Source organism: Streptomyces sp. NPDC005962, assembly GCF_040629205.1.
In the GTDB taxonomy this organism is placed as follows: Bacteria; Actinomycetota; Actinomycetes; order Streptomycetales; family Streptomycetaceae; genus Streptomyces.
The window spans coordinates 1-56,189 of the sequence record NZ_JBEXVE010000033.1 but is presented as its reverse complement, the minus strand read 5'-3'; the positions used below and the strand labels follow the sequence as shown (position 1 = coordinate 56,189).

Below are 56,189 nucleotides of genomic sequence, written 5' to 3'. Positions count from 1 at the left end.
CCAGAGCCCGCATGACGAGATAGAGCACGGCGCCGGCCGCCGCGTACCAGATGATCAGACTGGGCCCGGCCTGGGAGATCGCGGTACCGGCCCCGAGGAAGAGGCCCGTGCCGATCGTGCCCCCGATGGCCATCATCTGCAGCTGCCGCGAGCCCAGAGCCCGTCTGTACTCGGTGGGTTCGGCGGACGTCCCGTCGTCCGCACCCGGCTGGCCTGTCCCGCCGCGCCCGTCCTCGGTGGGATCTGCTGTGGACTTGCTCAACTTCACGTGCCCTTCACTGGTGGTGGCGGCCTACCGCTCCGGTTACCGCTCCGGTGTCCGTTCCGGCGTCGGCGGGCGGCTTTCGCGGCACACCTCGACGACATGCCTTCGCACTCGCCAACGCTGAAACAGATCGTCAGCATGCAGGGCGACACGTGACCATGTCATCACTGACATCCCGCCACGCCTGTCACCCGCGAAACGAGCGCGAGGCGCCCGCTCCCCGAACGTCTCACCTGCGTCACGGAGTCGGGGCGGGAGGCATACGCCCGTCCCGGTTCGGCGATCATGCACAGGTGGAGATCGCCGAACTCGTCCTGAAGTACATAGAAGCGCTGGTCTGGCCCGCCGTCACCGTGGGCCTGGTCTGGGGCTTGCGCAGCCAGATCCGCGACGCGTTCACGCGGATGACCCGCCTGGAGACTCCGGCGGGCGCGATCGAGTTCGAGACGCAGGCACGGGACGTACTGAACCAGGCCGCAGCGGCGACCATCGCCACCCCACCGGCCCCCTTCCCCCCGACGGCCCCCGTCCCGCCCCCACGCCCCTGGTCGCCGTTCCCCGCTCCGGCCGGGGAGCCGGTGCCCGACTCGCCCGCCCCGGCGGGGGAGCCAGTGCCCGACTACGAACCGGCGGAGGAGGGACTCGGCCCGTCCCCCCGCGGAACGCCCACACCCCCCACCCACCAGGGCCCACCCTCACAGGGCCCGCCGCCCTCGTGGTCCCCGGCCGGAAGCCCATGGCCCCCTCCCCCGTCTCCTCCGTACGGGCAGACGGCGACAGCCGGGGAACCGTACTGGCGTGAACAGCTCGGTGAAGCCCGGACCATGGTCGACGCGTCACCCATCGGAGCCGTCGTGACGGCGTGGAACGCGTTGCTCAGCGCGCTGAGAGACGTACTGGAACTCCCGGAGCATCTCACCGGACACCAGATCTCACGGGCCATGACGAGCGCCGAACTACCGCCCGACACGGTCGAGGTCTTCAACCGCCTGCGCACCCTCCGCAACCGCGCCGTCCACGGAGCCGACACCGTCACCCCCGCCGCCGCCCGCGACTACATCGAAAGCTGCCTGCACGTCGCCCGGCTGGTCAGAAATACAAGGCGCCCATAGTTTCCGCGTCCCGAAGCGGATACTCTGAGTGACGACCACGCCTGTGGCCACGTCCAACGGAGGTAGACATGGCTCGTGCCTGGGAAGCCGACCCGTCCGCGTTATTCGAGCGACGGCTCGGAGAGTCTGCCGAGGAGCTGGGCAATTCCGACGGCCGTGACGACTGCCCGGACATCTGGCAGCTCGACAACGGCGACATCGCGGTGATCGGACGGGACCTGACGGCCGCCTACGGTCCTCGTCTGCCGGACGGCGTGGGAATCGGCCCCGACGAGCGGCTGGTCGTCATCCCGGGGAACATGCTCCGCGCGGCGAAGGCGGACATCCCCGATGCTTGATCTCCAGCCGCCCGCTCTCCCGCCCAGGCAGGGCGAACGGCTCGACCGAGACACCTACAAGGGCGGCTTCCGGGAACTCGAAGCCACGCTCCGTAACGCCGCTTCCTGGAAGCTGGAGCGCCGCCAGCACTTCGAGGAACAGGGCAGCCCCAGCCGGGACGCACTGCGCCGAGGGCACTGGGAAGAGGCACTGAGGCTCCTCGAAGTCCGGCGTGACGGCCTGCGCGCCGCCGCCAAAGAGGACTCAGCGCACGGGCACACCTTTCATCGTGTGCGGATGGCCGAAACACCGCTGACCCCGTACATGCAGTGGGAGCTCCACTCCCACCGGCAGCGCGCCGAGTACGGAGAGCGCATCCGGGTCCTGGACGCCGCGCAGGCGGCCTCCGCCGAAACCGGGGGTCCGCTGCCGGAAATCGTGGTGCTCGGCGGCAGCGTCCTGTTCCAGGTCCTCTACGACGAGACCGGGTTCTGCATCGGCGCGATGCGCCACACCGACCACGGCATCGTCAGTAACTGGGCGAGCTACCTGGAGAAGCTCTACGCGGCAAGCGAGGACGTCACGGCGTACTTCGCCCGCGAAGTGGCGCCTCTCCCTCCGCCCCGATTGAGGAAGGACCAGACGCATCAGCGAGTCCAGCGCGGATGACGAGCGCGCCGACAACAACACGCGCTCCGAGCTCTCAGGGTCCGCCCACGATGTCGTACAGGCCAGGAACATCAGCGGGGGCATCCACTTCCACGGGCAGCCGGGCCAGGGCAAGCATGAGGGAGCCAACGCAGGGAGCCCCACCCCACGGCAGTTACCGGCCGACGTGTCCGGATTCGTCAACCGCACCGGCGAACTCGACCAGCTGAACGCGGTCCTGGTCGGCGAGGGCGGCGATCCGCTGGTCTTCTCGGTGTACGTGATAGCCGGTACCGCCGGTGCGGGAAAGACGTCGCTCGCGCTGCGCTGGGCACACCAGGTGCGGGACCGCTTTCCGGACGGGCAGCTCTACGTCAATCTGCGCGGTTACGACCCCGGGGAGCCGGTGACCGCGCAGACCGCCCTGCACAGCTTCCTCACCAGCCTCGGCGTGCACGCCTCTTCCGTACCGAGGGACCCCGACGCCGCCGCCGCGCTGTACCGCTCGCTGCTGTCCGACCGCCGCGTCCTGATCGTCCTGGACAACGCGGCCACGGTGGGCCAGGTGCGTCCGTTACTGCCCGGTAGCGCCGGAAGTCTGGTGGTCGTCACGAGCCGCAGCCGCCTGGCCGGGCTGGCCGTCCGTGACGGGGCGCGTCGGCTGACGCTGGGCGTACTGCCCGAGCCGGAGGCGGTCGCCCTGCTCCGCGCGGTCACCACCGGATACCGGCCGGACGACGACACGGACAAGCTCAGCGAACTGGCCCGGTTGTGCGCCCGGCTGCCACTGGCCCTCCGCATCGCCGCCGAACGCGCCGCCGGGCACCCGCATATGCGGCTGGACGACCTGATCGCCGACCTGCGGGACGAAAGCGCCCTCTGGGACGCCCTCAGTACAGGTGACGACGAGGAAGCCGAAGCCGTGCGCACCGTATTCGCGTGGTCCTATCGGGCACTGCCCGACCAGGCCGCCCGGCTGTTCCGGCTGCTGGGCCTGCACCCCGGCCCCGAGTTCAGCCTGCACGCGGCCGCCGCGCTCGCCCGCCTGACCACCAGCCGGGCCCGTCAGCTGCTGGACTCGCTGATCAGCGCCCATCTGCTGGAGCAGACCGGCCCGGACCGCTACCAGTTCCACGATCTGCTGCGCGCCTACGCCATCGACCAGGCCCAGCACGAGGAACCGCCGCCGGAGCGGGACGCCGCTCTGCGCCGCGTGCTGGAGTGGTATCTGCACACCGCGGACGCCGCTCAGAGCTGGCTCCAGCCCGCCGAGGACCACCTGCGCCTGGCGCCGCCGCCGGACGGTGTGCGGCCCCTGGCGTTCGCCGACTATGACGCCGCCGTGGACTAGTCCGAGCGCGAGCACACCAACCTCCTCCAGACGGTCCGGACCGCGGTCACCGCTGGACATGACCAGTTCGCCTGGCAGTTGTGCGCCGTACTGTGGTGGGCGAAGTTCCCCTCCGCCCCCGGGGCCGACTGGCCGAGCGTGGCGCATCTCGGCCTGGAGGCGGCGTCCCGAAGCGGCGACCGCGTCGCGGAAGCCCTGCTGTCCACCGACCTCGGCATGGCATACACCCAGCTCAACCGCCCCGCGGAAAGCCTCGAACGCCACCGCGCGGCGCTGGCGATCTGGCGCGAGGTCGACGACCGCGTCAACGAGGCGCATTCGCTCAATCTGATCGGCCTGAACCACACCCGCCACCGGCAATTCGAGGCCGCCGCCCACCACTTCGAGCAGGCCATCGCCACCTTCCAGGAGCAGGGCGCCTCGCACTGGGCCGCCACCTCGCTGTCCAACCTCGCCACGGCCCATCACCGCGCCGGACGTCTGCGCGAGGCCGCGTCCGCCGGGGAGCAGGCCCTGACCGCACACCGCGCGCTGGACAGCCGCCGCGGCGAGGGCAACATCCTGCGCCTTGTGAGCGATCTCCGGCGTGAACAGGGTGACGTCGAGGAGGCGTTGGCCCTGGCTCAAGCAGCCGTCGACATCGCCGTCGACCTCCGCAACCTCCGTCTGGAGGGCTACTGGCTGCTCGCCCTGGGCGACGCGCAGCAGGCCCACGGCCAGTCCGCCGAAGCCCTCACCGCCTACCACCGCTCCGCCACGCTCCACCAGCGCCTAGGCGACCCCAGCAGGCAGGCGATGGCCTGGCACGGCGCGGGCGAGGCGTACCGGCGGTTGGGCCGTCACGCCGAGGCGGCGGACTTCCACCGTCAGGCGACGGTCACCCACCGCGCCCTGGGAGACCCCTGGCACGAGGCGGTCGCCCTCGACGGACTGGCCATGGCCGTGCTCGGCGACGACCCGGAGGCGGCGCGTCGGCACTGGTCCGAGGCGTTGAGGCTCCTCGCCGACTACGACGACCCACGGGCGGTGGCGGTGCGGGGCGACATCGAACGCCGGTTGGAGGAAGCGAACCGGGCGGGCTGATCGCATCGGCTCTACCATGGGGCGTCAAGCAGGAGTTGGGGCAGGCAAGGGGGAGCCATGCCGGTGAAGATCCATCTGACCTGTGACGACGGGGTGCGGGTCGGCGGGGCGACGGAGATCGTCGCCCGTCGCGAGGGGGCGGAGTAACCAGTGGCCACACTTCCTGACCCGACCCGTTCGGAAGCGGTGCTGGTGGGCGCGTACGCCTACGGCACGCTGCCCGGCCTGCCCGCCGTCGCGCGCAATCTGGAGGGCCTGCGCGGGGTGTTGACCGATCCGGCGGTGTGGGGGCTGCCCAGCGATCGGTGCACCGTGCTCGGCCAGCCGGGCAGCGCCCAGCAGGTGCTGGACGCCGTGAAGGAGGCCGCGGCGCGGGCCACGGACACGCTGTTCATCTACTACGGCGGGCACGGTCTGATCGACCCGCACACCGACGAGCTGTATCTCGCGCTGCCCGATTCGGTCCACGACCGCGGGGACACCGCGCTGCGCTACGAGTCTCTGCGCCGCGTGCTGCTCGATCCGGCGGTCGGCGCACGACGCACCGTGGTGGTCCTGGACTGCTGCTACAGCGGGCGGGCACCGATCGGGCTGAGGAGCGCGAGCGAGGAGATCGCGGACCGGGCCGCGGTGGAGGGGGCCTGCCTGCTCACTGCCTCCACCGAGACCGGTGCGGCGTTCTCCCCGCCAGGGGAGCCGTATACCGCGTTCACGGGCGCGTTGATCAGCGCGCTGGGCGAGGGCATTCCGGGGGCGCCCGACCTGATCGACACGGACGCCCTCCACCGGCATCTGCACCTCACCCTGGCGGCCACGTCGCGGCCCCTGCCGCAGCAGCGCAACCGCGACACGGGAGGACTGATCGCCCTCGCCCGCAACCGTGCCGCCACGGCACCGACGCCGCCGCCTGCGCCGTCACCCCCACCACTTCCCACCCACCGGCCGGAGATCACGTCGCCGCCCCACCGTGACCGCAAGCCGTCTCGCGGGCAGATGATCGGTGCCGCGGTGGCCGCGCTGGTGGTCATCGGCGGGACGTTGCTCGCCGTCACCCAGTTCGGAGGCGACGGCGACAAGGACGGCACCGACGCCAGAGGCGGCGCCACCGCCGGTCCCGGCGACGCGCCCGGCGACAGATCCCTGGGCGACATCTTCGTCGCCGGGAAACCCATCACCGGCTCGACGAAGACGCGGCGCACCTACACCGACGGCAAGCTCTACGCCCCCGTCACCGGGTACAGGTCCCTGGCCTTCGGCGCTTCCGGCCTTGAATCGCTCCAGCGCACGACCCTGGACAGCGCAGGGAGCAAGGTCATCACCACGATCGACCCGGCGATACAGAAGGACGCGTACACAGCCCTGGGGGACGCCAAGGGCGCGGCCGTGGCGATCGACCCGTCGAACGGCGACATCCTGGCGATGGTCAGCACCCCCTCGTACGACCCCTCCACCTTCAGCGGAAGCTCTACGGACGACCAGAAGGCGTGGCTGGCGCTGAACCAGGACCGGAAGAACGCTCCCCTGCTCAACCGCGCGACCCGGCAGGCCTATCCCCCGGGGTCGACGTTCGGGCTGGTGGTGGCAGCGGCGGCGCTCGAAGAGGGGTTGTACGCGTCGATCGACGAGGCGACCGTCAGCCCTGACCCTTACACTCTCCCCGGCACCACCACCTCGGTGACCAACAGGAGCGCCGTGGACTCCTGCGAGAACGTCAGCCTGCGCGTCGCCTTCCGCTTCTCCTGCGACAACGTCTTCGCGAAGGCGGCCGTTGACCTCGGCTGGGCGAAGGTGAAGAAGATGGCGGACAGGTTCGGCTTCAACGACGACAAGCGGGAGATGCCCGTCCGCGTCGGCACTAGCGTCTTCCCGAGCGAACCCACCAAGGCGGAGACCGCGCTGTCCGGCGTCGGGGGCTTCGAGGTGACGGCGACCCCGTTTCAGATGGCGATGGTGTCCGCCGTGCTGGCGAACGACGGAAAGCTCGTCGCGCCGCACCTGGTGTCCAAGGTGACCGACGCCGACGGCACGGTACGCAGCCACGACGAGCCCGGCACGACGCAGGTCGTCAGCCCGCGCACGGCGGCCGAGCTGCGCACGGCGATGACCACCGCGGTCACGAACGGCACGAGCGCGGGCGCCCGCGTCGACGGCGTGGACGTCGGTGGTACGACCGCCATCGCGGAGAGCGGCGGCGACCGGAGCGACTGGTGCACGGCCTACGCACAACCCGGCTCGGGCGGTCGGCAGATAGCCATCGCCGTGGTCGTGGAAGGAGAGGCGGGTTCCGGCGGGAGCGACGGCCGGAACGACGGCGGGCGCGACGACGGGGCGGCGACGCCGGTCGTCAAGTGGGTGCTGGAGGCCGCGGCCGCCGCCCGGTGATCAGCCCTCGGGGATCTGCTGGAGCTTGGCCAGGGTCAGCACGTCGCCGCCGAAGCCCCAACCGCCGTCGGCGACCTCCTCGACCAGGACCAGGGTGTTGGCACGGGCCCGTTCGCCGTAGATCTCGGCGTACAGCTCGGTCGTGCGGGTGATGATCTTCTCCTTCTGCTGCTCGTCGAGGGTTCCGGCGGGGACCTTGAAGTTCGCGAAAGGCATGGTGTTTCTCTTTCTGTACGCGGTGAGCGCCCGGCTTATGTGACCACCCTGACCCGCTGCCCCCGCGCCAACCAGGGCTGTCCCCACCCAGGGGTTGCCGTCCCCTGGATCGGCGCACCGTTGCGCGCGACGATGGGCGGCGTGAACCACGCGCAGCTCGCCGCATTCCTGAAGTCCCGGCGCGACCGGATTCGCCCGGCCGACGTCGGGCTGATCGCCGGTCCGCGGCGCCGGGTGCCCGGTCTGCGGCGCGAGGAGGTCGCCCAGCTGGCCGGGCTCTCCGCGGACTACTACACGGAGCTGGAACGCGGCCGCGGTGCCCAGCCCTCGACCCAGGTGCTGGCCGCCCTCGCCCGGGCGCTGCGGTTGAACGGGGACGAGCGCGACCACCTGTTCCACCTCGCCGACCGCCGCGTTCCCCCCGCGGCCCACGGCCCGACCGCCCACGTGCAGCCCGCGCTGCTCGGCCTGCTGGACCGGCTCACCACCACCCCCGCGCGGGTCATCACCGACCTGCACGAAACCCTCGTCCAGAACCCCCTGGCCGCCGCGCTCCTCGGCCCACCCCCGGCCGTACGCGGCCCCGCGGCGAGCTTCGTCCACCGCTGGTTCACCGACCCCGCCGCCCGCGCCATCTACCCGGCCGAGGACCACCCCCACCACTCCGGGGCCTTCGTCGCCGACCTCCAGGCCGTCGCCGCCCGGCGCGGCGGTGACACCACGGTGGAGCGACTGGTGACGGAACTACGGCGCCGCAGCGAGGAGTTCGCCACCCTCTGGGCCACCCACGACGTCGCCCTCCGCCGGACCGACCACAAACGCATCGTCCACCCCGCCCTGGGGATCATCGAGCTGGACTGCCACACCCTGTTCAGCGAGGACGGCTGCCAACGCCTGCTCTGGTTCACCGCCCCACCCGGCACCGAAGGCGCCTCCCAACTGGAACTCCTCTCCGTCATCGGCACCCAGGGCCTGACCCGCGAGCGAGCGCACTGAATCGGAACACCGGGGCGAGCTTCCCCCTCCCCACACTGAGGCGGCTACACTGAGTGACGACGACCGCACCCTGTGGCCACGTCCAGCGGAGGCAGTGATGAACCGTGTCTGGGAAGCCGACCCGTCCGCGTTATTCGCTCGGCGGCTGGGCAAGACCGCGCAGGAGCTGAACACGTCGGAGGAAGAAGACGACTGCCCTGACGTCTGACAGCTGGACAACGGCGACATCGCCGTGATCGGACGGGACCTGACGACCGCCTACGTCGATCGGCTGCCCTCCGGTGTCCGCATCGGTCACGACGAGCGCCTCGTGGTGATCCCCGGCGTCATGCTGTCCGCCGCGAAGCAGGACATCCCGGATGCCTAGCCCCGCGCCGTCGCTCGACCGCACGCTGGGCCTTCGGCTCGATCTGGATGCGTACCACCGCGATTTCGCGGAGGTCAGGGCCCGCTCGCTCGGCCAGGACTCATGGAAGCTTGAGCGTCGGCAGCACTTCGAGGAGCAGAACAACCCCGGGCGGGAAGCCCTGCGCCGTGGGGACTGGGACGAGGTGATGCGTCAGTTCGAGAAGAAGCGCCCCCGATTCCTGGAGACCGTTCAGAAAGATCGCGAACGCGGTAGCGCCTTCCACCGGGTCCGGGTCGTGGAGCAGCCCTTCACTCCGTACGTGCGCTGGGAGCTGCTCTCCCTACGCGTCCAGGCCGAGTGCGGCAAGCCGGTCCGGGTCGTTCAGGCGGACCGCGTGCGGGAGTTCGAGCAGCGGGCGATCCTGCCGGAGGTCGTCGTGCTGGGGGCGCAAGTGCTGTACGAGGTGGTCTACACCGACGAGGGCGTGCCGGACGGAGCCGTGCGGCACGGCGATCCGGAACTCGCCGACCATTGGGCGTCGTTCATCTCCGGCCTGTACGCCGGGGGCGAGGACATCGGCGCGTATGTCGAGCGCCACGCGGACAGCTTCCCTTCACCAGGACCGAGCCGGGGGTAGGCCATCGACGGCGGAGCTGACCGGGAGGAGAATCCCGGCACGCACTCGGAACTGTCCGGCACGGCACACGACGTCGTACAGGCACGCGATGTCAGCGGCGTGGTCCGAGGCGCTGAGGCTCCTCGCCGACGTCGACTACGACGACCCGCGGGCGGCAGCGGTGCGCGGCGACGTCGAACGCCGGTTGGCGGAACGGGGCGAGACGAACTAGCTCCCGAGTCGTTGGTCACAGGCGACGCGCCGTGAGTGGTACAGCCGTCCCAGCCCCAAGTCCGCCGCGCAGCCCTATTGTTGGCGGATGCGCGCACACCGTGTTGACCGTCCCGCCGATCTCGACGTGGTCCGTGAGTCCTACGACCGAGTGGCCGACAACTACACCCACATGGTGGCGACGACGGGAATGGGCGACATCCGTCGCCATCCATGGCTCAAGGCATCGATCGACGCCTTCGCCGACACCGTGGGCGGGCTCGGGCCGGTCCTCGACGTCGGCTGCGGGCCCGGGACGGTGACCGCCTACCTGGCCGAGCGCGGGCTCGACGTGTCCGGGGTGGACCTCTCCCCCAGCATGATCGAGAACGCGCGCCGCCTGCATCCGCAGTGCCGCTTCAGCGTCGCCTCCGCCACCGAGCTCGACCTCGGTGAAGCGTCCCTCGGCGGGGTGCTCGGGTGGTGGTCGCTGTTCAACCTCCCCCGCGACGTCCTTCCCCAGGTCCTCGATCAGTTCGCGCGCGCCCTCAAACCCGGCGGACACTTCATCACCGCGACACACGTCGGCGACGAGGACGCGCTGCGCACCGAGGCCTACGGCGGAGTGCCCGTTCGCTGGACGACGCACAAATGGCGACCGGAACCGCTCATCGCCCTCATCGAACAGGCCGGACTCCGCCCGGTCGCCGAACTCCGGCTCCCCGCGGACGAGCAGACAGGCCCGGGCCTGGTCGTCATGGCCAAGCGCCCCGACTGAGGACCAGGCACCGGCCCCTTTGGGGATTACCTGGACACGCAGACGGTGTCCCGCTGCGGGCGCTCGCCCGTCGCGAGGAAGTGGGAGACCGTCCGGTCGCCGCAGGCGTTTCCGTTGGCGAGATAGGCGCCGTGGCCGGTGGAGTTCACGGTCACCATGACGGCGCGGCCCCCGAGGGCTGCGCGGAGTTCGCGGGCGCCGCTGAGGGGGGTGGCCACGTCACGCCGGTTCTGGACCATGAGGACGGTGGAGGGGCCACGGTCGGTGATCCGTACCGCGGGCTCCTGCGGCGCGTACGGCCAGGCGGCGCACACCGTCGCGCCCCTCGGCATCCCCGCGGTCAGCGGGTACGTGGCGCGGCTCTCGGCCACCCCCTTCTCGTACGCGGCCGCGGACCTGGGCCAGGCGACGTCGTTGCAGAGGGTGGCAACACTGCCCGCGATGGCGTTCTGTAGGACCGCGGCGGGCGGCGCCTGGGGCGCGGGCGGCACGGTGCCCTTCCGGGCGGCCAGCATCAGCCTGGCCAGGGCGGGATAGTCGTCGGGGTCGTAGAGGCTGTCCAGCATCATCTGGCGGAACACGTTGCCGTTGAGCTGTTCCGGGTTGGCGCCGGGCCACGGAAGCGGCTCACGGTCGAGGCGCCCGGCGAGACGAATGAAGAGGCGGCGCACCTCGGCCGCGGTCCCGGCCACCCGGTCGGGGTTGCCCGGCCGGGACGCCCACCTGGCGAACTCGGGGAAGTTGTCCTCGGCACCCACCTCGAACGCGGCGAACCAGGCCCGGTGTACCCGTACGTGGTCGGGGGTGCCGTTGCTGTCCAGCACGAAGCGATCGGTGCGGTGCGGGAACAGCTCGTTGTAGACGGCGCCGACGTACGTCCCGTACGAGACGCCCCAGGCGGAGATCTTCCGCTCGCCGAGCGCAGCCCGGATGCGGTCAAGGTCGCGGGCCTCGTTGGCGGTGCTGATGTGCCGCATCAACGGGCCGCCGTTGCGTGCGCAGGCTTCCGACATCCGCCGCGCGGTGGCCATGCTCTCCGTGACGGAGCCGTCGGGGGCGGGCCAGGGAAGGAGCTTCGTCCGAGCGAGGTCACCTGGTTCCACGTCGCAGCTGACCGGAGTGGAGCGGCCGTACCCCCGAGGATCGAACCCGATCAGGTCGTACCTGTCCCGTACTTCCTGCGGCAGCTTCTGCCCCTCCTCCGAAGGCTGGTCGAGGCTGCCGCCGCCGGGTCCGCCGGGGATCATGAACAGGGCGCCGCGGCGTGTCTTCGGGTTCTCGGCGGGGATACGGGAGAACGCGATGGTGATCTTCTTGCCGTGCGGGTCGGCGTAGTCCATCGGCACCTCGATGGTCGCGCACCGCTGCCGCGGATCGAAGCCTGTTCCCTCGCACGTCGTCCAGTCGACGTGCGGTGTTCTGGGCGCGGCGGACGCCGTGGCGGCGGGGACGGCGAGGCTCAGGACGGCGGCGGAAGCGGCGAACAGGGCTGCGTTTCGCTTGATGCTCGTCATACGGATGAGCTTCGCCCGCCCCGTCCATCACCGACATCGTGCCAACGGGCCTGTGTGCGCGGGGGTTTACCCCACAGGGTTCCCTAGGGTGACGTGCGCCCAGACGGTTTTGCCGGGGCCCCGGCGTTCCTTGACGCCCCAGCGGTCGGCCAGGGCCTCGACCAGAAGCAGGCCACGGCCCTGTTCGTCGACGGAGGTCGGGGTCTTCGGGGTGGGCCGACGGTCGTGGGTGTCCGACACCTCGATCTCCAGACGGCCGGTCTCGTGGTCGTACCGCAGCAGGAGGGCGAAGTCCCGGCCGGGGACGCGGCCGTGAAGGACGGCGTTGGCGGCCAGTTCGGCGACGACGAGGACGGCGGCGTCGCTGGGGGCGAGGCCCCAGGAGGTGAACTGGTTCGCGGCCAGCAGGCGGGCGAGCCGGGCCCCGCGCCGGGTGGCGGAGAATCGCTGTGCGAACGTACGTACGGTGACGGGGACTTGGCCCTGTGGTGCGGTCATGGGCGGAAGCGTTGCGGTGTGGCGGGGGCTCCGGCCAGGTATGACACCCACCCAGTTTCGTCTGTACCAGTTGACTCGCTGGACTGGGGCGGTCACCGGGCGTGACCATGTACGTATGGGAGCAGACAACAGCGAACCCGAAGTGTCGGACAGCCTCAAGACGTTTGGCGCCGTTTTGAAGGCGCTGCGGGATGAAGGGGGCCTGACGCAGGAGCAGTTCGCGCCGCGCGTGCGGTACTCGGTGACGTACGTCGCCAAGATCGAGCAGGGCCGCCGCTTCCCGCCCAAGGAACTCGTCCCGCGAACGGAGGAGGTCTTGGGCCCCTTGGCCGCGCGGGTTCTGGGCGCGGCGTACCGCACTCTGATGCGGAAGGCGGGCCTCGCGTCGTGGTTCAGCCCGTGGGCGGACATCGAGGAAGAGGCCGTGTCGCTGTACACGTATGAGTGTCGGGCGATTCCTGGGCTGCTCCAGCCCGAGCCGTACATCAGGACTGCCTTCGAGCAGAGGCTGCCGCCGCTCTCGGAGAAGCAGATCGAAACACAGGTGACAGCCCGCCTGGAACGGCAGCGCCTTCTGACCGAGCGGCCGAATACGGCGTTCAGCTTCGTGATCGAACAGGCGCTGCTGGACAGGGGCTTCGGGGGCGTCGAAGTCACCAAGGCCCTTCTGGACCATCTGCTGGAGCAGATGAACCGCCGGAACGTGGAGATCCAGGTGATGCCGCTCCGTCGGGAGACCCACGCGGGTATCGACGGGCTCATGTATCTCGCGGAGACTCCTCAACATGAGTGGTTGGGATATTCCGAGGGCCAGCAGTCCAGCGTCCTCATCACCAACCCGAAGGACGTGAGCGCGATGCTCCAACGCTATGGCAAGCTGCGTTCGCAGGCACTCGGCCATGAGGCCACGATGAACCTGCTTGAGCAGATGCGAGGAGTGGAATGACGACCCCTGAACTCGAATGGTTCAAGAGCAGCTACAGCGGGAGCTCCGGCGACAACTGCGTCGAGGTCGCCATACGCCCCGACACCGTCCACATCCGCGACTCCAAGGACACCCAGCTCGACCAGCTCATCGTCCCCCGCGAGGTCTGGGCCGCCTTCACCGCCCAGCTCTGAGGGAACACTCCGCGCCGCTGCCGCTAAGCTGACCGAATCGGAGGTGGCGGTGGCGGCGCAGGCGCGTGGTGGGATGGCTGGCGACATCCAGGAGCGCATCAAACGGCTCATCATCGACCAGCGACTCCCCTCCGGGGCCCCGTTGCCCACCGAGACGGAGCTGATGGAGCTGCTCGGCGTCAGCCGCAACTCCGTGCGCGAGGCGCTGAAGGCACTCCAGGCCATGGGGATCGTCGAGATCCGGCACGGCTTCGGGACATACGTGGGGCCCATGTCGATGGCGCCCATGATCGAGGGGCTGATCTTCCGGACCGTCGCCGGTCACTACCGGGGCGAGGACAGCCTGCTCCAGCTGCTGGAGCTGCGCGAGGCCGTCGAGACGGGGCTGATCGCGCGGCTCGCGGGGCGGATACCCGAGGCGGATCTCAAGGCGCTGGACGCGATCGTGCGGCGGATGGAGAGCGAGGCGGCCGAGGGGGCCGTGCGCAGCGAGACGGATCGCGCGTTTCACGCCGCGTTGTACGGGAGCCTGGACAATACGCTGCTCAGCGAGGTGCTGGAGGCGTTCTGGGACGCGTTTCACCGGGTGCGTACGGACCTGGTCGACGTACCGACCGACCCCCACGTCACCCTCACCCAGCACCGCCACATCCTCGAAGCGGTACGGTCCGGGGACGCCCTACGCGCCGAAGAGGCGATTCGCGACCACTTCTGCAACATTCGCAACAGACTGCGTTCCCCGCATCACGAATAAGCCGTTTTCGCGACCGCCCGCCACGCCCCCTCATTGCGCACCTTTGTCCGAATAAGGGCGCGTTTCGGATTGCGATCATGCGGGCGCCTTCGAGACCCTGATCTGGGTGCATCGCACACCAACACAGCCTGTGACACGGGGTGTTGGGGTGGACCGGGGGGAAACCGGACGGGAGGGGTCCGGCACACTTCGCGCACAAGCAGAAGGCGGCCATTCCATATTCGATTCCATTCGACGGGTCCGGTCGCTCCACTATCGTGCCCGTACGGCCGTGGGGGGTCGTGCCGGCCAGGAGAACGTGACGACACGCAGCCAGCCCGCGTGCGGGGGGAATGACTCATGACGTCGACGCCGACAGGCGCCCGGCAGCATTCGCATGACCAGGATTCGCGTAAGCAGGGTTCGTACGACTCGTCCGCCACGACGCGCTTACGCATCCCGCGTCAGCAGCGGAACCACCGGCGGCGGCCGCTGCCGAAGTACGACTACGAGCACTACAGCAGACTCGCGGGGCCGCTGACCCGGCCCGACCCGTCCCAGCCGTACCGCGTGCGCTACCGCAGCCTGCTGGCGGACGAGCCGCACCGCATCCGCGCGGCGCTGCTGCTGGGGGCGGCGCCGCTGGTGTCGCTGGGGCTGCTGGTGTGGCTGATCCAGCCCGCGCACTGGACCGACCGCACCGGCACCAGCCCGACCATGGCGGTGCTGGACACGGTGATGCTGGTGTCGATCGGGCTGATCGAGTTATTCCGCACGATGAACGTCACGTCCAACGCGCACGCGACGCTCGTGGCCCGCGATCCGGTCCCGGTCGTGCCCGAGAGCGGTACGAAGGTCGCCTTCATCACCACGTTCGTGCCCGGCAAGGAGCCGATCGAGATGGTGACGAAGACGCTCCAGGCGGCGGTCAGAGTACGCCACCGGGGGGAGCTGGATGTCTGGCTGCTGGACGAGGGCGACGACCTTGAGGTGAAGGAGGTGTGCGCGCGCCTGGGCGTGCACCACTTCTCCCGCAAGGGCGTCGAGAAGTGGAACCAGGCCAAGGGCCCGTACCGGGCGAAGACCAAGCACGGCAACTACAACGCCTGGCTCGACGCCCACGGCGACGCCTATGACTTCTTCGCCTCGGTCGACACCGATCACGTCCCGCTGCCGAACTACCTGGAGCGGATGCTCGGTTACTTCCGCGACCCGGACATCGCGTTCGTCGTCGGCCCGCAGGTGTACGGGAACTACGACGCGGCGGTGACGAAGGCCGCCGAGAGCCAGCAGTTCCTGTTCCACGCGCTGATCCAGCGCGCCGGGAACGCGTACCGCGCGCCGATGTTCGTCGGCACCAACAACGCGGTGCGGATCAGCGCCATCAAGAGCATCGGCGGGCTGTACGACTCGATCACCGAGGACATGGCCACCGGCTTCGAGCTGCACCGCCACCGCAACTCCGCCACCGGGCGGAAGTGGGGCTCGGTCTATACGCCGGACGTGCTCGCCGTGGGCGAGGGGCCGAACGCCTGGACGGACTTCTTCACCCAGCAGCTGCGCTGGTCGCGCGGCACGTACGAGACGATCATCGGGCAGTTCTGGAAGGCGCCCTTCTCACTCCCGGCGGGCAAGCTCTTCAACTACACCCTGATGGTGATCTTCTATCCGATGTCGGCGCTGAACTGGATTCTCGCCGGGCTCAGCTGCGCGCTGTTCCTCGGGTTCGGGGCGTCCGGCATCCAGATCGATCCCGCCATCTGGATGATGCTCTACGGCAATGCCTCCGCGCTCCAGATCGGCCTGTACATCTGGAACCGGCGGCACAACGTCTCCCCCCATGAGCCGGAAGGGTCGGGGGGCGTGGCCGGGATGGTGATGTCCGCGATGTCCGCGCCGATTTACGCACGCTCCCTGATGGATGCCGTACTGCGCCGCAAGAGCCGCTTCGTCGTCACCCCCAAGGGCGACTCGTCGAGCCCCGACACCCTCTTCGGGACATTCCGAATCCACCTTTTCTTCCTGGTGGTCTTCGGCGGGTCGCTCGCCTCTTCCTTCTACTTCGGCCACAGTCATCCAGCGATGACCGTTTGGGCATCACTCGCCCTGGCTATCACAGCCGCTCCGATCATCGCCTGGCGGTGGACCGTCCGCCAGGAGAAACGGACAACGCAGCCCGCTCTTGGGGGACGATAAGACGTGAAGTACCGACCGAGTCGCCGCACCCGCCGCTTCGGAATCGGTGCGGCGGCCGTGACCGTGCTGGCCGGGATGAATGGCCCGGCGCTCTACCGATTCAGCTCCGTGCAATATCACGACTACAAGATCAACCAACCGGAGTACAAGGCCGAGAACGGCCATTGGGACGTGATGAACGTCCCGAAGGAATATCGGATCAATACGATCCACGCCGCCCTGCTGCACACCGGAAAGGTGCTGCTGGTCGCCGGTTCCGGGAACAACGCGAAGAACTTCGACGCCAAGTCGTTCCGCACCGTCCTATGGGACCCAGACAAGAACACCTACCGGAACATCCCCACGCCCAAGGACCTCTTCTGCTCCGGGCACACCCAGCTCCCGGACGGAAAGCTGCTGGTGGCGGGCGGTACACAGCGGTACGAGAAGCTCAAGGGCGACGTCGAGAAGGCGGGCGGGCTGATGTTCGTCCACAACGAGGACCCGGACAAGCCGAAGACCTTCCCGTCCGGCACGCGCTTCACGGGCAAGGAGAGCGGCAAGCTCTTCGAGTCCAAGGACCCGGTCCTGGTCCCGCGCGCGAAGAAGAAGACGAACGCCAAGACCGGGAAGGTCACCGTCACCGCCAGCACGGCGCGGGTCTATGTCGAGGCGCGCCGGAAGGGCAAGAAGTACCAGACCGGGACCGAGGACAATTATCGGATCGCCGGTCTGAAGGGCAAGGACAAGCAGAACTTCTACGGCATCGCGCAGAAGCTGTCGTTCGACAAGAAGGACTTCCAGGGAATCAAGCAGGCGTACGAATTCGACCCGGAGTCGGAGCGCTACATCCCGGTGGACCCCATGAACGAGGCCCGCTGGTATCCGACCCTGACGACCCTCCAGGACGGCAGGGCGCTGGCCGTGTCCGGGCTCGATGAAATCGGCCAGGTGGTGCCGGGCAAGAACGAGATCTACAACCCGAAGACGAACAAGTGGAAGTATCTGCCGAAGCGGCGCTTCTTCCCCACCTACCCCTCGCTCTTCCTCACCGAAAAGGGCCGCGTCTTCTACACCGGGTCGAACGCCGGATACGGACCGGACGACAAGGGCCGCACCCCGGGGATCTGGGATCTGAAGAGCAACAAATTCCAGGTGGTGCCGGGCATCAGCGACCCGAAGGTGCTGGAGACGTCGATGTCGGTCATGCTGCCGCCCGCGCAGGACCAGCGGTTCATGGTGCTCGGCGGCGGCGGCGTCGGCGAGTCCACCGCGGCCACCGCCAAGACCCGGATCGTCGACCTCAAGGACGATCAGCCACGGTTCAAGAACGGTCCGGACATGTACGAGAAGGCGCGCTACCCGAGCAGCGTCATCCTTCCCGACGACACGATCCTGACCACCAACGGCTCCGGCGACTACCGCGGCCGCGGCGACACCAACGTGCTGAAGGCCGAGCTGTACAACCCCAAGACCAACCGCACCCGCGGCGTCGCCGACCCGCTGGTCGGGCGCAACTACCACTCGGGCGCGCTGCTCCTGCCCGACGGACGCGTCATGACCTTCGGCTCCGACTCGCTGTTCAGCGACAAGGCGAACACCAAGCCGGGCGAGTTCCAGCAGCAGATCGACCTCTACACCCCGCCGTACCTGTACCGGGACTCCCGCCCGAAGCTCACCACCGACGGCAAGCCGAGGACGGTCAAGCTCGGCGCGAGCACCACGTACAAGACCGCACACGCCTCGGCGGTCAAGAAAATGCGCCTGCTCCGCCCCAGCTCCTTCACCCACGTGACCAACGTCGAACAGCGCTCGATCGCACTCGACTTCAAGCGGACGAAGGACGGCATCACGGTCACCCTGCCGAAGGACCCGTCCCTGGTGCCACCGGGCTACTACATGCTGAACGCGATCGACGAGGAGGGGACGCCGTCGAAGGCGGTATGGGTGAAGGTGCCGAAACGTTAGTCTCGCCGCATGACCAAGGACGGCATAGCCCTGCCCCGGCGGGTCGTTTCCCGCCACCCCTTTCCGACGGGGAACGCGGCGGCGGGCCTCGCCGTGCTCCAAGAGGACTCCTCAGAGCTGATCGAAGGACTTGAGGCCGACTCCAGCGACCTGGGTGAAGCCCTGCGCACCGCGCTCGTCCTGGCGAAGTCTCACTGCCTGCTGGACACCACGGGGCAGAAGCTCCCCTCGTGGGAGTCATGGGTCAGTGCGATGCAGCTCGGGTCCGCCGTGTTCGCCGCCGCGACCACCACCGAGCCGACCGTGACCTGCCGTATCGCGGACAAGGACCGTACGCTCCAGGCCACGGGAGTGCAGCCGTACACGAACGCGGGCACCTGGCTCACCGCCTTCTACCTGGCCGTGGTGTGCCGGGAGAGGGACCGGATCACGGCCCTGTGCCGGGTGCCGATCTCCCTGCTGCGGGAATCCGGGGCGCAGTTCGATGAGTTCCAGTACCAGTGGATCGAGACGCTCCAGGAGTACTGGGTCGGCACCGGCGATATCGTCCCGACGCTGACCGCCGCTGTCCACGGGACGGACCCGGAGGCGTCCACCCTCGCGGACTCGGAGACGGTGGCGAAGCTGCTGTATCCGCCGATGGAGCTGTTCCACCGGTTCATCACGCGGAACAACGAGGAATTCAACCGGTCACTCGACTACGCCCTGCAATGGCACAAGGACTACTGGAGCGAGGAGAGCCGGGCTATTCAGAGCTCGGGACTCGTCGCCCTGGCCCCGCTCGCGATGGTCTGCTTCGCCCGCGATGCGGGCATGCCCATCGAGGTCGAGTCCGAGTACCTGCCCAGCGCGCTCTTGGACCGCTCTTGGATCGGCGAGTTCCCGACCTGAGGCTGAGCGCGGCCCGCACCGCTCGCGGTGCGGGCCCTCGTGCCGGCTCTACTCGGCGTTCCGCGCCAGGTCGAGTGCGTAGCGGGGCCACCACTGGCCCGCCTTGGGGCCGCCCTTGCAGGGGCCGTCGGACTCGCCCGGGCGTTTGATCCAGAGGTAGGCGTCGACCTTCGGGTCGCCGGTCGCGGTGGTCGGCGGGTCGCCCAGGGCTCGGCCCTTCGGGTTGCACCAGGCTTCCGGGTCGTCCTTGCCGGGGGCCGGGCCGTTGCCGTTGCGGCTGGTGTCGATCACGAAGGGCTTGCCGCCGACCATCGCGGACAGCTTCTTGCCGTAGGCCTTGTTCTCCGCGGTGGTCTGGTAGTTGGAGATGTTGAGCGCGAAGCCGTCCGCCTTGGCGATCCCGGCGCGCTTGAGCGGCCCGGCCATCGCCCGCGGGTCCTTGATCCAGTGCGGGTTTCCGGCGTCCAGGTAGACCTTGGTGCGGGGCAGGCCCTTGAGCTTGTCGACGGCGCCGGTGAGCAGGTCGTAGCGCTCCTCGTGGAACTTCTTCGGCGTGCAGCCGTCCGCCACGTGGGGCAGCGCGTCGGGCTCCAGTATCACCGTGGCCGGGCGGTCGCCGATGCCCCGGACGGCCTTGTCGAGCCACGCCCGGTAGGCGGCGCCGTCCGCCGCACCGCCCTTGGAGTACTGACCGCAGTCGCGGTGCGGGATGTTGTAGAAGACCATCAACGCGTCGCGGTCGGCGTGCGCTGCGGCCTCGGTGAAGCCGCGCGCCTGGCCCTCCGGGTTGTCCACCCCGAGCCACTCCGCGACCGGCTGTCCGGCGATCTTCTGTATCAGCTGGGCGTCGTCGGCCTTCTTCGCCTTGCGGTACGCGGCGACCTGCTTGGCGGCGCTGCCATCGGGGTTGACCCAGTAGGGCACGGTGGCCTTGGGGCGCTGCTTCTGACGGGCCGGTGGGGCGGCGCGATCGGTTCCGCTGGAGCCCTCGGAGGCGCCGAAGCAGCCGGTGAGCGTCGCGAGCGACAGCAGCGCTCCGGCGGCCGCCACGCCGTTGCGCCTGAGATTCCGCTTACGGTCGTGGTGACGGGCAACCGTGTGCCGACGGCCGGTGCAACTGCCGTACATCCACTCCCCCTTGGGTGCACGCTCCGGGGGCGGACAGTGGGCCCCCGGGTGGGACAAGCCGGTCGAATCCATCCTTGCACAGGGCCCTGGCCGCCCGGGCCCGCATCCTCAACCGGAGGCGGGTTTTCGCCCGTCCGGCGCGATTCGCACGGCGTTCTACCGACGGAAGCGGCGGCGCAGGCTCCGGCGGAGGCGGCCCCGGCGGGGAGCGCGGGCCGCCGGGTGTCGCGCGCCGAGGTCATGGCTGACCGGGCGCCATGGGTGGTCGGGGGACTCGATCGGTGCTTTGCGTTCCGCTTGCGCCCTGACCTCCAGGTGGGACTGATAGCCCGACACCTGCCACGCCTGGTCATGCGCCGCCACGGCCGCGCGGATCGCCGACCCCGCGACGCCCCGACGGCGGGCCAGGACGGCCAGCCAGGCGAAGAAGCCCATGATGGCCACCAGTGCGCCTACGAAGATCAGATACGGCAACCACCCACCCATGACCGGAGAACGGGCGGGCGTCAGCCCGCGTTCCCGGGGGTGGTTCGGGGGGTGGGGGGGTTGCGCTGGGGCTGATGCTCGTACTTGTGCTGGGGCTCGTGCTCTTGCTCTTGCTCGTGCTCGTGCTCGTGCTCGTCAGGTACGCGGACACCACAACGTTCGCCGAGTACGTCCGGGTCTTCCGGTCGAACCGTCCGCCGCAGGTGATCAGCCGCAGCTCCGCCCGGCCCCCGGTTCGCGCCCCGTACACCCGGCGCGCGTCGAAGTGCTTGGCGGTCACCATCGCCACGTCCTCGACCGTGAACTCCGCCGTCGAACCGTCCGACCGCGCGACCCGGAGCGTCTCGCCGCGCCGGAGGTCGCTCAGCCGGTAGAAGACCGCGGGCTTGGAGCGGGTGTCGACGTGGCCGACCAGCAGCGCCGCCCCCGCCGTGCCCGGCTCGGGGCCGCCCCGGTACCAGGCGACGGAGTCCGCGCGGCTGAAGGGCGGCGGCTTCACGGCCCCCTTGCGGTCCAGGCCCGCGCCGATGACCGGGGCGTGGACCCCGGCCGCCGCGATGTCGACCCGTTCGGGGCGGGCGGCCGGGAGTGGGGTGTGCGCCGCGGGCAGCGGGTGGGCCGGGGGGCGGCCGACCGCGGCCGCGTCCCCCGTCATCGGCGCCGGGGCGCCCGTACCGTCGGTGATGTCCCGGCCCCACATCCACAGCCCGAGCAGCAGCGCCACCCAGGCCAGGCCCATGGCCAGCCGTCCGGCTCCGGCGAAGCGCGAGTCAGACATCGCCACCCACCCGCTGCCGACGCCGTCGTACCGCGAGCCCGGCGACGGCCACCGCCGTACCGCCGGACAGCACCAGGCCGTACGCCTCCGCGCCGCCCATGCCGTCCCGTGGCCACCGGTCCTCGGCCCCGGCGGGCCGTGGGGCACCGCCGCCGCCCGCGCGGACGGGTGCGACGGGCGAGGGTGGGCGCTCCACGGCGACGGAGACCTTCCCGGTACCGATGCCGGGGCCAGGGCCGGGGCCGAGGCCCGGGGCCGCGTCGCCGCAGTCGACGGCGACCCGGTGTGCGCCTTTGGTCGCCGTCGAACGGATCGTCGCCTCGCTGAACAGCCCGTCGCCGTCGGGGGTCAGCTCCGCGTCGTCGACGAACACCGGCGAGGTGGCCGTCGCCGCCGTGCCCTGGCAGCCGAAGGCCCGCACCTCCACCTCGGTGCCGGGCGGGATGGCGAGCGGACTGACCCGGATCGTGGCGGTGCCGTCGTGGCGCTGATCGGCGAGTGCGGGGCCCGAGGCGATGAGGCAGAGAGTTGCCGTGAGCGTTGCCGTACAGAGTGTGAGGGCGGCGATGCGCATCGTGAACCTCCCACCACGAGGCTCACGCGCCCGGCCGGGCCCCGCATCCGCTGCGGACCCGGTCCTGCTCCATCTGGGTGCGTCGGCGACTGCTCGGACGACTGCTCAGACGACGCGGTCCACGAGGTCCGCGATCGAGTCGACGACGGTGGACGGCCGGTACGGGAAGCGGTCGACCTGCTCGGACTGCGTCACCCCGGTGAGCACGAGGAACGTCTCCATGCCCGCCTCCAGACCGGCCCGCACGTCCGTGTCCATCCGGTCGCCGATCATCGCGCTGGTCTCGGAGTGCGCCCCGATCGCGTTCAGCCCGGCCCGCATCATCAGCGGATTCGGCTTGCCGACGAAGTACGGCTCCTGGCCCGTCGCCTTGGTGATCAGCGCCGCGACCGAGCCCGTGGCGGGCAGCGCGCCCTCGGCCGAGGGGCCGGTCTCGTCCGGGTTGGTCGCGATGAACCGGGCTCCGTCGTTGATCAGGCGGATGGCCTTGGTCAGCGCCTCGAAGCTGTACGTACGCGTCTCGCCGAGGACGACGTAGTCCGGCTCGACATCGGTCAGTACGTAGCCGATGTCGTGCAGGGCGGTCGTCAGCCCCGCCTCCCCGATGACGTACGCGGTCCCGCCGGGGCGCTGCTCGTCCAGGAACTGGCCGGTGGCCAGCGCCGACGTCCAGATGTTCTCGACCGGTACGTCGAGGCCGATGCGGGAGAGCCGGGCGTGCAGATCGCGCGGGGTGTAGATGGAATTGTTCGTGAGCACGAGGAACGGCCTGCCGGACTCGCGCAGCCGCTTGATGAAGGCGTCGGCCCCGGGCACCGGTATGCCCTCGTGCATCAGCACCCCGTCCATGTCGGTGAGCCATGACTCGATCGGCTTACGCTCTGCCACTGGTTGCTCTCCGCTCGGCTTGACCGTTTGTCCCTTTGTCCGTTCGACCGTCTGGGCGACGTCCACAGCCTAACCGGGGGCCGCTGAGCCTCAGCGCGACAGACCCGCACAGGTGTCCGATCCTGAGGGGAGGGGGAACGCGAGCCGACGGTAATCCGACGGTAAGGAGACCGCCATGGGCATCATGGACAAGCTGAAGGACGCGATCGCCAAGAACCCGGACAAGAGCCGACAGGCCGCACGCAAGGGGGCGGACACCGCCGACAAGAAGACCGGCGGCAAGCACTCGGATCAGGTCCAGCGCGGCGCGGACAAGGTCGACGACGAGCTCCGCCGCCGGGGCGAGGGGCCCCGGGGCGGATAGCGGCAGCGTCCCTCAGCGCCTTGCGCGCCGGGACTTCACGACGAGGGCGGCGCCCCCGGCCACGAGTCCGATACTGACGACGCCGAGCCCGGCGAGTCGGACGTCACGGCCCGTCGCGGCCAGCTCGGGCTTCCGGTGCTCGGGGTGGTGGGCGCCGTCCTCGTTGTCGCGCCGATCGGTGTCGGTGTCGCCCTTGTCGGGGTCGGTCTTCTCGGAGCCCGGGTCGTCGCCCGTTTCGTATCCGGGGTCGTCGGATGCGGGCGGGGTTTCTTCGGTGCCGGGGTCGGTGCCGGTTTCGTAGCCGGGGTCGGTGCCGGTTCCGGTTTCCGGGTCGGTGCCGGGGTCGGTTCCGGTCTCGGTTCCCGGGTCGGTGCCGGTCTCAGTTCCCGGGTCGGTGCCGGTCTCAGTTCCCGGGTCGGTGCCGGTCTCAGTTCCCGGGTCGGTGCCGGTCTCGGTGTCTGCTCCGGTGTCGGAGGTGTCCGTGTCGGTGCCGGGGTCCGCCTCCGTGTCCGCCTCGTCCGTGTCCGCCTCATCCGTGCCGGTGCCCAGATCCACGTCCGCGTCCACGTCCTCGTCGGTGCCGGAATCCGCCGGGTCCTCGGTGCCGGTGCCCTGGTCCGTCTCGCTGTCGGGGCTCGGCGGCACCGCGACGGGGCTCCGGTCCAGGCGGCGGGCCGGGCTCGGCACGGCACTCGGCTCAGCGGCCGGGTCGGTGCTCAGCTCGGTCTCGGGCAAGGCCTCGGGCTCGGTCTCGGGGTCGGCCTTGGGATCAGCCTTGGGCTCGGTCTGGGGGTCGGTCTTGGGCTCGGCGCTCGGTTCGGGGTCCAGCTCGGCGCTCGGCTCCCGCTCCGGCTCGGCGCTCGGCTCAGCCTGCGGTGGGGCGCTCGGCTTCGTGTCCGGTACGGGCGCGTCCGCCCCCGACGTACCGTCCGCGCCGGGGACCGCCCCCGCGTCGATCCGGAACGCGTAGTCGTTCGACTGGCCGACCCAGCTCCCGTCGTCCGCGCGCCGCTGTACGGCGATGGCGTTGGCCGTGACCGGGCCCAGAGGGGCGTCGGAGGTGAAGCGGGAACGTATGCGTACGTCGACCGTCTTGCCCGCCGCCACCGTGAACCCCTTGAAGTCCTTCTCGAACACCCCGACGTTCTCGTCCTCGTCGGTCGTCTCGAAGGAGACGTCCCGCCAGGTGCCGCCGTCCGCGTACGGGTCCAGGAACTCCAGCTGGATCTGGCGGGGCCGCAGCGCATGGCCCTGGTCGGTGAGGACCGCGACGGGGTGGATCGCCCGGCATCCGGTGTCCGTGGTGTTGCGCAGTTCCAGATGCCACTGCTGCCACCCGGCGCCCCGCGCGTAGTGGTCGGGCCCGCCGCGCAGCCGGGTCTCTATCGGGAAGTCGGAGGTGGTCTCGTCCCCGCAGGCCGGGGCGGGTTCAGGGGCGGCGGCGTACGCGTGCGCCCCGACCCCGTACAGGGCCGGGGCGAGCGCGAGCGCGGCCGCGGGCAGGGCGGTACGGACGGACCGGGCGGTACGGAGAAACCGGGCAGTACGGAGGGAGCGGGCGGCACGGAGGGACAGGGCGGTGGGCAGGCGCATGGGTGACCTCTGCTGGCAGCGGCGTATCCCCGAGCACTCCGCCACATTCCGCGTGGGCACGCCGACACACCGCCGGGGCCGCCGATTGACCCCGACTGGCCGTCAACAACCCCTCGATCAGCCCAGTGCGAAGAGCGGGGCGAGCACGAGCTGTGCCGCGCCCTCGACCACCGCCCGCGCCCCGCCGCGTACGACGTCGACCGGGACCGTGGGGCGGTTGGTGCGGGCGGCGTCCTCGGCGAGCACGGCGGCCACGCCGCGTGCGTACGGGGCGGGGTCGGCCAGCACGATCCGGCCGCCGAGCAGCACCCGGTCGATGTCGAGGAGCCGTACGAGGTTGGCCGCGCCGACGCCGAGCAGCCGGGCAGCGTGCGCCTGTTCGCCACGGGCCACGGCGGCCAGGCACAGGGCTTCGAGGCAGCCGTGGTTGCCGCAGCCGCAGCGCTCCCCGTCGAGCTGGACCACCTGGTGGCCGAACTCCCCCGCGTCCGTCCGCGCGCCCCGGTACACGCCCCCGTCGAGGACGAGCCCGGCGCCGAGGCCGGTGCCCAAATGCAGATACGCGAACGAATCGACGGCCGGGGCCGCGAGGCCGAGGGCGGCGGCGTTGGTGTCCTTGTCGAGGACGACGGGCAGACCGAGCCGTCCGGCGAGCGCGTCGCGCAGCGGGAACCCGTCCCAGTGGGGGAAGCCGGTGACCCGGTGCAGTACGCCGGAGCCGTGGTCGAGCGGGCCGGGCGCGGCGATCCCCACCCCGAGCAGCCCCTCCCCGTCGGTGTCGCCGATCAGCTCCTCGACCTCCGACGCCGCCTCCGTCAGCGCCCGTTCCGCCTCGGCGCCGAAGTCGAATCGTGCGGTACGGAGGGCCACCGGCGTGCCCGCGAGGTCGACCAGGACGGCCGTCAGCTCGTCCCGGTCCAGGTGCAGGCCGATCGCGTGGCGGGCGTCCGGGACCAGGCGGAGCACGGTGCGCGGCTTGCCGCCGGTCGAGGCACGGCGGCCCGCCTCGGCCGCCAGGCCCTCGGCCCGCAGCCGGGCGGTGATCTTGCTGACGGCCTGCGGGGTGAGGCCGGTGCGGTCGGCCAGCTCCAGCCTGCTGACCCCGTCCTCGCCCGCGTCGCGCAGCAGGCGCAGGACGAGGGCGGCGTTGTGGCTGCGCAGGGCGGACAGATTGGCTCCGGGCCCGGCCGCCCCCGACATCGTGCTGTTCACTCCCCCATTGTGGCCATCGCTTGCGCTTTCGCAACACTGTTGTCAAAGTGGCGGCATGGATGCCAACAGCAGGGATGCCAACAGCAGGGACAGCGCGCTCCGGGCGGGACTGATCGGTTACGGCCTCGCGGGCTCCGTCTTCCACGCCCCCCTGATCGCCGCCGCCGAAGGCCTCGTGCTCGACACCGTTGTCACCGCCAGCCCCGAGCGGCAGCGGCAGGCCCGCGACGAGCATCCCGGCGTGCGGATCGCCGCGTCCGCCGACGAGCTGTGGGCCCGCGCCGGTGAGCTGGACCTGATCGTCATCGCCTCCCCCAACCGCACCCATGTCCCGCTCGCGCGCGCCGCGCTCGAAGCCGGGCTGCCGGTCGTCGTGGACAAGCCGCTGGCCGCGACCGCCGCCGAGGCCGAGGAGCTGGCCGCGCTCGCCGAGGCCCGTGGGCTGCTGCTGAGCGTCTTCCAGAACCGCCGCTGGGACAACGACTTCCTCACCCTGCGCTCGCTGCTCGCCGACGGCGCGCTCGGCGAGGTGCTGCGCTTCGAGTCGCGCTTCGAACGGTGGCGGCCGCAGCCGAAGGGCGGCTGGCGCGAGTCCGGCGACCCGGCCGAGATCGGCGGGCTGCTGTACGACCTGGGCAGCCATCTGGTCGACCAGGCGCTCACCCTCTTCGGCCCGGCCGTCTCCGTCTACGCCGAGGTCGACGTGCGCCGCGCCGGGGCGCAGGCCGATGACGACACCTTCATCGCCGTCCACCACGCGAACGGCGTCCGCTCGCAGCTGTGGATGAGCGCGATCACCGCCCAGCTCGGCCCGCGTTTCCGGGTGCTGGGCAGCGAGGCGGGCTACGTGAAGTACGGTCTCGACCCGCAGGAGGCGGCTCTCCGCGAAGGCCTGCGCCCGGCGGAATCCGGGGCGTGGGGCGCCGAGCCCGAGTCCGCGTGGGGTCGGCTGGGCGCGGGCGAGTCGCCGCTGACCGGCGGCGGACGGCCCGTCCCCACCGTTCCCGGCGACTACCCCGCGTACTACGCCGCCATCGCCACCGCCCTCCGCGACGGCACCCCGCCCCCGGTCACCGCGGCCGAGGCGGCGGCGGCGCTGCGGGTGCTGGAGGCGGCCCGGGTGTCGGCGGCGGAAGGCCGTACGGTCCACATCGGGGGCGCCGCGTGAGCACCCAGGACATCGCGGACCTCATCGCCCGCCTGGAGGAGCACGAGCGCCGACTGCGCTTCTCGTCCTTCTCCAACGACGACGCCTGGCGCCTCGGCTGCCTGATCGCCGAGCTGGCCGAGGAGCGCGACGCGGCCATCACCATCGGCGTACGACGCCATGGCCAGCGCCTCTTTCACCGCGCCCTGCCCGGCACCTCGGCCGACAACGACGCCTGGCTGGAGCGCAAGTGCCGGGTCGTCGACCGCTATGCCGCCTCCTCCTATCTCGTCGGCACCCGGTTCCGGGCGAAGGGCACGACCTTCGAGGAGTCCTCCCGCCTCGACCCCGACCGCTACGCCGCGCACGGCGGCGCCTTCCCGCTCCATGTGACGGGTACGGGCGTCATCGGCACCGTCGCCGTCTCGGGCCTGCCACAGGCGGAGGACCACGCGCTGGTGGTGGCGGCGCTGGAGCGGTTCCTCTCCGTCTGAGGCGGCGGCATCGCTTCGCCGGGCGCCGAAGCGTTCCGCGCCTACGGTGAGGACATGGCGACGGAAACCGGCACCCCGGACATATCGACCCCGCGTACATCGGCGCGCATCCTGTCGTTCGCGCTGGTCGCGGTGTGTACGGGCTACTTCATGGTCATCCTGGACAGCACGATCGTGAACGTCGCCCTGCCCGCCCTGCGGACCGATCTGCGGGCGGGCGTGAACGGCCTCCAGTGGGTGGTCGACGGCTATCTGCTGGTGCTGGCGGCCGGGCTGCTGTCCGGCGGGGCGCTCGCGGACCGCTTCGGCGCCCGGCGGGTGTTCCAGGCCGGGCTCGGGGTGTTCGTGGCGGCGTCGCTCGGCTGCGGGCTGGCCCCCGGCATATCGCTGCTGGTGCTCGCGCGAGTGGCGCAGGGCGCCGGGGCGGCGCTCTCGGTCCCGGCCTCGCTGGCGCTGCTGCGGGCCGCGTACGCCGACCGGACGACGCGCGCCCGCGCGGTCGGGGTGTGGGGCGGCATCGCCGGGGTGGCCGCGGCGGGCGGTCCGCTCCTCGGCGGCGTCCTGGTCGCCGAGGTCGGCTGGCGGTGGGTGTTCTTCGTGAACGTGCCCATCGGGCTGGCCGCGATGGCGCTGACCCAGCGGTACGTTCCGGCGCCGCGCGCGCAGACCGGCAGGGGGCTGGACCCGGCCGGGCAGATCGTCGGCGTCACGGCGCTGACCGCGCTGGCCCTCACCATGATCGAGGGCGGCCGCTCCGGGGTGGACGCGCTGGTGGCGGCCGGTGCGCTGGTGTTCGTCCTGGCGGCTGCCGGGTTCGTCGCCGTCGAACGGAGGGTGCGCGCGCCGATGCTGCCCCTCGGGCTGTTCCACGCGCCCACCTTCGCCGGGGGCACGGCGGTCGGGCTGCTGATCAACCTCGGCTTCTACGGCGAACTGTTCGTCGTCAACCTCTACTTCCAGCAGACCCTGCACTACTCCGCGCTGCGCGCCGGGCTCGCGCTGCTGCCGCAGATGGGCGTGGTGGCAGCCGGTTCGTGGCTGTCCGGGCGCTTCACCGCCCGGGTCGGCAGCCCACGGCCCACGATGCTCATCGGCCTGGTCACGGGCGGGGCGGGGCTGCTCGGGCTCGCCGCCGCGGTGGGGCACGTTCCGTATCCACTGCTGGTGCTGCCGCTGATGGCCACCGGCTTCGGGATGGCGTTCACCATGCCCGCCGCGACGACGGCCGTCACCGACGGCGTGCCCGGGGAGCGGGCCGGGCTCGCCTCCGGCGTGATCAACGCGTCCCGGCAGACCGGCGGCGTCATCGGCGTCGCCCTGCTCGGCGCCCTGGCCGGTGGGGGCGCCCTGGCCGGGGCGGGGGCCCTGGCCGGGTTGTATACGGCACTGGCCATCGCGGGGCTGGCCTTCCTCGCGGGGGCCCTGATCACCCTGCGCACCGTCGACCGCGCCATGCCATGATCCTGCGGTGCCCTCGCAGATACGTCCCCGCACCGGCCAGGACCTGGCGGCCTGTGCCACCGCGCTCGCGACCGTCCAGCGGGCCGACCGCTACCCGGTGCACTGGCCCGACGACCCGGAGGGCTGGCTGACACCGGACGGGATGCTCGGCGCCTGGGTCGCGGCCGAAGGCCCCGCCGTACTCGGCCATGTGACGCTCACCCGGACCGATCCCGCCCTCGCGGACGCCATCGGCGCACCGGCCGAGGGGCTCGCCGCCATCGCCAGACTCTTCGTCACCACCGCCGCACGCCGCCGCGGCCTGGCCGCCGAACTGCTCGGCCACGCGGCCCGGACGGCGGTGGCGGACGGGCTGCGGCCCGTACTGGAGGTCGACTCGGGCGCCACCGCGGCCATCGGGCTGTACGAGCGCACCGGGTGGCGCTTCGTCAGGGCCATGACCTCCGACTGGCACACCGCGGACGGACGACTCGCCGTGGTCCACGCGTACAGCGGGCCGGACGGACCTGCTGGTCATTGAACACTTCCGGCCCCCGGGCCGTACGGGTAACGGCGGCCCATGACCCCCGAGCCTGGTCCGCCGTGTCACCACCGGGCCCCGCACGGAAGGACCTTCGGGATGCGTCAGCTGCCGGACAAGGACAACGCCGACAAGGCTGCCCCGGAGGAGGGTGAAACCCCGGAAGGCCGCCCGCCGGGGCGGGAGCCGGACGCCGCCGCCGAGGGCCGGGACAGAGACCCCGAGGGCGATACGCCCAAGGAGGGTGGCCCCAAGGGCGGTGACCCCGCAGGCGGTGACTCCAAGAGCGAGGACAAGGCCGAGGACAAGGCCGCCGAGGGCGACAAGGCCGACGAAGCCGAAGCCAAGGCCACCGGAGACAAAGCCACCGGAGAAAAGGCCGCCGACAACAAAGCAGCCGCGGACGACGACGGCCCACCCGCCGAGCTGCTCGGTGCTGCCACCGCCGGTGACGGCACCGACGACGACGGCCCGGACCCGGCCTCCACCGGGGGCCGCGGCGGCTGGCGGGACCGGTATCCCGTCGCGGCGCGCGCCCTGTCGTGGACGGCCACCGGCCTGTCCCTCGCGCTGGTCTTCGTCGCCCTGCTGCTGCCGGCGAAGCTCGAACTCCTCACCACCGAGCACTTCGCCCGCATCCCGGTGGAACTGATCTTCGGGGCCGGTCTGCTGCTGCTCCTGCCGACCGTCGCCCGGCGCGTGGTGGCGGTGCTGGCGGGGCTGTTCCTGGCCGCGCTGGCCATCCTGAACATGCTCGACATGGGCTTCAACGAGTTCCTGGGCCGCGGCTTCAACGTGGTGCTCGACTGGATTCTGTTCGACGACGCCCAGTCGTACCTGGAGGACTCGGTCGGCCAGACGGCCGCGGCAGCCGCCGTGGTCGGGGTCGCGGTGCTCGTCCTCGCCATGTTCGCCCTCATGGCGCTGGCGGTCCTCCGGATCGGCAACGTCATGGCCCGCAACAGCGTCGTGGCGACCCGTACCACCCTGGCGGCCGGGACCGTCTGGGTCGTGTGCGCGTCGGTCGGAGCGCAGGTCGCGGGGGTGCCGGTGGCGTCCCGGAGCACGTCCGCGGCGGTCCAGGACCGGGCGGAGCGGGTGGAGAAGACCATCAAGGACGAGCGCGAGTTCAAGAAGATCGCCGCGTACGACACCTACGGGGACACCCCGGGCGATCAGCTGCTGACCGGGCTGCGCGGCAAGGACATGATCTTCACCTTCATCGAGAGCTACGGCCGCAGCGCGATCGAGGACCCGGCGATCGCGCCCGGTGTCGACGCGGCGCTGAAGAAGGCGACCGGGCGGCTGGACAAGGCCGGATACGCCGCCAAGAGCGGCTGGCTCACCTCGGCGACATACGGCGGCAACAGCTGGCTGGGCCACTCCACCTTCCTGACCGGGCTGTGGATCGACAACCAGAACCGCTACCGCACCGTCACCGCGGGTGACCACCTGTCCATCACCCGCGCCTTCAAGCGCACCGGTGCCTGGCGGACGGTCGGCATCATGCCGGGCGTCCAGAAGAGCTGGCCGGAGGGCACGTTCTACGGCCTCGACCACGTCTACGACTCGCGCGAGCTGGGCTACAAGGGGCCCAAGTTCAGCTGGTCGACCATGCCCGACCAGTACGCGCTGAAGGCGTTCGAGCAGCTGGAGCACGGCAAGAAGCACGACAAGCCGCTGATGTCACTGAACATCCTGACCTCCAGCCACCAGCCCTGGGCGCCCATCCCGAAGACCATCCCGTGGAGCAAGGTCGGGAACGGGTCGGTCTACAAGGACATCGAGAAGGCGGGCAAGCGGCCCGGGGACGTGTTCACCGACTCCACCAAGGTGAAGCAGGAGTATGGCAAGTCCGTCCAGTACTCGGTGAACACCCTCATCGACTACATGATCAAGTACGGGAACAAGAACACCGTGCTCGTCTTCCTCGGCGACCACCAGCCGCTGGCCCGGGTCAGCGGCAACCACACGAGCCGGGACGTGCCGGTCTCCATCGTCGCCCGTGACCCGAAGGTGCTGAAGCGGATCACCGACTGGCACTGGGCGGACGGCCTGATGCCCCGCGCGGACACCCCGGTGTGGAAGATGAACAGCTTCCGCGACCGCTTCCTGAAGGCGTACGGCTCGACGCCGAGCGCCGGCCCCCAGAAGGCGAAGGGGAAGGCGGCCCAGACGGCCGAATGACCTCCGGGCCCGCGACAAGGCCCCGGTGCCCGAGACGGGCGCCGGGGCCTTGTCGCGTGTCGCGTGACGCGGGCTACGCGTCCTTGAACTCCTGGCGCTGGCGGCCCAGCCCGTCGACCTCCAGCTCCACCACGTCCCCGGACCGCAGATACGGCTTGGGCTCGGGGGCGCCCATGGCGACGCCCGCCGGGGTGCCGGTGTTGATGACGTCGCCCGGGTAGAGGGTCATGAACTGGCTGAGGTAGCGGACCACATGGGCGACGCCGAAGATCTGCTCGGCCGTCGTGCCGTTCTGCTTGATCTCACCGTTGACCCACAGCCGCAGGCCGAGCGCCTGCGGGTCCGGGACCTCGTCGGCGGTGACCAGCCAGGGGCCCAGCGGGTTGAACGTCTCGCAGTTCTTGCCCTTGTCCCACTGGCCGCCGCGCTCGATCTGGAACTCCCGCTCGGAGACGTCGTGCGCGATCGCGTACCCCGCGACGGCGTCGAGGGCGGCCTCGTCGGAGTCGAGGTAGCGGACGGTGCGGCCGATGACGACGGCCAGCTCGACCTCCCAGTCGGTCTTGAGGCTGCCGCGCGGGACCAGCACGGTGTCATCGGGGCCGATGACCGTGTCGGGGGCCTTCATGAAGAGGATCGGCTCCGCCGGGAGGGCGGCGCCGGTCTCGGTCGCGTGATCGTGGTAGTTCAGCCCGATACACACGATCTTGCCGATACGGCCCAGCGGCGGGCCGACCCGTACGCCACCGTCCTGGATCACCGGCAGCGCGTCGGCGCCCTCGGCCGCGGCCGCCGCCCGGATGCGGCCGAGCGCCGCCTCGTCGGCGAGCAGGGCCCCGTCGATGTCCGGGACCAGGCCGGACAGGTCGCGGAGGGTGCCGTTCTGGTCGAGGAGGGCCGGGCGTTCCGCCCCAGCCGGTCCGACGCGCAGCAGCTTCATCCTCACAACTCCCTGGTCTCAGGACGGTGGCCAGGGGCGACACCATGGCCTCTGGCCGCTTGATCCTGCATGAGCCTCTTCCACCCCGCAAGACCCCGTTCACGGAGTGGACCCGCCCCTCGCTCACCGGCCGCGCAGCAGCAACGCGGCCGCGACCGCGACGGCGGCGGCGAGTCGCACATCAGTTCAGGAGGAACCACCGACATCGCGTGGTCCGGCCGCTGTCAGCTTGGCCCAGACCACCAGCCGGTAGCGGGAGGTGTACTCAGGGGTGCAGGTGGTCAGTGTGAGGTAGGAGCCGGGCTCGGTGTAGCGGTAGCGCGGATGGGCCGAGCTGTACGGCACCTTGGCGATCACCGTGCCGTCGGACGGCGAGGTGCGCGGCAGGACGCGCTCGACGACGTACGTGTAGCGGGCGGCGGCGGTCTCGATGCCCACCGTGTCCCCGGGGCGCATCTCGTCGAGGTGGCGGAACGGTTCGCCGTGGGTGTTGCGGTGGCCCGCGAGCCCGACGTTGCCCAGCTGCCCCGGCTGGGCCGTTCCCGGGTAGTGGCCCACGTATCCCCGGTTGAGCACCTTGGTCTTGCTGATGCCCTCGGCGACGGGGGCCGTCAGCCCGATGCGCGGGATGCGGAGCACGGCGTAGGCCTGGTCGCGGCGCGGGGTCCCGTCGTGCACGGTCACGGTCGCCTCGCCGTCGTCCCTGCGGTGCGTACCGCCCGCGCCACCGGACTCCGTACCGCTGCCGGATTCCGTACCGTCCCCGCCGGTACCGTCCCCGCCGGTACCGGACGAGGGCACCGTGGGATCGTCGGCGCCCCACCGCCGCTCCAGCTCCGTCACTTGGCGGTGCGCGCCCTGCCGCGCCTCCCGGTTGGTCCACCACAGCTGGTGGACGACCAGCAGGAGAACGACGAGCCCGATCGTGACGGCGACCTCGCCGCCGGTCCACAGCACCCGGGCCAGTAACAACCGCCGCCGTCGCACACCGACCTCCCCACCCAGGCCACCGGGAGGGGCACGATAAGCCCTGCGGCGCGCACCTGCCAGAGACGCGCCCCCGGCAAACGCGGCGCTACCCGCCGCCCAGCGCCCGCGAGACGGTGTAGATGACCAGCCCCGCCAGGGCGCCCACCACCGTGCCGTTGATCCGGATGAACTGCAGATCGCGGCCGATATGGGCCTCGATCTTCCGGGAGGTGTGCTCCGCGTCCCAGCCCGCGACCGTCTCGCTGATCAGCGAGGTGATCTCGTTGCGATAGGTCGTCACCACATAGACGGCCGCGTCCTCCAGCCAGCCGTCGATCTTGCCCCGCATCCGAGTGTCCGTCACCATCCGCGTGCCCAGGGACAGGATCGCCGCCCGGGCCCGCAGCCGCAGCTCGCTGCGCTCGTCCTCGGCCGCCGCGACGATCATCGACCGCACCGAGGACCAGGTCGAGGCGATCAGGTCCTGCACCTCACCGCGGCCCAGCACCTCGCCCTTGAGCCGCTCGACCCGGCTGCGGGTGTCGGTGTCCGACTGGAGGTCCCCGGCGAAGTCGGACAGGAAGCGGTCCACGGCGCCGCGCGCCGGATGGTCCGGCATGTCGCGCATCTCCCGGACGAACCGCAGCAGTTCCCGGTAGACCCGCTCGCCGACCCTGCGGTCCACGAACCGCGGCGTCCAGCCGGGCGCGCCGCCGGTCACCGCGTCCATCACCGACTCGTTGTGCTCGACCAGCCAGTCGTGGGCGCGTACGCACACCAGGTCCACGGCCCGGCGGTGGCCGCCGTCCGTGACGATCCGCTCCAGCAGCTTGCCGAGCCCCGGCGCGATCTCCTGGGCGTCCGCGCGCCGCGTGATCGCCTCACCGACCACCGCCTGCACATCGGAGTCGCGCAGCACGGTGAGCGCGCCGCGCAGCGCGGTCGCCAACTCGGCCGTCACCCGGTCGGCGTGCGCCGGTTCGGCCAGCCAGGTGCCGAGGCGGCTGCCGATGCCGACGGCGCGCAGCCGCAGCCGTACGACATCGCCGGACAGGAAGTTCTCGCCGACGAAGTCGCCCAGGGTCGACCCGAGCTGGTCCTTCTTCGTCGGGATGATCGCGGTGTGCGGGATGGGCAGCCCCATCGGCCGCCGGAACAGGGCGGTGACCGCGAACCAGTCGGCCAGCGCGCCGACCATGCCCGCCTCGGCGGCCGCGGCCACATACCCGGCCCAGCCCCCGGCGCCGGAGCTCTGCGCCCCCTTGGCGGCCGCGTACACCAGCGCGACGGCGAGCAGCATGCCCGTGGCGATGGCCTTCATCCGCCGCACGCCGCGCCGCCGCTCCTCGTCGAGGGGGGTGTCCGCGAACGCGACGATGCCACCGGCCGCCGCCCTCGCGCCGGGCGCCGTCGGCCCCTTTTCGTCCGTCTTTTGATCCGCCGTTGTCCGGTTCATACGCTCCACCCGGTCGAGCCTCCCCTCCGCATTGTCTCGTTCCTGTCTCACTCGTTCCCTGAGTGGAACGAACGGCGAGTTCCCGTCGTCTGTCCGGGGGAGCGACCCCGTCCAACCGGGGGCAGGCCGACAGGCGGACCTCCGTCCGGACATGGGATCATGGAGGACCGACCGGACCGCATCGGCGAAGCAGCGTCGCTCGCCGTTCCCGTTCACTTTCGGAGCCTGAAGGCTCCGGCTGCCCGAGGAGACCTCCGCCCATGAGTGTGCCCCCTATGCCCAGACGCACGGCCTATGCCGTGTTCGCTGCGCTGGCGGCTGTGGTGGTCCTCGTCTCGACCGCGATATTCGTCGGGGTCGGCGGCCGGGACCGGAATGTGAACGAGGCCGCGCAGGGTACCCGCAACTCCGCGGCCCCGGCCTCGTCGGGGTCCTGGGTGGGCTCCTGGTCGGCGTCCGCCGCCGCGGCCGAGCCGAACACGCTCCGCGGCCTCTCCGGCATGTCCCTGCGGAACGTCGTCCACACCAGCATCGGCGGCACCGGCGCGCGCATCCAGCTCTCCAACCTGTACAGCGCCCACCCGCTGACGATCACGCATGCCTCGCTGGCGCTGGCGGCCGCCCCCAGCAACCCGACGGCGGCGGCGGGCACCATGCGGCGGCTCACGTTCGACAACCGCTCCTGGGTGACCATTCCGCCCGGCCAGGCCGCCAGCAGCGACCCGGTGCGCATGAACATCCCGGCCGCCGCCGACCTGCTGATCACCACCTACGCCCCGCAGGCGTCGGGCTCGGTGACGTACCATCCGCACGCCCGCCAGACCTCGTACCTGGCGCGCGGCGACCGCACCGAGGACACGGCGGGCGCCGCGTACACCGAACAGAGCCCGTTCTGGCGCTACCTGAGCTCGGTGGACGTGTGGTCCAAGGAGGCCCAGGGCTCGGTCGCGGTGCTCGGCGACTCGATCACCGACGGCATCACCTCCACCGCCGGGGCCAACCGCCGGTGGACCGACTTCCTCTCCGAGCGGCTCCGCACCGAGCCGGGAGCGCCCCGCCTCGGCGTGCTCAACCAGGGCATCAGCGGCAACCGGGTGCTGAGCGACGGCACCCAGTTCCCGCCGAACAACCCCAGCGGGCTGTCCCGCTTCGGACGTGACGTGCTCGACCGTACGAACGTCAAGGCCGTGATCGTCGAACTGGGTGTCAACGACATCCTGCGCATCCCCCACCAGACCGACCCGAACAAGATCGTGGACGGGCTGCGGCGGCTGACCGAGCAGGCGCACGCCCGGGGGCTGCGGGTCATAGGGGCCACCCTGTCGCCGTTCTACGGCCACCGCGGCTACACCCCGCTGCTGGACTCCGTGCGCGAGCGGGTCAACGCCGAGATCCGGGCCGGGAAGGTCTTCGACGAGGTCGTCGACTTCGACAAGGCGCTGCGCGACCCGGCCAGCCCGCTGCGGCTGCGTCCGTCGTACGACTCGGGCGACCACCTGCACCCGAGCGACGAGGGCTACCGGGCGATGGCGCACGCGCTCCCCCTCGACTACCTCCGGGGGAGCGCGGCCGCCGCGCTGTGACGGTCCAGGGGCCAGGACGGCCCGCGGTCAGCGGTCAGCGGTCAGCGGCATACCCATGCCGACGATCAGATGATCTGAACAAAACCGCCTAGCCGATGACGGGGGCGAGATAGCCCCGCAGGGCCTTCTTCAGTTCCCCCGTCATCGCCTGGCGCTCGTCGCCCTCGGCGGCGACCACCAGCACCACCATGGCCTGGAAGATCTGCACGCTGACCCGGGCCGCACGCTGCCGTTCGCCCTCCGGCAGTCCGGGGGCGCGGGCGCCGATCATCGTCTCGATCCGGCCGAGCAGGGCCTCCTGGATGGGGCGGGCGGCGTCGCTGAGACCGTCGGGCATATCGGGGCGGGCGAAGAGCGCTTTGAAGCCCGGGTTGGCGATGTTGAAGCCGACGATGGGATCGACGATCCGGTCCAGCACGTCGTCAAGGGTGAGGGCGGCGAAGTCGACCGCCTCGAACGCCTCCCGGTGCGCGTCCCCCATCTGTGCGACGAAGCGGTCGGCCAGCGCCTGCGCCACGGCGTGCTTGTTCGGGAAGAACTGGTAGAGCGAACCGGGAGAGATGCCCGCCTCCGCGGCGATCGCGATGGTGGTGGCCTTCTCGTAGCCGACCCTCGCGAAGACCGCCGCCGAGGCGTCGAGGATCTGTGCCATCCGTCGCTCGCCCCGTGCCTGCCGCCGTCGCGGCCGTACCTCGTCGGCCATGTTTTCCGCTCCCTCCCTGCGCGGCCGCACTCCGGCGTGCCGACGCGTCTTGAAAATGCGAATCATCATTCGTATTGTGGCCCTCACCGAAACACGAATAACTATTCGTGAATACTACTGCCGGGGGGCTTCGTGCTGGGCACGGTCATCGCACAACGCGCACGCTGGATCGTGGTGATCGGCGTGGGCATCACCCTGATCGCCGCTCTCGTGGGGGCGGGCACCCTGAACGCCCTGTCCCTGAACCGCTTCGAGGCGCCCGGATCGGAGTCGATGCGGGTACGCGACGCCCTCGCCGAGGAGTACGGCACCGGCAGCCCCAACATCGCTCTGCTGGTCACCGCGCGGGACGGCACCGTCGACGGCGCCAAGACGGCGGCAGCCGGCGCGCGCCTCACCCGTGAGCTGGCCGATCACCCCGGAGTGGGGGACGCCTGGTCCTACTGGACCCGTGGCGCCCCCGCCACCCTGCGCGGCGCCGACGGCCGCCAGGCCCTGGTCCTGGCCCACGCGCCGGGCGACGCCAACCAGGTACGCCGTGAGCTGCTGCCCGACCTGGTAACGGAGTTCACCCGCACCGGTGAGGCGGTCCGCGTCGAGGTCGGCGGCGGCGACGAGGTCTTCCGGCAGACCATGGAACGGGCCAGGAAGGACTTCCTCCGGGCCGAGCTGGTGATCCTTCCGCTGGTGCTCCTGCTGCTGTGGTGGGTCTACCGGCGGCTGTCCGCCGCGCTGGTCACCGTCGGCATCGGGCTCTTCGCCGTGTTCGGCTCGCTGGCGCTGCTGCGCGGCGTCGTGGCGTTCACCGACATCTCCACCTTCGCCTCGAACATCGCGCTGGTCATGGGCATCGGACTCGGCGTCGACTACGGGCTCTTCGTCATCTTCCGGTTCCGTGAGGAGCTGCGGCGGGGCGCCGAAGTACCCGAGGCCGTCGCCCGGACCGTACGGAGCGCGGGCCGCACCGTGGTCTTCAGCGGCGTCACCGTCGCGGCCTCGCTGTCCGTCCTGCTCGCCTTCCCCTTCCCGTTCCTCAGCTCGTTCGCGTACGCGGGCGTCGCCGTCGTCCTGGCGGCCGTATCCGGCGCGACCGTGGTCCTGCCCGCCGCGCTCGCGCTGCTGGGCCGCCGGGTCGAGCGGCGCGGGCCCGTCAGGCCCGAGACGGCGGGCTTCTGGTTCACCACCGCCACCCGCGTGATGCGCCGTCCGCTACTGCTCGGCGGAGCCGCGCTCGCCGTGCTGCTGCTGCTCGGCTCACCGTTCCTCGGGGTGCGCTTCGGGCTGCCCGACGACCGGGTGCTGCCCGCCTCGGCACCGGCCCGCCAGATGTACGACCAGATCCGCGACGGGTTCACGGTCGAGGAGTCCGACGCCGTCCAGGTCGTGGCCCCGGCGGGGGACGGTGGCCCGGTGGGCGCCTACGCCGCCGAGCTCTCCGGAATCGAGGGGGTCGTACGCGTCGACTCGGCCGCCGGGTCGTACGCCGGCGGACACCGCGTCACCTCGCCCTCCGGGGTCTCCTACGACGCCAGGGACGGTACCGGCACCCGGCTGGCGGTCATGCCCTCCGCCACCCGGCTGGAGGCCGACGCCACCGGCCTGGTCCGTGACGTACGGGCGGTGTCCGCGCCCTTCGCGGTGGAGGTCGGCGGCTATCCGGCGGAACTCACGGACTACCGCGACGGGGTGACGGACCGGCTCCCGCTCGTCGCCGGTCTGATCATCGTGGTGACCTTCGTCGTGCTGTTCCTGATGACCGGCAGCGTCGTGGCCCCGCTCAAGGCGTCCGTGCTCAACGTCCTCAGCCTGTCCGTGATGTTCGGCGCGCTCGTCTTCGTCTTCCAGGACGGCCATCTGTCCGGTCTCCTCGGCTTCACCCCCACCGGCGTGATCGAACCGAGCATCCCGATCCTGATGTTCTGTATCGCCTACGGGCTGTCCATGGACTACGAGGTCTTCCTGCTCTCCCGGATCAAGGAGGAGTACGACCGCACCGGCGACCCCATCGGCTCCGTCCCGCTCGGCATCGCGCGCAGCGCGCCCCTGGTCACGGCCGCCGCCGCCATCCTGGCCGTGTCCTTCGCCGGGTACGCCACGGGAGATGTCGTCTTCCTCAAACAACTGGGGGTCGGCATGGCCCTCGCGGTGATCGTGGACGCCACCCTGATCCGCGGCGTGCTGATGCCCGCCTTCATGCGACTGGCCGGGCGGGGCAACTGGTGGGCTCCCGAACCGCTGCGCCGCCTGCACCACCGCATCGGCCGGACCAGCTCCGACCACGTCACGGGCACTGCGCGGCAGGCCACACACACCCAGACCAACGATCAGATGATCTGAACGCAACAGGCCCTAGTGGCCGAGGTCGTGCCCGCGGGCGCGGCGCTCGGCCCGTCGGCCCTCCAGCTCCGCACGGCGCTCACGGCGCTCCGCGCGCAGTTCGTCCCTGCGCGCCTGCTTCTCGCGGCGGCGCTCCGTCTTGAGCCGCTTCTGGTCCTCCTTGCGGAACTTGCGCTGGACGTTGACCCCGCCGAAGATCGCCAGGCCCGTGATGGTCACCCGCGGGCCGGTGGGGTCGCCGTCGGCCGACCCCCGGTGGTCGAAGCCGCCCATGATGCCGATGCCGCTGACGTGTGTCTCCAGGTCCGGCGGGACGATGACCTCGATCCCGCCCATGAACGCGAAGCAGCGGATCACGATCTCGCGGCCCTCGAAGCGGGCCTCCCGCAGATCGATCTCGCCGCCGCCCATGAGGGCGAAGGCGGTGAAGGCACGGGGCGCCGTCCAGGTGCCCTTGCGGCCGAAGCCGCCCATGACCGCGACGGCCCACTTCGACGTCGGGGTGCCGCCGATCCGCTCGGCCCAGCCGTCGCGCGCGGCGAGGCCCGTGGCGTCCGCCGGCAGCGGGGCGGGGGCAACCACCGCACCGGGCGCCGCCGCACCAGGCACCGCACCGGGCGCCGGGAGGTCCCGGATCAGCGGCTCCAACTGGGCGTGGGTGCGCGCCTTGTAGGCCGCGTCCAGCCGCTCCTCGAACTCCTCCATGTCCAGACGGCCTTCGGCGACGGCGTCCCTCAGCACCTCGGCGATGCGCTCGCGCTCGGCGTCGGAGGCACGCATCTGGGACCCGCCCGGAAGGTCGGGGGCCGCTCCCTGGGGAGATCCCTCAATCGTCATACGGCCAGACTAATGCGGACCGACCGACCTGACCGCCCCCCGCGCGGCCTCCCCTTCCGCCTCGCCGTCGGGACCGCCGGAGCCCATGCCGGGGAACAGCATGCGGGCGATGACGTCCTCGATCTCCGGTTCCCGCACCGACAGGTCCACCAGCGGATACCCGTCGGCCACCGCCGCGACCAGAGGTGCCGCACTGGCGGCGGCCGGGAACGCCAGCCACTGCCGCGGCCCCTCGACCCGCACGGTCCGCGCCCCGGGGACGTCGATCGGCGGCAGCTCCCGCTCCAGGTCCACGACCAGGGTGCGTTCGCTCCCGCCCACCGCGTGCAGCCCGTCCAGCCCGCCGTCGTACACCAGACGGCCATGGTCGATGACCATCACCCGCCTGCACAACTGTTCGATATCGGTCAGATCGTGGGTGGTCAGCAGCACGGTGGTCCCCTGCTCCGCGTTCACCTCGCGCAGGAAGCCCCGTACCTTCGCCTTGCTGACCACGTCCAGCCCGATCGTCGGCTCGTCCAGGTACAGCACCTCGGGGTCGTGCAGCAGGGCGGCCGCGATGTCGCCGCGCATCCGCTGGCCGAGCGAGAGCTGACGGACCGGCACGTCCAGCAGGTCGCCGAGGTCGAGCAGTTCGACACAGCGGTCCAGGTTCTTCCGGTAGCGGTCGTCCGGAATCCGGTACATCCGCCGCACCAGCGCGTACGAGTCGCGCAGCGGCAGGTCCCACCACAGGGTGGTGCGCTGCCCGAAGACCACCCCGATACGGCGCGCGAGCCGCGTCCGCTCCCGCGACGGATCGATCCCGGCGACCCGCAGCCGACCGCCGCTGGGCACCAGGATGCCGGTCAGCATCTTGATCGTGGTGGACTTCCCGGCGCCGTTCGGACCGATGTAGCCGACCATCTCGCCGCGCCGCACCCGGAAGCTGATGCCGTCCACCGCGCGCACCTCGCGCCGCTCCCGGCGCAGCAGCCCGGCCCGGCGCCGCACTTCGAACACTTTTTCCAGACCGTCGAGTTCGATGAAGCCATCCGTATTGAAGCCGTCTTCGCCGAAGCCGTCCGCGCCGAAGTCGCCGTCGCCGGAACCGTCCGTTCCCCTCATGCCGCTCCCCTCTCAGCTCTCAGCTTCCCGTGCTCTGATACGCCCGCAGCCCCGTCCGCCAGGCCAGCCCCGCGAGCGCCGCGAAGCCGCACGCCACCAGCGGCGCCGCGAAGCCGATCCAGCCCGGCAGCCCCAGCGGGTTCGGGCGGCCCAGGACGTACAGCGCGGGCAGCCAGTTCACGAAGGCCAGCGGGATCAGATACGTGACGCCCCGCAGCAGCTCCTCGGCGAAGATCGTCGGCGGGTACTGGAGCAGCGTCGTCCCGCCGTACGTGAACGAGTTCTGCACCTCGGAGGCGTCCTTGGCCCAGAACTGGAAGGCCGCGCCGAACACAAACAGCGCCCCGAAGATCACCGCCCCGCTCAGCAGCATCAGCGGCACCAGCAGCACCCGGCCGACCGTCCAGTCGATGTCCAGCCGGGTCAGCGACCAGCCGAGCAGCAGCGCCCCCTGGAGGATGCGGCCCACCCGGCGCAGCGCGAAGCGGTCGGCGGCGACCTGGGCGAGGATCGGCACCGGCCGCACCAGCAGGGTGTCCAGCGTGCCGTCCCGGACCCGCTGCCCCAGCCGCTCCATGCTGCCGAGCGTCAGATCGGCCAGCCCGAAGGCGGCGCCGGAGCTGCCGTACAGGAAGGCGATCTCGGCGAGGGTGAAGCCGCCGAGCGTGTCGATGTGCGAGAACATCAGCGCGATCGCGACGAAGTCCAGCGCGTTCACGGCGAAGTTCCCGAACGCCACAATCAGGAACGAGGTGCGGTACTGCATCGTGGAGCGCACCCACATGCCGACGATCAGCGCATAGGCGCGCAGCCCGTCGTACGCCCGGGAGCGGGCCAGGAGCTCAGCCACCCTGGACCACCACCTTCCGGGTCGCGACCGACTGCAGCGCCCGCCCGGCCGCGAACAGCACCACCGCCCACCCCGCCTGGAAGGCCAGCGCCCCCAGCACCCCGGCCCCCCGGTGGCGCCCCAGGAAGACATCCGCGGGCACCTGGAGCATCGCCGCCCAGGGCAGCACCCGGGCGATCTCGCCGAGCTGCCCGGGGAACACGTTCAGCGGCAGCACCATCCCGGAGAAGAACGTGCACAGCAGCCCACTGATCAGGCTCAGCCCCGACCCGTCCAGCAGCCAGAAGGCGGCGAGCGCGACCAGATAGCGCACCGCGAACCCCACACACACCGCGAGCAGCACCGACAGCAGGAACCACAGCCAGGTCAACGGGGAGCCGGGCAGGGTGAGTTCGAAGACCAGCGCACCGCACACCAGGGGCGCGATACCGCGGCCGAGCAGCTGGAAGGCGGCCCGGCCGAGATCCGAGGCCAGCCACCACAGCTGGAGGTCGGCCGGACGGTAGAGATCGACGGCGATGTCACCCGACCGGATTCGCTCCTGCAGCTCGTCCTGGAAGCCTCCGCCAAACAGCGCAACGGTCGCCAGCAGCGCCTGGCAGAGCCAGACGAATGTGAGGGCCTGGGGGAGGTCGTACCCGCCGAGATGCGGCCGTTCGTCCCACAGCGCGGTGTACGTGTACGCGACGATGAAGCCGAAAACCGTATTGGTGAACACCCCGGCCACGGTGGCCACTCGGTACGTCGCGTAGCGTTTGAAGGCACTCACCGCGACGGCCGCGTAGAGCCGCATCAGCCTGTTTCCCCCTCCCCCGTCCGTACGGCACCAAAGCTTGGAAGCCTAGTCCGCGGGCAGGTGATACAGCCAGGCATTTTTCACTGGATGGTGTGAGGGGAATCACTCGATCGGCCGGTCACAGACCAGTCACGGATGCGCGCCACGCCCCTGCCCCGGAACGGATGATGCGACAGTGTTTTATGGGGCGTACGACGCGAATCGCCCGACCGTGCACGATTCCGCCGCGGCGCAACCCTCGACGGCGGCCGAGGAGTCTCAGGAGACATGAGCGACGAGCCCCAACTGATCGACGGCGGCACGGCTGGCGTGGGCCATCCGAGCAGCCGCGACGGCACCGGCAAGGGCGGCACCGGCACGGGCGGTCCCGCGGGCAGAAAGGGCCGCCCCCACCGCACCGGCTGGCGCCGGCTGCTCCCCACCTGGCGGATGGTGCTCGGCGGCTCGCTGCTGTTCCTCCTGCTCGTCGCGGGCGCCCTGGTCAGCGGCTATCTGCTCGTCGACATCCCCGCGGCCAACAAGGCGGCCATCGCCCAGAGCAATGTCTTCCTGTACTCCGACGGCTCCCCGCTCGCCCGCGAGGGCAAGGTCAACCGGGAGAACGTGCAGCTCAGCCAGGTGCCCAAGCGGACCCAGCACGCGGTGCTCGCCGCCGAGGACCGGGACTTCTACAGCGAGTCCGCGATCAACCCCGAGGCGATGGTCCGCGCCGCCTGGAACACCGCCACCGGCAAGGGCAAGCAGTCCGGTTCGACGATCACCCAGCAGTACGTGAAGAACTACTACCTGGACCAGGAACAGACGGTCACCCGCAAGGGCAAGGAGTTCTTCATCGCGATCAAGCTGGACCGCGAGGTGAGCAAGGACAAGATCCTCGAGGGCTACCTCAACACCAGCTACTTCGGCCGCAACGCCTACGGCATCCAGGCCGCCGCCCAGGCCTACTACGGCAAGAACATCGACCAGCTGGACACCGCCCAGAGCGCCTACCTGGCCACCCTGCTCAACGCCCCCAGCGCGTACGACATCATCGCCCACCCGCAGAACAAGCCGCGCGCCGTGGCCCGCTGGAACTACGTCCTCGACGGCATGGTCAAGAAGCACTGGCTCAGCCGCGCCGAGCGCGGCAAGATGACCTTCCCGGCCCCCACCGAGGCCAAGGCCCCCTCCGGCATGTCGGGACAGCGCGGCTACCTCGTCGAAGCGGTCGAGGACTACCTCACCAGCAACGGCATCATCGACGAGCAGACCCTGGCCCGGGGCGGCTACCGGATCACCACCTCGATCGACAAGAGCAAGCAGGACGCGTTCACGGAGGCCGTCCGCGACCGGCTGATGAGCAAGCTCAGCGACGACCGCAAGGTCGACCGCTACGTCCGGGCGGGCGGCGCCTCGATCGACCCCAAGACCGGGAAGGTGGTCGCCCTCTACGGCGGGATCGACTACACCAAGCAGTTCGTCAACAACGCGACGCGCCGTGACTACCAAGTGGGATCTACTTTCAAGCCATTCGTCTTCACCTCGGCGGTGGCCAACGGGTCCACCACCCAGGACGGCCAGACCATCACCCCGGACACCCTCTACAACGGCGACAACAAGCGTGAGGTGATCGGGCCGGACGGCCCCACCGACTACTCGCCCGCCAACGAGGACGACGTCGACTACGGCGACATCGACGTCACCACGGCCACCGACAACTCGGTGAACTCGGTCTACGCGCAGATGGCCGAGGACGTCGGCCCCGCCAAGGTCAGGCGGACCGCCATCGACCTCGGCGTCCCCCGGAACACCCCCGACCTGCACGCCTCCCCCTCCATCGCGCTCGGCCCGTCCACCGCCAGCGTGCTCGACATGACCGAGGCGTACGCGACCCTCGCCAACCACGGACGGCACGGGCAGTACAGCCTGGTCGCCGAGGTCACCAAGGACGGGGCCGAGGTCACACTGCCGGACCGGGCGGAGCGGCAGGCCGTCCCCCGGACCGCCGCGGACACCACCACCTCGATACTGCAGAGCGTGGTCGACGGCGGCACCGGCACCGCCGCCCAGGGCGCCGAACGCCCGGCGGCCGGGAAGACCGGCACCGCCGAGGAGGACAAGGCGGCCTGGTTCGCGGGATACACCCCGGACCTGGCGACCGTCGTGGCCGTCATGGGCCAGGACTCGAACACCGGCGTCCAGAAGCCGCTGTACGGAGCCACCGGGCTGGACCGGATCAACGGCGGCGGCTACCCCGCCGAGATCTGGGCGGACTACGTCTCCGGGGCGCTGGACGGAAAGCCCCCGGCCGACTTCGACCTGAAGCTGGAGGACGGCGTCGGCACGCCCGACCTGCCGACGGAGCCCACCGCGGCCCCGCCGTCCGCCCCGCAGCTCCCCACCACGCCGCCCAGCACGGAGCCCACGGCCCCCACCCAGCCGCCGACGCTCCCCACGTTCGACCCGCCCACCGAGCCCACCGTGGACCCCCCGGAGACCCAGCCCACGGACTTCCCGACCGGCGACCCGCCCACCGACGGCGGCCCCGGCGGAGGCGGTGACCCGGGCGGCGACATCGGCGGCCCGGACGGCGGCGGCTGAACAAAGGAAAGAGGGTGGTGACGATCCCGTCACCACCCTCTTTTACGTCTGATCCGCCCCTACAGGTACAACCCCGTGGAGTCCTCCGCGCCCTCCAGCCGCTCGGCGGCGACGGCGTGCAGATCGCGCTCGCGCATCAGCACGTAGGCGACCCCGCGGACCTCCACCTCGGCCCGGTCCTCCGGGTCGTAGAGCACCCGGTCGCCCGGCTCCACCGTCCGCACGTTCTGCCCGACCGCGACCACCCCGGCCCAGGCCAGCCGCTTGCCGACCGCCGCGGTCGCGGGGATGACGATACCGCCGGTGGACCGGCGCTCACCCTCCGGAATGTCGGTACGGACCAGCACACGGTCGTGCAGCATCCGGATGGGCAGCTTGTCATGGGACGTGTTCGCACTCACGGTCAAGACCGTACCCGCCCGAACGGCGTACCGGTGCCACAGTGCGCCAGGAACGCCCCGGACCTCACTTGCGGCGCTTGCACCCCTTGCAGCCCTTACGTCCGCCACTTCGGCCGCCGCCGCGCGACGACGACATGGCCAGCAGCCCGACCAGCCCCACCACGGCGAGCGCGACCGGCACGATCCGCTCCATCCGCGGCGCCCCGTCCTCGGTGACCAGCTGGCCGCGCACAGTGGTGACCACCCGGTTCGCGGACACATACGCCCGCCCCGCCGTCCGGTCCACGGCCGACGCCGCCTTCGCCTTGGCATCACCCATGATCGTCTTCGGATGCACCCGCACCCCGATCTCGTCGAGCGTCACGGCGAGCTCCGTCCGCCGCTGGGCGATGTCCGCCTCGATCTGCGCAGGGGTCCTGGCATCCGGCACCGCGCTGCCTCCGTCGTCGTCCCGATGATTCCTGGTGAACAGTCTGTCAGTTTCCCCCCGCCCCCGCCCCACGGCACCCCCGGCGGAGACGCTGGCTAATCTCGTCACGTAACGCCCGCCGTTACGCAACGCCTGCCGTTACGGAACACCCGAAGCCACGAGGAGCACCCAGACCATGAGCGAGCGACTGCAGCCCGGCGACACCGCCCCCGCCTTCACCCTCCCCGACGCGGACGGCAAGCAGGTAGCGCTCGCCGACCACGCGGGCCGCAAGGTCATCGTCTACTTCTACCCCGCCGCCCTCACTCCCGGCTGCACCAAGCAGGCCTGCGACTTCACCGACCAGCTCGAATTCCTCACCGGCCACGGCTATGACGTCATCGGCATCTCCCCCGACAAGCCGGAGAAGCTCGCCAAGTTCCGCGACGCGGAGTCCCTCAAGGTCACCCTGCTCGCCGACCCCTCCAAGGAGACCCTGGAGGCCTACGGCGCCTTCGGCGAGAAGAAGCTCTACGGCAAGACGGTCACCGGAGTCATCCGCTCCACCGTCATCGTCGACGAACAGGGCAAGATCGAACGAGCCCTCTACAACGTCAAGGCCACCGGCCACGTAGCCAAAATCATCAAGGACCTGGGCCTCTGAGCACCGCTCTCCTAAAGCGGGTGTCCCAGGTTCGATTCCTGCCGGGGGCACTGACCAGGTAGCTGGTCAGTGCCCCACACCCAACCGTGTGGGGCGTCGTGACTACCGGGACAACCGCAGGGCCCACCCAGTCGGCCCTTGCCCGTCGTCACACCGACTCAGGCCCGGCGCGTAGCTCTCGGGTGTCGGACGCCCTGCCGCCTCCCAGTCGCTGAGCCAGCCGCGCAGGACTGCGAGTGAGGGAGAGTCGGGCCGGTCGGCCAGGATCATGCCGTCCTGCTGGATCACCGCTGCCGTGGTCCGGGTCGAGTGCCCGAGTGCCCACAGGTCCAGGGTCAGCCCGGCCATCGTCAGATACGGGTTGCCCGCCGCGGCAAGGAAGGTCCGCCAGGACGGCCAGTCAACCTCGGCACCGTCGTACGGCTCGGTATACGCGTCCTTCAGCAGCCGGTGCAGCGTGGTGCGGGCACCCGAGTTCCGCCAGTCGTCCTTTCCGCGCCACGCGATGGAGATCCAGGATGGACCCGGCACGCGGTTTTCCCAGTCGACCCACCGGCCGGGCAGGTCGAGGTTGCCTTTCGGCGAGGTGGTTGCCTCGATGTAGCCGCCGGTGAAGACGGCCTCCACCTGGGGCTGCCTGTCACGAACACGGATCTTGGCGACCACGGTCATGTTGGGCAGGGGCGCGATCGGCAGTGGAGCGACGATGAGGCCACCGTCGACCACCTGCTCCACCCACGCCTGGGGCAGCAGCGGCGGGGTACACCAGGCCACCATCCGGTCGTACGGTGCGCGGTCGGGAAAGCCCGCCGTGCCATCGGCGGTGTGGCAGCGGATGTTGTCCAGGCCCCGGTCGTGGTGGATGAGGTTGGCCCAGCGGGTCAGGTAGGCGTCGATGTCGAGGCTGACGACAGACCCGTGGGAGCCGACGAGCCGTACGAGCAAGGCGCCGGAGTAGCCGGAGCCGGTGCCGAATTCGGCGACGTTCATGCCCGGCCCGACGTCGAGCGTGCGCAGCTCACGGTGGATGACGGCGGGGTTTGAGCGGTGCGGGGTGGCGCCTCGGCCTTCGTGATGGGTGTAGTGGCGCTCAGAAACCGATGCGGTGGCCAGGGCAATATCGCTCACAACTCACTCCTTGGAGGGGATTGGGCACGCGTATGCGTCAACCGCTCCGGGCGGGTGAAGGACACGCTGCTGCCTGCGAAGCGGAGACGGGGAGACGGTCAGATGGTGAGGGCGGTGTGGTGGTGCCAGCCGGCCTCGGCGTACTCACCGACCGGGCCGTGTCCGGGGAGTTCGGCCCAGGCGTGGTACTCAACCGGTGGCGGGGAGAACCGCACGCCCAGGCACCAGTGCAGGCGGCGGCCGAGCAGTGCGGCGGCCAGGACCGCGCCGAGCGAGACCTCCATGCACGCGGCCCGGCCGGGCCACAGACGGCCGGTGTGCCTGACCGCCATGACCAGCGCTTCGGCCTTTGCCGCAGTCAGCGGCCGATGGCCTGCCCGCCGGGCCCAGCGGACCGCACGCACGGTGTGCCGGAACGGCAGCCGAAGCAGCACCAACGCCAGCGCGAACCCGACGGCCGCGGCGCAACGCTCGGCGAGGGTTCCGGTGCGGGCGGTGGTGTACGCCTCCATGCTCGTCATCACCACCATCCCCACCGGCGGGGGCGGCCCGGGCTCCTGGTCTCGGTGACGGTGAGTCCCCGGGCGGCGAGGGCGTCAGCGACCGTGCGGACGTCGGCGGCGGCGTGCTCAGTGCTGATGCCGTAGCGGGTGGCGTACCGTTCAGCGGCCTGGTCCTCGGTGGTGCCGGACAGCAGGAGCATCACCGCGGCGGCCGCGGTCGGGGTCAGATGGGTCCAGCGGCCGGTGCGTTCGTCGAGGATGGCGCCGCCGTCGTCGGCGAGGACCGGGCGAGCAGTCTCACGCAGCTGCCACACGGTCGGTCACCTCCCACCATTCGGCGGCGGTGGTGGTCTCAAGCTGGCGCAGCCACACCTCGGCGCTGACGGCCAGATGCAGGGCGCCCTGGGCCGTCGGCTGTCCGGCGGCTGCGCGCCGGAGCATGCCCGTTACGGGGGCTTGGGTGATCAGTCCGGCGGCGGCCAGCCGGGAGGAGGGACCGAGCAGGTGGGCGAGGACCGGGGCGTGCTCGGTGAGACCTGCGTAGGCGAGTGCGTTGAAGCCGCCCTTCGTCGTACGGGACAGGACGAAGTCCGGCAGGACGTCGGTGTGGGCGAAGGCCTCGCTGAGCAGCGGCTTGTACCGGTCTGGGGCGCCGCGTTGGTCTGCGGGCACGGCCAGGCAGGCCCGGATGACCTCGTTGTCCAGGAAGGGCGCGGCGATCTCCACGCCGTGGCTGGTGAGTGCGATCTCGCGCCACCCGGTGGTGTTCGCCCCGACCCGTGCGAGGTCTTGGCGGTCCGTCCATGCCGTCAGGTGGCGGGGTTCCTCGGACAGCTCGTCGGCGGCCGCGTCCAGGGCATCGGAGAGCTGGTGACGCACCTGGGGGCTCATCCAGTCGGCGGTGGCAAGCAGGGGCGTCCAGGCGATGGGCCGCTCTGCCTGTGGCGCCCATTCACGAGGAGCGTCACGCAGTTCGGTGGCGGTTTGCCGCCAGGCGTCGGTCAGGCCGGTGCGCGAGGCCGGGCGGGCACGCCGCAGCACGGTCAGCGGGGAGATGCGCCGCAGTCGGGCGTGGGCCTGCGCGTGCGTCACAGCTCGGCGGTGCTGCCGGTCGCGCAGCAGATCGGCCAGGTAAGAGGACGGCGCGGAAAGCAACGCGTCCCCGGCCGCCCCGGTGAAGTGGACGCCTGCTGGTTGATGTTCCGCGACGGCGTCCAGCACCGCATGTTTGATGTTGGCGGTGACGACGTACGCGTTGGGGCTGTCGGTCAGGGGCAGCGAGGACAGATCGTCCAGGCCGCTGTAGTACACGGTCCCGTCGCCGCCGGGCACCGTGTGATGGGTGAGCTTCGGGACCTCAGCGGCGGTGCGCACCGCATAGGCCAGGTCGTCATCCCGCAGCCGCGGATCGGCGAACGTCACCGCGGTGACCGCCCCGCGCCGTGCGGCGAGGCACGCCAGCGTTGTGGAGTCCAGCCCGGCCAGGTCCGCGCTCACCGTTCGTGTGCCGTCCAGGCGCGTATCGACCGCTTCGCTCAGCGCTGCCCGTACCCGGGGGGCTGCCTCGGGAAGACTCATCGGCCGATACTGGACCGGCTCATAGCGGACGGTGCTCGCTCCGCCGGGGGTGATCAGTAACAGGTGTCCGGTCGGCACTCGGCTCACGGCGCGGAACAGGCTCCGCTGCCCCAAGACATCCGGCTGCGCCAGCGCCAGGTGGGCGGCCAGCGCGGTCGGGTCGAACGGTGTCCCATCCAGCGCGGCCAGCGCCCCCGCCGACGTCGACCACCACGTTCCCGCGTCCTCTGTCCGCCAATACACCGGGTGCTGGCCGCTGAGATCGCCGATCACTGCCAGGGAATCGCCGCTGCGCGCGATCGTGAGGTACGAGCCGGGCCAGCGGGTCAGCGCGTGCCACTCTCCTGCCCGCACGGCGGTCAATCCTTGGTGCAGGTGTTGCTCGTCAGCGCCACAGTCTCCGATGACCGCCAGTGCCAGCGGGCCGGAGCCCGCCGATCGGACGTGGCCGGTTGGCCGGCCAACGGCCCATGCCGCATCCATGCCCGGTACGGGCTTTCCGTTCCTCGGCAACCGAACGTGTCGGCTCGCTCCGTACCATCCCGTGCTCCACCGCATCAGCCGCCCGCCCTCGTCCTATCGCTCTTGGTGATCGAACCTGGGGCCGGGCCACGGCGCACACCCGCCCGGCCCCAGGCAGCCCATGGATCAGGCGTTCTTGTACTCGGTGTCGTCGGCGGTGTCGAAGCTGTTCGTGCCCAACGTCACCTCGACGACGTCCCCGGCGTCCAGAACGACCGGAGCGGTGTAGAGGGGAGCGGTGGTCTGCGTGTTCATGATTCCTACCTCCGTGGTGTCCCGTCCCTCGTGCCCGGGAGTGGGCGCGCTGTGGACGTACCTGGCCAGGCGCTCGGGGCCGGGGGAGCCGCGTATACCCCGATCCGCCTGGCCCTGATGAACAGTCAACTCAGGTCGTGGCACTGGCGGTACGGTGTCGGGCAGGGCAAGCGGTATATCGGGTATACGGGCAGGTATTCATGGCCAAGCGCACGCCGAATCACCAGCTGCGAAACCTCGTTGCCGAGTCCGGGCTGACGTACCAGGCCCTGGCCAAGGAGGTACGCGCCGTGGCCGCCGAGTGCGGGACGGCGTTACGGACCAACAAGTCCACCATCGAGCACTGGATCAGCGGCATCGTCCCCGCAGGCGATACCGGCCGCTATCTCGCCGTAGCGCTCTCCCGCCAACTCGGGCGCCTGCTGACCCTTCACGATCTGGGCCTCGCGCCGAGTGAAGAAGACGATGACAGCCTCGGCCTGTCCCTCGGCGAAGATCCGCTGGACGCCTTACTGCCGATGTGGAGGAACGAATTGGACCGGCGCCGCTTCCTCACCACGTCCGCCTACTCGGTGGCCGCTGCCGGGCTGCCGCTGTCGTACGTCCGAGAGATCGCCGACCGTACCGCCGCAGCTCGCACCGGCCAGACCATCGGGATGGCGGAAGTCGAAGCGGTCCGCGACATGGTGCGGCTCTTCTCCGAGATGGACGAGCGTCACGGCGGACAACATGGTCGCAGCGCCCTGGTGCAATACCTGCGCGACGACGTCGCCCCGCTGTGCCGAGGCCGTTTCCGAACCGAGCAGATCCGCCGGCACATGCTCTCCGCCGCCAGCCGCGGCGTCCACCTGATCGGCTGGAAGTCCTACGACGCAGGGCAGCAGGGCCTGGCCCAGCGCTACTACCTGCAGTCCTACGCGCTCGCCGTCGAGTCCGGCATTCCCGGGCACGACGGGTTCGTGATGCGCACGATGGCCATGCAAGGGCTCAAGCTGCACCGGCCCGAGCACTGCCAGGCCCTGGCCGAGACCGGGCTGAACCGCGCCAAGGGCAAGGTCGACGTGCAGACCGAATCCCTCTTCCGCGTCGTGCACGCCCACACCCTGGCCAAGTCCCGGCAACGGCAAGCGGCCATTGCCGAGGCCGAGCGGGCGCGCACTCTCCTCGCGGCCGACTGCGGGGATGAAGTGCCGTTCTGGGCTCTCGCCTGGGGGCCGCCTGCTGCGTCGGTCTACTCGCGCAATGCCAAGGTCTACGAGACGTTGGGCGATCGGAGGAACGCGGCGGAGCAGTACGCGCGGGCGGCCGCATCCCGCCCGGCAAGCTATGCGCGGATCGTTGCCCTCGATCTGGTGGCGAGCGCCGAGATGCAGCTCAAGGACGGCGGCATCGAGCAAGCGTGTGCCACGTGGAACCGCGCGATGGACCACATGAACGGGGTGCGGTCCGTCCGGACCCGCAAGGCCGTGACCCGGATGCGCAGTGACCTCGCCCGCTTCCGCGCCCGCGGCGTGCGCTGTGCGGCTGAACTGGATGAGCGAGCCGTCGAGTTTCTGCGGCTCCGGTGATCACGTGCAGCACCTCACTGCGGGCACGACGAAAGCCCCCTCGCTCCGTTCGCAGGCCAGCGAGGGGCGCAACTCCGGACGCCGCACCGACAACCTGCACCGCCCCAAGCGCTACAGCCGACGCCTCCGCCGGGTGTTCTACCTGTCCGCCCAGACCAGCATCATCCGCAACGGCCCCAACCGCGACCACTGCCTCAAAAAACGAGCCGAGGGCTGCAAGCACGGCCAAGCCGTGATCACCCTCGCCCGCCGACGCTTCACAGCCCACTGGGCCATTAAGACTCCGCCAACCTCAACAAGGGCGCGAGCCCTCAGAGGGTTCACATGAAATATTCGTGGGGCCGACCTCGAATTTTCCAGGTCAACCCTACGGTTGAACCTATGCGTACGCGTTTCCAGCTTACCGGGCTACAGCGTGGCAGAGGACCTCCATGGAACGCGTTGCCTGCTTAACGGCCACTTGCGATTGGTGGGCTATCTGCTCCCTAGGCTTCCCTGACTCCTCTAAGGCAGCAAGGAGGCCCTGGGCGGCGTTATTCAGCCTCCGGAGGAGGCGATCGAGTCGGTGCAACAAAAGCTTCGATCGCAGGTTGAGGGGGCCTAGAGCCTCTCTCGCTACCCCTAACGCCATATCCATCGGCCCGTCTGCATACTGCATATACGCGCGCAGGCACGCCATGGCCGCTTCACAATGCACCTTTTTCACTTCTACATCTTCTGCCCGAGACGCAGCCTCCAGGCGCCCTTTTGCGTAGAAGAATTGCTCGAATCCCTCCAGCAGAGCAACATACAAGTCATTCGTCTTCCGTCGCTTCAATTCGGCAATCTCAGCCATCTCGGCCGCAGATGGCGACAAATAGCCCGGGCCACTGTGAGTTAATGCATCGAGAAAACGACTGACACCCGCACGTGGATCAACCCAGACGCCATCCTGAGATAATTCATATCCCGGACCGCTGTGGGTCAGGACATCTAAGAAACGAGCCCCCATACTTACACGCCACCTTCCTCAGCAGTTGAACGACCTACGGCCATCCTCGTTACGCCAGGATCAGCTTCTCCTGGCTGCTGAGATGTTTCCGTCATTGCCGCATACTGAGTCATCGCGAGCCCGGGCGCTGCTCGCTGCCACTTGTCAAGGATGGCCGGCGCCCCCGCACCAACCACAATTGCCCCGAAGACGCCTAGCTGATCCGTTGCAGCGATCCCCCACGCAACGCCAGCGCCTAATAAGATCCGTATGGCCTCACCAGTGAAGTACATCGGCTTCGTCGGCCCATTCTTCACCTTCCAGGGCCATTGACTCCGCACCTGCAGGTGCTTATAGAGCGTCACGAGTGACACCAAAGCCCCACCGGCAGCGCCATAGCAGAGCATCTGCCCATGCAGCATCAGGACTCCCCCCCCCAGGTGTCACAACCCTAGCCTGCGACCCACCAGACTAGCGGCGATCGCCGCGACTGTCATATGCATGGTGTACTATTCCGGCCGCCACTCCGCATTGCACTAGAACACCTGTCTGCATTACTTGGCGTAAGTCGAGGTGGGTGCAACGCATCAAAAGTCAGTCATCGAATCTCGGACACGTACGTGACCGAAAGTCGTCGTGTGCTCCCCAGCAAACCGAGCATCTGCAGAGCGCGACGGTCGGCGGGGAGGACCTAGCAGCGTTACCCCTAGGCGCTTCCCTGAGGTTGCTACGGGCGGCCTGCGTGCCTGTAGCCCGCGACAATGCCCCCGCACAGCGCTGGACAAAGGGGCACACCTGTGGGTCGTAGCCGCAGGTGAGAGGCGCGCTAACCCAGCATAGAGTGCCCACCCAAGCTGCTTCGGGAAGAAGAGGTCGCGCGCCGCAACCGCCGGGACTTGCTACGTTCGAAGACAAACCTCGACAGCGCGCCTAAGGCCGGTACGGGTGCAGCGAGACGCGCGCGCCTGGTCCGTCGTCTCCCCCACCGTCGTGGCTGGCTGTCACCGACTGAGATTCAGACGGGCAGGGGCGATCCCCTGTCGTCGGCCAACCTCGGCCGCTGCAGCTACGCGGACCTCAACCTGACATCCACCGCTGACATCAACGACCGCAGACAACGTCAGACCCAAGCGCGCATCGACAGTCGGTCTCCGGCTGCGCAAGGGGCGTCTCCGGACCGGCTGGGCCTCGGCCGGGTCCTATTCGGAGACGTCCGCATTGGCCCGTCGCGTGGTCGCGGCCAGCCGCCAACCACAGCGCGTGTCGTCCAGCGTGGTCAAGGGATCGGCACTAGGGCGTTGGGCTCGGCCAGGACGATCGGACTGTCCCGCACCCGGCGGTGCGGGACCTCGGGCTTGTTGTGCGTAACCGCGTAACCGATGGGCAGGTGATTCGTTACCGATCATCTTGCGTGAAAGCCCCGGCCTTCAGGCCGGGGATGAAACGCATCTCGGGACTGCTCTGACCTGTGGGTCAGAGCGGACGTTGTTGCTGCTCGATGTATTGACGGATGATCGTGAGCGGCGCGCCTCCGCAGGAGGCGGAGAAGTAGGACGGTGACCACAGGTGTCCGTGCATGATGGCGCGGTTCATGGTTGTGGTGTACTCGCGTCGCAGATGGCGGGCGGAGACGCCCTTGAGGCTGTTGACCAGCTTGGAGACGGCGATCTTCGGTGGGTAGTGCACCAGCAGGTGCACGTGGTCGCGTTCGCCATTGAACTCCTTCAGGTCCGCCTCAAAGTCCTGGCACACGTTCCGCATGATGTCTTCGCAGCGCGTCAGCATCTCATCGGTGAACACTCCACGCCGGCACTTGGTCACGAAGACCAAGTGAACGTGCATCGCCGAAACTGTATGCCTGTCACGGCGACATTCATCCTCGCCGTCCATGAGACCGCAATATGTTCGTGTTCGTGCAGCTCCGCTACAACTACCGGGTCTACCCGGACGCCCCGCAGCGCCGCGCGCTGGCGCGTGCG

General features: G+C 70.4%; 53 protein-coding genes and 3 pseudogenes (1 of these 56 running past the window's edge). 30 read left to right on the top strand and 26 right to left on the bottom strand.

Annotation, left to right across the window (positions count from 1 at the left end; all coding sequences use genetic code 11):
- On the bottom strand, window positions 1–268 hold the 5' end (the start) of the coding sequence (locus ABZ370_RS36675) for an amino acid permease (protein ID WP_358630334.1). It extends 1,229 nt beyond the left edge of the window; 268 of the gene's 1,497 nt are visible here — the first part of the coding sequence; it begins with the start codon at window positions 266–268; its stop codon lies beyond the left edge, outside the window.
- A gap of 290 nt (window positions 269–558) precedes the next feature.
- Between ABZ370_RS36675 and ABZ370_RS36670 the strand changes: the two genes are divergently transcribed.
- The 6 genes from ABZ370_RS36670 (at window position 559) to ABZ370_RS36645 (ending at window position 7,159) form a co-directional block, all read left to right on the top strand.
- A complete protein-coding gene (locus ABZ370_RS36670; protein WP_358630331.1) occupies window positions 559–1,377 on the top strand; it encodes a DUF4145 domain-containing protein in 819 nt (272 codons plus the stop codon).
- 68 nt (window positions 1,378–1,445) lie between these two features.
- The gene (locus ABZ370_RS36665) at window positions 1,446–1,715 is read left to right on the top strand and encodes a hypothetical protein (protein ID WP_358630328.1); all 270 of its coding nucleotides are present in this window, start codon (window positions 1,446–1,448) and stop codon (window positions 1,713–1,715) included.
- On the top strand, window positions 1,708–2,364 hold the full coding sequence (locus ABZ370_RS36660; RefSeq protein ID WP_358630325.1) for a DUF6879 family protein: 657 nt from the start codon (window positions 1,708–1,710) through the stop codon (window positions 2,362–2,364). Before ABZ370_RS36665 ends, ABZ370_RS36660 begins: the two co-directional genes overlap by 8 nt.
- A gap of 166 nt (window positions 2,365–2,530) precedes the next feature.
- Entirely contained in the window at window positions 2,531–3,694 is a 1,164-nt protein-coding gene (locus tag ABZ370_RS36655; RefSeq protein ID WP_358630323.1) for an NB-ARC domain-containing protein, read from the top strand.
- A gap of 78 nt (window positions 3,695–3,772) precedes the next feature.
- Window positions 3,773–4,777 (top strand): tetratricopeptide repeat protein, encoded by a 1,005-nt coding sequence (locus ABZ370_RS36650; RefSeq protein ID WP_358630320.1) that lies wholly within the window; start codon window positions 3,773–3,775, stop codon window positions 4,775–4,777.
- A gap of 150 nt (window positions 4,778–4,927) precedes the next feature.
- Complete coding sequence (locus tag ABZ370_RS36645) at window positions 4,928–7,159, top strand: penicillin-binding transpeptidase domain-containing protein (RefSeq protein WP_358630317.1); 2,232 nt, start codon at window positions 4,928–4,930, stop codon at window positions 7,157–7,159.
- On the opposite strand, the gene ABZ370_RS36640 is transcribed toward ABZ370_RS36645, so the two are convergent.
- Window positions 7,160–7,375 (bottom strand): 4-oxalocrotonate tautomerase family protein, encoded by a 216-nt coding sequence (locus ABZ370_RS36640; RefSeq protein WP_358630314.1) that lies wholly within the window; start codon window positions 7,373–7,375, stop codon window positions 7,160–7,162.
- 141 nt (window positions 7,376–7,516) lie between these two features.
- Here ABZ370_RS36640 and ABZ370_RS36635 point away from each other — a divergent pair, with 141 nt between their 5' ends.
- The 5 genes and pseudogenes from ABZ370_RS36635 to ABZ370_RS36615 all read left to right on the top strand — a co-directional run bounded on the left by ABZ370_RS36635 (window position 7,517) and on the right by ABZ370_RS36615 (window position 10,324).
- Complete coding sequence (locus tag ABZ370_RS36635) at window positions 7,517–8,371, top strand: helix-turn-helix transcriptional regulator (RefSeq protein WP_358630311.1); 855 nt, start codon at window positions 7,517–7,519, stop codon at window positions 8,369–8,371.
- A 97-nt stretch (window positions 8,372–8,468) separates the two neighbouring features.
- Window positions 8,469–8,738, top strand: a pseudogene (locus ABZ370_RS36630) (hypothetical protein).
- Window positions 8,731–9,357, top strand: coding sequence for a DUF6879 family protein (locus ABZ370_RS36625; RefSeq protein ID WP_358630308.1), 627 nt, complete (start codon window positions 8,731–8,733; stop codon window positions 9,355–9,357). Before ABZ370_RS36630 ends, ABZ370_RS36625 begins: the two are co-directional and overlap by 8 nt.
- An 88-nt stretch (window positions 9,358–9,445) precedes the next feature.
- Entirely contained in the window at window positions 9,446–9,568 is a 123-nt protein-coding gene (locus tag ABZ370_RS36620; protein WP_358630305.1) for a hypothetical protein, read from the top strand.
- 87 nt (window positions 9,569–9,655) lie between these two features.
- A complete protein-coding gene (locus ABZ370_RS36615) occupies window positions 9,656–10,324 on the top strand; it encodes a methyltransferase domain-containing protein (protein ID WP_358630302.1) in 669 nt (222 codons plus the stop codon).
- Window positions 10,325–10,350: 26 nt separating this feature from the next.
- Here the strand turns inward: ABZ370_RS36615 and ABZ370_RS36610 are convergent, their stop codons facing one another.
- Together ABZ370_RS36610 and ABZ370_RS36605 are read right to left on the bottom strand one after the other, a co-directional pair.
- On the bottom strand, window positions 10,351–11,838 hold the full coding sequence (locus ABZ370_RS36610) for an alpha/beta hydrolase (protein WP_358630299.1): 1,488 nt from the start codon (window positions 11,836–11,838) through the stop codon (window positions 10,351–10,353).
- Window positions 11,839–11,904: 66 nt separating this feature from the next.
- Window positions 11,905–12,336: an ATP-binding protein gene (locus ABZ370_RS36605; protein WP_358630296.1), complete on the bottom strand. Its 432-nt coding sequence runs from the start codon at window positions 12,334–12,336 to the stop codon at window positions 11,905–11,907.
- 115 nt (window positions 12,337–12,451) lie between these two features.
- On the opposite strand from ABZ370_RS36605, the gene ABZ370_RS36600 reads away from it, so the two are divergent.
- The 6 genes from ABZ370_RS36600 (at window position 12,452) to ABZ370_RS36575 (ending at window position 19,222) form a co-directional block, all read left to right on the top strand.
- Window positions 12,452–13,282 carry a helix-turn-helix transcriptional regulator gene (locus tag ABZ370_RS36600; protein ID WP_358630293.1) on the top strand — a complete coding sequence of 277 codons (831 nt, stop codon included), beginning with the start codon at window positions 12,452–12,454 and terminating at the stop codon, window positions 13,280–13,282.
- Window positions 13,279–13,455 (top strand): DUF397 domain-containing protein, encoded by a 177-nt coding sequence (locus ABZ370_RS36595; protein WP_358630290.1) that lies wholly within the window; start codon window positions 13,279–13,281, stop codon window positions 13,453–13,455. Before ABZ370_RS36600 ends, ABZ370_RS36595 begins: the two co-directional genes overlap by 4 nt.
- A 73-nt stretch (window positions 13,456–13,528) precedes the next feature.
- Window positions 13,529–14,209, top strand: a complete 681-nt coding sequence (locus ABZ370_RS36590; protein WP_358630288.1) for a FadR/GntR family transcriptional regulator — start codon at window positions 13,529–13,531, stop codon at window positions 14,207–14,209.
- Window positions 14,210–14,548: 339 nt separating this feature from the next.
- The gene (locus ABZ370_RS36585) at window positions 14,549–16,384 is read left to right on the top strand and encodes a cellulose synthase catalytic subunit (RefSeq protein ID WP_358630285.1); all 1,836 of its coding nucleotides are present in this window, start codon (window positions 14,549–14,551) and stop codon (window positions 16,382–16,384) included.
- Window positions 16,385–16,387: 3 nt separating this feature from the next.
- Entirely contained in the window at window positions 16,388–18,331 is a 1,944-nt protein-coding gene (locus ABZ370_RS36580) for a kelch motif-containing protein (RefSeq protein ID WP_358630282.1), read from the top strand.
- A 9-nt stretch (window positions 18,332–18,340) separates the two neighbouring features.
- Window positions 18,341–19,222, top strand: coding sequence for an immunity 49 family protein (locus tag ABZ370_RS36575; protein WP_358630279.1), 882 nt, complete (start codon window positions 18,341–18,343; stop codon window positions 19,220–19,222).
- Window positions 19,223–19,270: 48 nt separating this feature from the next.
- On the opposite strand, the gene ABZ370_RS36570 is transcribed toward ABZ370_RS36575, so the two are convergent.
- From ABZ370_RS36570 to ABZ370_RS36555, 4 genes and pseudogenes are all read right to left on the bottom strand, one after another.
- Window positions 19,271–20,350 (bottom strand): glycoside hydrolase family 6 protein, encoded by a 1,080-nt coding sequence (locus ABZ370_RS36570; RefSeq protein ID WP_358630276.1) that lies wholly within the window; start codon window positions 20,348–20,350, stop codon window positions 19,271–19,273.
- Window positions 20,351–20,963: 613 nt separating this feature from the next.
- Window positions 20,964–21,614, bottom strand: a pseudogene (locus ABZ370_RS36565) (class F sortase); the annotation flags it as partial.
- On the bottom strand, window positions 21,607–22,188 hold the full coding sequence (locus ABZ370_RS36560) for a hypothetical protein (RefSeq protein ID WP_358630273.1): 582 nt from the start codon (window positions 22,186–22,188) through the stop codon (window positions 21,607–21,609). The pseudogene ABZ370_RS36565 and the gene ABZ370_RS36560, both read right to left, overlap by 8 nt.
- Before the next feature lie 105 nt (window positions 22,189–22,293).
- A complete protein-coding gene (locus ABZ370_RS36555; RefSeq protein WP_358630270.1) occupies window positions 22,294–23,076 on the bottom strand; it encodes an HAD-IIA family hydrolase in 783 nt (260 codons plus the stop codon).
- A gap of 175 nt (window positions 23,077–23,251) precedes the next feature.
- On the opposite strand from ABZ370_RS36555, the gene ABZ370_RS36550 reads away from it, so the two are divergent.
- Window positions 23,252–23,440, top strand: coding sequence for an antitoxin (locus ABZ370_RS36550; protein ID WP_358630268.1), 189 nt, complete (start codon window positions 23,252–23,254; stop codon window positions 23,438–23,440).
- 12 nt (window positions 23,441–23,452) lie between these two features.
- Here ABZ370_RS36550 and ABZ370_RS36545 read toward each other — a convergent pair whose 3' ends face one another.
- Together ABZ370_RS36545 and ABZ370_RS36540 are read right to left on the bottom strand one after the other, a co-directional pair.
- Entirely contained in the window at window positions 23,453–25,033 is a 1,581-nt protein-coding gene (locus ABZ370_RS36545; protein WP_358630265.1) for a hypothetical protein, read from the bottom strand.
- Between the two features lie 117 nt (window positions 25,034–25,150).
- On the bottom strand, window positions 25,151–26,233 hold the full coding sequence (locus ABZ370_RS36540; RefSeq protein ID WP_358630470.1) for an ROK family transcriptional regulator: 1,083 nt from the start codon (window positions 26,231–26,233) through the stop codon (window positions 25,151–25,153).
- A 67-nt stretch (window positions 26,234–26,300) separates the two neighbouring features.
- On the opposite strand from ABZ370_RS36540, the gene ABZ370_RS36535 reads away from it, so the two are divergent.
- From ABZ370_RS36535 to ABZ370_RS36515, 5 genes are all read left to right on the top strand, one after another.
- Entirely contained in the window at window positions 26,301–27,413 is a 1,113-nt protein-coding gene (locus ABZ370_RS36535) for a Gfo/Idh/MocA family oxidoreductase (RefSeq protein WP_358630262.1), read from the top strand.
- Window positions 27,410–27,886 (top strand): heme-degrading domain-containing protein, encoded by a 477-nt coding sequence (locus ABZ370_RS36530; RefSeq protein ID WP_358630259.1) that lies wholly within the window; start codon window positions 27,410–27,412, stop codon window positions 27,884–27,886. The genes ABZ370_RS36535 and ABZ370_RS36530 overlap by 4 nt, the downstream gene beginning before the upstream one ends.
- A 54-nt stretch (window positions 27,887–27,940) precedes the next feature.
- Window positions 27,941–29,347, top strand: a complete 1,407-nt coding sequence (locus tag ABZ370_RS36525) for a DHA2 family efflux MFS transporter permease subunit (protein ID WP_358630256.1) — start codon at window positions 27,941–27,943, stop codon at window positions 29,345–29,347.
- A 7-nt stretch (window positions 29,348–29,354) separates the two neighbouring features.
- Window positions 29,355–29,867 carry a GNAT family N-acetyltransferase gene (locus tag ABZ370_RS36520; protein WP_358630253.1) on the top strand — a complete coding sequence of 171 codons (513 nt, stop codon included), beginning with the start codon at window positions 29,355–29,357 and terminating at the stop codon, window positions 29,865–29,867.
- Window positions 29,868–29,966: 99 nt separating this feature from the next.
- The gene (locus tag ABZ370_RS36515) at window positions 29,967–32,054 is read left to right on the top strand and encodes a sulfatase (protein WP_358630250.1); all 2,088 of its coding nucleotides are present in this window, start codon (window positions 29,967–29,969) and stop codon (window positions 32,052–32,054) included.
- A gap of 73 nt (window positions 32,055–32,127) precedes the next feature.
- On the opposite strand, the gene ABZ370_RS36510 is transcribed toward ABZ370_RS36515, so the two are convergent.
- From ABZ370_RS36510 to ABZ370_RS36500, 3 genes are all read right to left on the bottom strand, one after another.
- A complete protein-coding gene (locus ABZ370_RS36510; protein ID WP_358630247.1) occupies window positions 32,128–32,994 on the bottom strand; it encodes a fumarylacetoacetate hydrolase family protein in 867 nt (288 codons plus the stop codon).
- A gap of 186 nt (window positions 32,995–33,180) precedes the next feature.
- A complete protein-coding gene (locus ABZ370_RS36505; RefSeq protein ID WP_358630245.1) occupies window positions 33,181–33,981 on the bottom strand; it encodes a class E sortase in 801 nt (266 codons plus the stop codon).
- Window positions 33,982–34,069: 88 nt separating this feature from the next.
- Entirely contained in the window at window positions 34,070–35,419 is a 1,350-nt protein-coding gene (locus ABZ370_RS36500) for a DUF445 domain-containing protein (protein WP_358630242.1), read from the bottom strand.
- A gap of 275 nt (window positions 35,420–35,694) precedes the next feature.
- Here ABZ370_RS36500 and ABZ370_RS36495 point away from each other — a divergent pair, with 275 nt between their 5' ends.
- Window positions 35,695–37,002 (top strand): SGNH/GDSL hydrolase family protein, encoded by a 1,308-nt coding sequence (locus tag ABZ370_RS36495; protein ID WP_358630240.1) that lies wholly within the window; start codon window positions 35,695–35,697, stop codon window positions 37,000–37,002.
- A gap of 88 nt (window positions 37,003–37,090) precedes the next feature.
- Here ABZ370_RS36495 and ABZ370_RS36490 read toward each other — a convergent pair whose 3' ends face one another.
- The gene (locus ABZ370_RS36490) at window positions 37,091–37,705 is read right to left on the bottom strand and encodes a TetR/AcrR family transcriptional regulator (protein WP_358630237.1); all 615 of its coding nucleotides are present in this window, start codon (window positions 37,703–37,705) and stop codon (window positions 37,091–37,093) included.
- Window positions 37,706–37,837: 132 nt separating this feature from the next.
- Here ABZ370_RS36490 and ABZ370_RS36485 point away from each other — a divergent pair, with 132 nt between their 5' ends.
- A complete protein-coding gene (locus tag ABZ370_RS36485; RefSeq protein ID WP_358630234.1) occupies window positions 37,838–40,042 on the top strand; it encodes an MMPL family transporter in 2,205 nt (734 codons plus the stop codon).
- A gap of 12 nt (window positions 40,043–40,054) precedes the next feature.
- Here the strand turns inward: ABZ370_RS36485 and ABZ370_RS36480 are convergent, their stop codons facing one another.
- The 4 genes from ABZ370_RS36480 to ABZ370_RS36465 are packed head-to-tail and all read right to left on the bottom strand — an operon-like array spanning window position 40,055 to window position 43,629.
- The gene (locus ABZ370_RS36480) at window positions 40,055–40,879 is read right to left on the bottom strand and encodes a DUF1707 domain-containing protein (protein ID WP_358630231.1); all 825 of its coding nucleotides are present in this window, start codon (window positions 40,877–40,879) and stop codon (window positions 40,055–40,057) included.
- A 9-nt stretch (window positions 40,880–40,888) separates the two neighbouring features.
- Window positions 40,889–41,986 (bottom strand): ATP-binding cassette domain-containing protein, encoded by a 1,098-nt coding sequence (locus ABZ370_RS36475; protein ID WP_358630228.1) that lies wholly within the window; start codon window positions 41,984–41,986, stop codon window positions 40,889–40,891.
- Between the two features lie 19 nt (window positions 41,987–42,005).
- Window positions 42,006–42,770 (bottom strand): ABC transporter permease, encoded by a 765-nt coding sequence (locus ABZ370_RS36470; protein WP_358630467.1) that lies wholly within the window; start codon window positions 42,768–42,770, stop codon window positions 42,006–42,008.
- Window positions 42,771–42,828: 58 nt separating this feature from the next.
- A complete protein-coding gene (locus ABZ370_RS36465) occupies window positions 42,829–43,629 on the bottom strand; it encodes an ABC-2 family transporter protein (RefSeq protein WP_358630225.1) in 801 nt (266 codons plus the stop codon).
- Between the two features lie 270 nt (window positions 43,630–43,899).
- On the opposite strand from ABZ370_RS36465, the gene ABZ370_RS36460 reads away from it, so the two are divergent.
- Entirely contained in the window at window positions 43,900–46,212 is a 2,313-nt protein-coding gene (locus ABZ370_RS36460) for a transglycosylase domain-containing protein (RefSeq protein ID WP_358630222.1), read from the top strand.
- A 59-nt stretch (window positions 46,213–46,271) separates the two neighbouring features.
- Here ABZ370_RS36460 and ABZ370_RS36455 read toward each other — a convergent pair whose 3' ends face one another.
- Together ABZ370_RS36455 and ABZ370_RS36450 are read right to left on the bottom strand one after the other, a co-directional pair.
- Window positions 46,272–46,613 carry a co-chaperone GroES gene (locus ABZ370_RS36455; RefSeq protein ID WP_358630219.1) on the bottom strand — a complete coding sequence of 114 codons (342 nt, stop codon included), beginning with the start codon at window positions 46,611–46,613 and terminating at the stop codon, window positions 46,272–46,274.
- Window positions 46,614–46,677: 64 nt separating this feature from the next.
- Complete coding sequence (locus tag ABZ370_RS36450) at window positions 46,678–47,043, bottom strand: DUF3618 domain-containing protein (RefSeq protein WP_358630217.1); 366 nt, start codon at window positions 47,041–47,043, stop codon at window positions 46,678–46,680.
- Window positions 47,044–47,218: 175 nt separating this feature from the next.
- On the opposite strand from ABZ370_RS36450, the gene bcp reads away from it, so the two are divergent.
- Window positions 47,219–47,686 carry a thioredoxin-dependent thiol peroxidase gene (gene bcp, locus ABZ370_RS36445; protein WP_358630214.1) on the top strand — a complete coding sequence of 156 codons (468 nt, stop codon included), beginning with the start codon at window positions 47,219–47,221 and terminating at the stop codon, window positions 47,684–47,686.
- Window positions 47,687–47,788: 102 nt separating this feature from the next.
- Here bcp and ABZ370_RS36440 read toward each other — a convergent pair whose 3' ends face one another.
- From ABZ370_RS36440 to ABZ370_RS36420, 5 genes are all read right to left on the bottom strand, one after another.
- Window positions 47,789–48,814, bottom strand: a complete 1,026-nt coding sequence (locus ABZ370_RS36440; RefSeq protein ID WP_358630211.1) for a protein-L-isoaspartate(D-aspartate) O-methyltransferase — start codon at window positions 48,812–48,814, stop codon at window positions 47,789–47,791.
- 98 nt (window positions 48,815–48,912) lie between these two features.
- Window positions 48,913–49,335 carry a lasso peptide biosynthesis B2 protein gene (locus ABZ370_RS36435; RefSeq protein WP_358630208.1) on the bottom strand — a complete coding sequence of 141 codons (423 nt, stop codon included), beginning with the start codon at window positions 49,333–49,335 and terminating at the stop codon, window positions 48,913–48,915.
- A complete protein-coding gene (locus ABZ370_RS36430; RefSeq protein ID WP_358630205.1) occupies window positions 49,335–49,631 on the bottom strand; it encodes a PqqD family peptide modification chaperone in 297 nt (98 codons plus the stop codon). The genes ABZ370_RS36435 and ABZ370_RS36430 overlap by 1 nt, the downstream gene beginning before the upstream one ends.
- Window positions 49,615–51,453 (bottom strand): albusnodin/ikarugamycin family macrolactam cyclase, encoded by a 1,839-nt coding sequence (locus tag ABZ370_RS36425; protein WP_358630202.1) that lies wholly within the window; start codon window positions 51,451–51,453, stop codon window positions 49,615–49,617. Before ABZ370_RS36425 ends, ABZ370_RS36430 begins: the two co-directional genes overlap by 17 nt.
- Window positions 51,454–51,543: 90 nt before the next feature.
- A complete protein-coding gene (locus ABZ370_RS36420) occupies window positions 51,544–51,672 on the bottom strand; it encodes a lasso RiPP family leader peptide-containing protein (protein ID WP_358630199.1) in 129 nt (42 codons plus the stop codon).
- A 200-nt stretch (window positions 51,673–51,872) separates the two neighbouring features.
- Between ABZ370_RS36420 and ABZ370_RS36415 the strand changes: the two genes are divergently transcribed.
- Window positions 51,873–53,240, top strand: a complete 1,368-nt coding sequence (locus ABZ370_RS36415; RefSeq protein WP_358630196.1) for a hypothetical protein — start codon at window positions 51,873–51,875, stop codon at window positions 53,238–53,240.
- 67 nt (window positions 53,241–53,307) lie between these two features.
- Window positions 53,308–53,568 (top strand): annotated as a pseudogene (locus ABZ370_RS36410) (IS110 family transposase); the annotation flags it as partial.
- A gap of 2,115 nt (window positions 53,569–55,683) precedes the next feature.
- On the opposite strand, the gene tnpA reads toward ABZ370_RS36410, so the two are convergent.
- Window positions 55,684–56,100: an IS200/IS605 family transposase gene (gene tnpA, locus ABZ370_RS36405; RefSeq protein ID WP_358630193.1), complete on the bottom strand. Its 417-nt coding sequence runs from the start codon at window positions 56,098–56,100 to the stop codon at window positions 55,684–55,686.
- A gap of 11 nt (window positions 56,101–56,111) precedes the next feature.
- Between tnpA and ABZ370_RS36400 the strand changes: the two genes are divergently transcribed.
- On the top strand, window positions 56,112–56,189 hold a 78-nt coding region (locus ABZ370_RS36400; RefSeq protein ID WP_358630464.1), incomplete at its 3' end, for a helix-turn-helix domain-containing protein.

What these genes read in the sequence shown, in the direction of transcription:
- ABZ370_RS36475 (WP_358630228.1), bottom strand. Translation starts at nt 41,986, where the DNA reads ATGAGGGGAACGGACGGTTCCGGCGACGGCGACTTCGGCGCGGACGGC.
- ABZ370_RS36595 (WP_358630290.1), top strand. Translation starts at nt 13,279, where the DNA reads ATGACGACCCCTGAACTCGAATGGTTCAAGAGCAGCTACAGCGGGAGC.
- ABZ370_RS36605 (WP_358630296.1), bottom strand. Translation starts at nt 12,336, where the DNA reads ATGACCGCACCACAGGGCCAAGTCCCCGTCACCGTACGTACGTTCGCA.
- ABZ370_RS36600 (WP_358630293.1), top strand. Translation starts at nt 12,452, where the DNA reads ATGGGAGCAGACAACAGCGAACCCGAAGTGTCGGACAGCCTCAAGACG.
- ABZ370_RS36435 (WP_358630208.1), bottom strand. Translation starts at nt 49,335, where the DNA reads ATGACGAGCATGGAGGCGTACACCACCGCCCGCACCGGAACCCTCGCC.
- ABZ370_RS36665 (WP_358630328.1), top strand. Translation starts at nt 1,446, where the DNA reads ATGGCTCGTGCCTGGGAAGCCGACCCGTCCGCGTTATTCGAGCGACGG.
- ABZ370_RS36570 (WP_358630276.1), bottom strand. Translation starts at nt 20,350, where the DNA reads ATGTACGGCAGTTGCACCGGCCGTCGGCACACGGTTGCCCGTCACCAC.
- ABZ370_RS36470 (WP_358630467.1), bottom strand. Translation starts at nt 42,770, where the DNA reads ATGTGGGTGCGCTCCACGATGCAGTACCGCACCTCGTTCCTGATTGTG.
- ABZ370_RS36480 (WP_358630231.1), bottom strand. Translation starts at nt 40,879, where the DNA reads ATGACGATTGAGGGATCTCCCCAGGGAGCGGCCCCCGACCTTCCGGGC.
- ABZ370_RS36540 (WP_358630470.1), bottom strand. Translation starts at nt 26,233, where the DNA reads ATGTCGGGGGCGGCCGGGCCCGGAGCCAATCTGTCCGCCCTGCGCAGC.
- ABZ370_RS36515 (WP_358630250.1), top strand. Translation starts at nt 29,967, where the DNA reads ATGCGTCAGCTGCCGGACAAGGACAACGCCGACAAGGCTGCCCCGGAG.
- ABZ370_RS36590 (WP_358630288.1), top strand. Translation starts at nt 13,529, where the DNA reads ATGGCTGGCGACATCCAGGAGCGCATCAAACGGCTCATCATCGACCAG.
- ABZ370_RS36500 (WP_358630242.1), bottom strand. Translation starts at nt 35,419, where the DNA reads ATGAACCGGACAACGGCGGATCAAAAGACGGACGAAAAGGGGCCGACG.
- tnpA (WP_358630193.1), bottom strand. Translation starts at nt 56,100, where the DNA reads ATGGACGGCGAGGATGAATGTCGCCGTGACAGGCATACAGTTTCGGCG.
- ABZ370_RS36545 (WP_358630265.1), bottom strand. Translation starts at nt 25,033, where the DNA reads ATGCGCCTGCCCACCGCCCTGTCCCTCCGTGCCGCCCGCTCCCTCCGT.
- ABZ370_RS36610 (WP_358630299.1), bottom strand. Translation starts at nt 11,838, where the DNA reads ATGACGAGCATCAAGCGAAACGCAGCCCTGTTCGCCGCTTCCGCCGCC.
- ABZ370_RS36425 (WP_358630202.1), bottom strand. Translation starts at nt 51,453, where the DNA reads ATGCGGTGGAGCACGGGATGGTACGGAGCGAGCCGACACGTTCGGTTG.
- ABZ370_RS36510 (WP_358630247.1), bottom strand. Translation starts at nt 32,994, where the DNA reads ATGAAGCTGCTGCGCGTCGGACCGGCTGGGGCGGAACGCCCGGCCCTC.
- ABZ370_RS36560 (WP_358630273.1), bottom strand. Translation starts at nt 22,188, where the DNA reads ATGCGCATCGCCGCCCTCACACTCTGTACGGCAACGCTCACGGCAACT.
- bcp (WP_358630214.1), top strand. Translation starts at nt 47,219, where the DNA reads ATGAGCGAGCGACTGCAGCCCGGCGACACCGCCCCCGCCTTCACCCTC.
- ABZ370_RS36460 (WP_358630222.1), top strand. Translation starts at nt 43,900, where the DNA reads ATGAGCGACGAGCCCCAACTGATCGACGGCGGCACGGCTGGCGTGGGC.
- ABZ370_RS36640 (WP_358630314.1), bottom strand. Translation starts at nt 7,375, where the DNA reads ATGCCTTTCGCGAACTTCAAGGTCCCCGCCGGAACCCTCGACGAGCAG.
- ABZ370_RS36660 (WP_358630325.1), top strand. Translation starts at nt 1,708, where the DNA reads ATGCTTGATCTCCAGCCGCCCGCTCTCCCGCCCAGGCAGGGCGAACGG.
- ABZ370_RS36490 (WP_358630237.1), bottom strand. Translation starts at nt 37,705, where the DNA reads ATGGCCGACGAGGTACGGCCGCGACGGCGGCAGGCACGGGGCGAGCGA.
- ABZ370_RS36620 (WP_358630305.1), top strand. Translation starts at nt 9,446, where the DNA reads ATGTCAGCGGCGTGGTCCGAGGCGCTGAGGCTCCTCGCCGACGTCGAC.
- ABZ370_RS36615 (WP_358630302.1), top strand. Translation starts at nt 9,656, where the DNA reads ATGCGCGCACACCGTGTTGACCGTCCCGCCGATCTCGACGTGGTCCGT.
- ABZ370_RS36415 (WP_358630196.1), top strand. Translation starts at nt 51,873, where the DNA reads ATGGCCAAGCGCACGCCGAATCACCAGCTGCGAAACCTCGTTGCCGAG.
- ABZ370_RS36625 (WP_358630308.1), top strand. Translation starts at nt 8,731, where the DNA reads ATGCCTAGCCCCGCGCCGTCGCTCGACCGCACGCTGGGCCTTCGGCTC.
- ABZ370_RS36585 (WP_358630285.1), top strand. Translation starts at nt 14,549, where the DNA reads ATGACGTCGACGCCGACAGGCGCCCGGCAGCATTCGCATGACCAGGAT.
- ABZ370_RS36465 (WP_358630225.1), bottom strand. Translation starts at nt 43,629, where the DNA reads ATGCGGCTCTACGCGGCCGTCGCGGTGAGTGCCTTCAAACGCTACGCG.
- ABZ370_RS36575 (WP_358630279.1), top strand. Translation starts at nt 18,341, where the DNA reads ATGACCAAGGACGGCATAGCCCTGCCCCGGCGGGTCGTTTCCCGCCAC.
- ABZ370_RS36550 (WP_358630268.1), top strand. Translation starts at nt 23,252, where the DNA reads ATGGGCATCATGGACAAGCTGAAGGACGCGATCGCCAAGAACCCGGAC.
- ABZ370_RS36535 (WP_358630262.1), top strand. Translation starts at nt 26,301, where the DNA reads ATGGATGCCAACAGCAGGGATGCCAACAGCAGGGACAGCGCGCTCCGG.
- ABZ370_RS36420 (WP_358630199.1), bottom strand. Translation starts at nt 51,672, where the DNA reads ATGAACACGCAGACCACCGCTCCCCTCTACACCGCTCCGGTCGTTCTG.
- ABZ370_RS36495 (WP_358630240.1), top strand. Translation starts at nt 35,695, where the DNA reads ATGCCCAGACGCACGGCCTATGCCGTGTTCGCTGCGCTGGCGGCTGTG.
- ABZ370_RS36525 (WP_358630256.1), top strand. Translation starts at nt 27,941, where the DNA reads ATGGCGACGGAAACCGGCACCCCGGACATATCGACCCCGCGTACATCG.